This is a genomic window from Candidatus Thiodiazotropha endolucinida, assembly GCF_001715975.1.
GTDB classification, from domain to species: Bacteria; Pseudomonadota; Gammaproteobacteria; order Chromatiales; family Chromatiaceae; genus Thiodiazotropha; species Thiodiazotropha endolucinida.
Genome location: NZ_MARB01000004.1, coordinates 173,015 through 230,685, shown reverse-complemented (window position 1 = coordinate 230,685; position 57,671 = coordinate 173,015). Strand labels below are relative to the sequence as shown.

General features: G+C 51.7%; 48 protein-coding genes and 4 tRNA genes (2 of these 52 running past the window's edge). 33 read left to right on the top strand and 19 right to left on the bottom strand.

The features are described from left to right. Nucleotides 1-2,179: the 3' portion of a putative bifunctional diguanylate cyclase/phosphodiesterase gene (locus CODIS_RS04855; protein WP_069121749.1), read on the top strand. The gene continues 365 nt to the left of window position 1, outside the view; only the last 2,179 of its 2,544 coding nucleotides appear in the window; the start codon falls outside the window, past its left edge; it ends in the stop codon at nucleotides 2,177-2,179. A gap of 162 nt (nucleotides 2,180-2,341) precedes the next feature. Then, a tRNA-Glu gene (locus CODIS_RS04850) sits at nucleotides 2,342-2,417 on the top strand. Between the two features lie 332 nt (nucleotides 2,418-2,749). Here CODIS_RS04850 and CODIS_RS21300 read toward each other — a convergent pair. Both CODIS_RS21300 and CODIS_RS04840 read right to left on the bottom strand, forming a co-directional pair. Then, nucleotides 2,750-3,040, bottom strand: a complete 291-nt coding sequence (locus CODIS_RS21300) for a DUF2934 domain-containing protein (RefSeq protein WP_069121748.1) — start codon at nucleotides 3,038-3,040, stop codon at nucleotides 2,750-2,752. A 109-nt stretch (nucleotides 3,041-3,149) separates the two neighbouring features. Beyond that, nucleotides 3,150-4,784, bottom strand: a complete 1,635-nt coding sequence (locus CODIS_RS04840; protein ID WP_069121747.1) for an alpha-D-glucose phosphate-specific phosphoglucomutase — start codon at nucleotides 4,782-4,784, stop codon at nucleotides 3,150-3,152. 367 nt (nucleotides 4,785-5,151) lie between these two features. Between CODIS_RS04840 and CODIS_RS04835 the strand changes: the two genes are divergently transcribed. From CODIS_RS04835 to CODIS_RS04775, 13 genes are all read left to right on the top strand, one after another. Beyond that, on the top strand, nucleotides 5,152-6,633 hold the full coding sequence (locus tag CODIS_RS04835) for a TIGR03016 family PEP-CTERM system-associated outer membrane protein (RefSeq protein WP_069121746.1): 1,482 nt from the start codon (nucleotides 5,152-5,154) through the stop codon (nucleotides 6,631-6,633). Between the two features lie 339 nt (nucleotides 6,634-6,972). Beyond that, complete coding sequence (gene htpG, locus CODIS_RS04830; RefSeq protein WP_069121745.1) at nucleotides 6,973-8,880, top strand: molecular chaperone HtpG; 1,908 nt, start codon at nucleotides 6,973-6,975, stop codon at nucleotides 8,878-8,880. Between the two features lie 178 nt (nucleotides 8,881-9,058). Then, complete coding sequence (gene adk / locus CODIS_RS04825) at nucleotides 9,059-9,703, top strand: adenylate kinase (protein WP_069121744.1); 645 nt, start codon at nucleotides 9,059-9,061, stop codon at nucleotides 9,701-9,703. Between the two features lie 223 nt (nucleotides 9,704-9,926). Further along, on the top strand, nucleotides 9,927-10,304 hold the full coding sequence (trxA, locus tag CODIS_RS04820; protein WP_069121743.1) for a thioredoxin: 378 nt from the start codon (nucleotides 9,927-9,929) through the stop codon (nucleotides 10,302-10,304). Nucleotides 10,305-10,643: 339 nt separating this feature from the next. Continuing rightward, the gene (locus CODIS_RS04815) at nucleotides 10,644-11,099 is read left to right on the top strand and encodes a DUF1249 domain-containing protein (RefSeq protein WP_069121742.1); all 456 of its coding nucleotides are present in this window, start codon (nucleotides 10,644-10,646) and stop codon (nucleotides 11,097-11,099) included. Nucleotides 11,100-11,268: 169 nt separating this feature from the next. Continuing rightward, a complete protein-coding gene (locus tag CODIS_RS04810; protein WP_069121741.1) occupies nucleotides 11,269-11,919 on the top strand; it encodes a response regulator in 651 nt (216 codons plus the stop codon). Further along, the gene (locus CODIS_RS04805; protein ID WP_069121740.1) at nucleotides 11,916-12,548 is read left to right on the top strand and encodes a uracil-DNA glycosylase; all 633 of its coding nucleotides are present in this window, start codon (nucleotides 11,916-11,918) and stop codon (nucleotides 12,546-12,548) included. Before CODIS_RS04810 ends, CODIS_RS04805 begins: the two co-directional genes overlap by 4 nt. 211 nt (nucleotides 12,549-12,759) lie before the next feature. Then, nucleotides 12,760-14,580 (top strand): excinuclease ABC subunit UvrC, encoded by a 1,821-nt coding sequence (gene uvrC, locus CODIS_RS04800; RefSeq protein ID WP_069121739.1) that lies wholly within the window; start codon nucleotides 12,760-12,762, stop codon nucleotides 14,578-14,580. Nucleotides 14,581-14,590: 10 nt separating this feature from the next. Continuing rightward, nucleotides 14,591-15,175: a CDP-diacylglycerol--glycerol-3-phosphate 3-phosphatidyltransferase gene (pgsA, locus tag CODIS_RS04795; RefSeq protein WP_069121738.1), complete on the top strand. Its 585-nt coding sequence runs from the start codon at nucleotides 14,591-14,593 to the stop codon at nucleotides 15,173-15,175. Nucleotides 15,176-15,314: 139 nt separating this feature from the next. After that, nucleotides 15,315-15,752 (top strand): Hsp20/alpha crystallin family protein, encoded by a 438-nt coding sequence (locus CODIS_RS04790; protein WP_069121737.1) that lies wholly within the window; start codon nucleotides 15,315-15,317, stop codon nucleotides 15,750-15,752. A gap of 94 nt (nucleotides 15,753-15,846) precedes the next feature. Beyond that, a tRNA-Gly gene (locus CODIS_RS04785) sits at nucleotides 15,847-15,922 on the top strand. Between the two features lie 120 nt (nucleotides 15,923-16,042). Next, nucleotides 16,043-16,116 (top strand) — tRNA-Cys (locus tag CODIS_RS04780). A 37-nt stretch (nucleotides 16,117-16,153) separates the two neighbouring features. Further along, nucleotides 16,154-16,240 (top strand) — tRNA-Leu (locus CODIS_RS04775). Between the two features lie 457 nt (nucleotides 16,241-16,697). On the opposite strand, the gene CODIS_RS04770 is transcribed toward CODIS_RS04775, so the two are convergent. Together CODIS_RS04770 and CODIS_RS04765 are read right to left on the bottom strand one after the other, a co-directional pair. Next, entirely contained in the window at nucleotides 16,698-18,221 is a 1,524-nt protein-coding gene (locus CODIS_RS04770) for a hemolysin family protein (RefSeq protein WP_069121736.1), read from the bottom strand. Between the two features lie 412 nt (nucleotides 18,222-18,633). Continuing rightward, on the bottom strand, nucleotides 18,634-19,296 hold the full coding sequence (locus CODIS_RS04765; RefSeq protein WP_069121735.1) for an SOS response-associated peptidase: 663 nt from the start codon (nucleotides 19,294-19,296) through the stop codon (nucleotides 18,634-18,636). A 316-nt stretch (nucleotides 19,297-19,612) separates the two neighbouring features. Between CODIS_RS04765 and CODIS_RS04760 the strand changes: the two genes are divergently transcribed. The 5 genes from CODIS_RS04760 (at nucleotide 19,613) to hemN (ending at nucleotide 24,216) form a co-directional block, all read left to right on the top strand. Then, nucleotides 19,613-20,758, top strand: a complete 1,146-nt coding sequence (locus tag CODIS_RS04760) for a GNAT family N-acetyltransferase (protein WP_069121734.1) — start codon at nucleotides 19,613-19,615, stop codon at nucleotides 20,756-20,758. 152 nt (nucleotides 20,759-20,910) lie between these two features. Then, complete coding sequence (locus tag CODIS_RS04755; RefSeq protein WP_069121733.1) at nucleotides 20,911-21,384, top strand: Rrf2 family transcriptional regulator; 474 nt, start codon at nucleotides 20,911-20,913, stop codon at nucleotides 21,382-21,384. Between the two features lie 130 nt (nucleotides 21,385-21,514). Then, nucleotides 21,515-22,393, top strand: a complete 879-nt coding sequence (gene prmB, locus CODIS_RS04750) for a 50S ribosomal protein L3 N(5)-glutamine methyltransferase (RefSeq protein WP_069121732.1) — start codon at nucleotides 21,515-21,517, stop codon at nucleotides 22,391-22,393. A gap of 62 nt (nucleotides 22,394-22,455) precedes the next feature. Then, nucleotides 22,456-22,773 carry a general secretion pathway protein GspF gene (locus CODIS_RS04745; protein WP_069121731.1) on the top strand — a complete coding sequence of 106 codons (318 nt, stop codon included), beginning with the start codon at nucleotides 22,456-22,458 and terminating at the stop codon, nucleotides 22,771-22,773. A 57-nt stretch (nucleotides 22,774-22,830) separates the two neighbouring features. After that, complete coding sequence (gene hemN / locus CODIS_RS04740) at nucleotides 22,831-24,216, top strand: oxygen-independent coproporphyrinogen III oxidase (RefSeq protein WP_069121730.1); 1,386 nt, start codon at nucleotides 22,831-22,833, stop codon at nucleotides 24,214-24,216. Nucleotides 24,217-24,368: 152 nt separating this feature from the next. On the opposite strand, the gene CODIS_RS04735 is transcribed toward hemN, so the two are convergent. The 12 genes from CODIS_RS04735 to gspG all read right to left on the bottom strand — a co-directional run bounded on the left by CODIS_RS04735 (nucleotide 24,369) and on the right by gspG (nucleotide 35,250). Next, on the bottom strand, nucleotides 24,369-24,719 hold the full coding sequence (locus tag CODIS_RS04735) for a tetratricopeptide repeat protein (RefSeq protein WP_235615127.1): 351 nt from the start codon (nucleotides 24,717-24,719) through the stop codon (nucleotides 24,369-24,371). A gap of 4 nt (nucleotides 24,720-24,723) precedes the next feature. Further along, nucleotides 24,724-25,935: a type II secretion system inner membrane protein GspF gene (gspF, locus tag CODIS_RS04730; protein WP_069121729.1), complete on the bottom strand. Its 1,212-nt coding sequence runs from the start codon at nucleotides 25,933-25,935 to the stop codon at nucleotides 24,724-24,726. A 6-nt stretch (nucleotides 25,936-25,941) separates the two neighbouring features. Next, a complete protein-coding gene (gene gspE / locus CODIS_RS04725; RefSeq protein ID WP_069121728.1) occupies nucleotides 25,942-27,498 on the bottom strand; it encodes a type II secretion system ATPase GspE in 1,557 nt (518 codons plus the stop codon). Nucleotides 27,499-27,515: 17 nt separating this feature from the next. Next, nucleotides 27,516-29,522 carry a type II secretion system secretin GspD gene (gene gspD, locus CODIS_RS04720; protein ID WP_235615126.1) on the bottom strand — a complete coding sequence of 669 codons (2,007 nt, stop codon included), beginning with the start codon at nucleotides 29,520-29,522 and terminating at the stop codon, nucleotides 27,516-27,518. A gap of 208 nt (nucleotides 29,523-29,730) precedes the next feature. Then, a complete protein-coding gene (locus CODIS_RS04715) occupies nucleotides 29,731-30,483 on the bottom strand; it encodes a type II secretion system protein N (RefSeq protein ID WP_069121727.1) in 753 nt (250 codons plus the stop codon). Beyond that, complete coding sequence (gspM, locus tag CODIS_RS04710; protein ID WP_069121726.1) at nucleotides 30,483-30,974, bottom strand: type II secretion system protein GspM; 492 nt, start codon at nucleotides 30,972-30,974, stop codon at nucleotides 30,483-30,485. Before gspM ends, CODIS_RS04715 begins: the two co-directional genes overlap by 1 nt. After that, on the bottom strand, nucleotides 30,971-32,200 hold the full coding sequence (gspL, locus tag CODIS_RS04705) for a type II secretion system protein GspL (protein ID WP_069121725.1): 1,230 nt from the start codon (nucleotides 32,198-32,200) through the stop codon (nucleotides 30,971-30,973). Before gspL ends, gspM begins: the two co-directional genes overlap by 4 nt. Beyond that, nucleotides 32,200-33,192, bottom strand: coding sequence for a type II secretion system minor pseudopilin GspK (gspK, locus tag CODIS_RS04700; protein WP_069121724.1), 993 nt, complete (start codon nucleotides 33,190-33,192; stop codon nucleotides 32,200-32,202). The genes gspL and gspK overlap by 1 nt, the downstream gene beginning before the upstream one ends. A gap of 6 nt (nucleotides 33,193-33,198) precedes the next feature. Continuing rightward, nucleotides 33,199-33,837: a type II secretion system minor pseudopilin GspJ gene (gspJ, locus tag CODIS_RS04695; protein WP_069121723.1), complete on the bottom strand. Its 639-nt coding sequence runs from the start codon at nucleotides 33,835-33,837 to the stop codon at nucleotides 33,199-33,201. A 9-nt stretch (nucleotides 33,838-33,846) separates the two neighbouring features. Next, a complete protein-coding gene (gspI, locus tag CODIS_RS04690; RefSeq protein WP_069121722.1) occupies nucleotides 33,847-34,263 on the bottom strand; it encodes a type II secretion system minor pseudopilin GspI in 417 nt (138 codons plus the stop codon). Beyond that, the gene (gene gspH, locus CODIS_RS04685) at nucleotides 34,247-34,765 is read right to left on the bottom strand and encodes a type II secretion system minor pseudopilin GspH (protein WP_083220554.1); all 519 of its coding nucleotides are present in this window, start codon (nucleotides 34,763-34,765) and stop codon (nucleotides 34,247-34,249) included. Before gspH ends, gspI begins: the two co-directional genes overlap by 17 nt. Further along, on the bottom strand, nucleotides 34,762-35,250 hold the full coding sequence (gene gspG, locus CODIS_RS04680; RefSeq protein ID WP_069121720.1) for a type II secretion system major pseudopilin GspG: 489 nt from the start codon (nucleotides 35,248-35,250) through the stop codon (nucleotides 34,762-34,764). Before gspG ends, gspH begins: the two co-directional genes overlap by 4 nt. 316 nt (nucleotides 35,251-35,566) lie before the next feature. Between gspG and prsK the strand changes: the two genes are divergently transcribed. The 13 genes from prsK (at nucleotide 35,567) to CODIS_RS21220 (ending at nucleotide 54,300) form a co-directional block, all read left to right on the top strand. After that, nucleotides 35,567-37,672, top strand: coding sequence for an XrtA/PEP-CTERM system histidine kinase PrsK (gene prsK, locus CODIS_RS04675; RefSeq protein WP_069121719.1), 2,106 nt, complete (start codon nucleotides 35,567-35,569; stop codon nucleotides 37,670-37,672). A 23-nt stretch (nucleotides 37,673-37,695) separates the two neighbouring features. Further along, complete coding sequence (prsR, locus tag CODIS_RS04670; RefSeq protein ID WP_069121718.1) at nucleotides 37,696-39,036, top strand: PEP-CTERM-box response regulator transcription factor; 1,341 nt, start codon at nucleotides 37,696-37,698, stop codon at nucleotides 39,034-39,036. Nucleotides 39,037-39,094: 58 nt separating this feature from the next. Continuing rightward, nucleotides 39,095-41,908 carry an XrtA/PEP-CTERM system TPR-repeat protein PrsT gene (prsT, locus tag CODIS_RS04665; RefSeq protein ID WP_083220553.1) on the top strand — a complete coding sequence of 938 codons (2,814 nt, stop codon included), beginning with the start codon at nucleotides 39,095-39,097 and terminating at the stop codon, nucleotides 41,906-41,908. Nucleotides 41,909-41,948: 40 nt separating this feature from the next. Continuing rightward, nucleotides 41,949-42,590 carry an XrtA/PEP-CTERM system exopolysaccharide export protein gene (locus CODIS_RS04660; protein ID WP_069121716.1) on the top strand — a complete coding sequence of 214 codons (642 nt, stop codon included), beginning with the start codon at nucleotides 41,949-41,951 and terminating at the stop codon, nucleotides 42,588-42,590. A 29-nt stretch (nucleotides 42,591-42,619) separates the two neighbouring features. Beyond that, entirely contained in the window at nucleotides 42,620-43,564 is a 945-nt protein-coding gene (locus CODIS_RS04655) for an XrtA-associated tyrosine autokinase (RefSeq protein WP_069121715.1), read from the top strand. 537 nt (nucleotides 43,565-44,101) lie between these two features. Further along, nucleotides 44,102-45,199 (top strand): Re/Si-specific NAD(P)(+) transhydrogenase subunit alpha, encoded by a 1,098-nt coding sequence (locus CODIS_RS04650; RefSeq protein WP_069121714.1) that lies wholly within the window; start codon nucleotides 44,102-44,104, stop codon nucleotides 45,197-45,199. A 43-nt stretch (nucleotides 45,200-45,242) separates the two neighbouring features. Continuing rightward, nucleotides 45,243-45,530 (top strand): proton-translocating transhydrogenase family protein, encoded by a 288-nt coding sequence (locus CODIS_RS04645; RefSeq protein ID WP_069121713.1) that lies wholly within the window; start codon nucleotides 45,243-45,245, stop codon nucleotides 45,528-45,530. Nucleotides 45,531-45,541: 11 nt separating this feature from the next. Continuing rightward, complete coding sequence (locus tag CODIS_RS04640; protein WP_069121712.1) at nucleotides 45,542-46,942, top strand: NAD(P)(+) transhydrogenase (Re/Si-specific) subunit beta; 1,401 nt, start codon at nucleotides 45,542-45,544, stop codon at nucleotides 46,940-46,942. A 328-nt stretch (nucleotides 46,943-47,270) separates the two neighbouring features. Continuing rightward, nucleotides 47,271-51,182 carry an ATP-dependent RNA helicase HrpA gene (gene hrpA / locus CODIS_RS04635; RefSeq protein WP_320410398.1) on the top strand — a complete coding sequence of 1,304 codons (3,912 nt, stop codon included), beginning with the start codon at nucleotides 47,271-47,273 and terminating at the stop codon, nucleotides 51,180-51,182. A 426-nt stretch (nucleotides 51,183-51,608) separates the two neighbouring features. Then, complete coding sequence (locus tag CODIS_RS04630) at nucleotides 51,609-52,097, top strand: YchJ family protein (protein ID WP_069121710.1); 489 nt, start codon at nucleotides 51,609-51,611, stop codon at nucleotides 52,095-52,097. A gap of 96 nt (nucleotides 52,098-52,193) precedes the next feature. Next, on the top strand, nucleotides 52,194-52,829 hold the full coding sequence (locus tag CODIS_RS04625; protein ID WP_235615125.1) for a lytic transglycosylase domain-containing protein: 636 nt from the start codon (nucleotides 52,194-52,196) through the stop codon (nucleotides 52,827-52,829). 181 nt (nucleotides 52,830-53,010) lie between these two features. Further along, nucleotides 53,011-53,355 carry a hypothetical protein gene (locus tag CODIS_RS04620; protein ID WP_154723007.1) on the top strand — a complete coding sequence of 115 codons (345 nt, stop codon included), beginning with the start codon at nucleotides 53,011-53,013 and terminating at the stop codon, nucleotides 53,353-53,355. 75 nt (nucleotides 53,356-53,430) lie between these two features. Beyond that, a complete protein-coding gene (locus CODIS_RS21220) occupies nucleotides 53,431-54,300 on the top strand; it encodes a hypothetical protein (RefSeq protein WP_069121707.1) in 870 nt (289 codons plus the stop codon). On the opposite strand, the gene CODIS_RS04610 is transcribed toward CODIS_RS21220, so the two are convergent. From CODIS_RS04610 to CODIS_RS04600, 3 genes are all read right to left on the bottom strand, one after another. Then, nucleotides 54,269-56,341 carry an RND transporter family protein gene (locus tag CODIS_RS04610; protein ID WP_069121706.1) on the bottom strand — a complete coding sequence of 691 codons (2,073 nt, stop codon included), beginning with the start codon at nucleotides 56,339-56,341 and terminating at the stop codon, nucleotides 54,269-54,271. The two genes, CODIS_RS21220 and CODIS_RS04610, sit on opposite strands and share 32 nt — an antisense overlap. A gap of 75 nt (nucleotides 56,342-56,416) precedes the next feature. Continuing rightward, nucleotides 56,417-56,758: a PilZ domain-containing protein gene (locus CODIS_RS04605; protein ID WP_069121705.1), complete on the bottom strand. Its 342-nt coding sequence runs from the start codon at nucleotides 56,756-56,758 to the stop codon at nucleotides 56,417-56,419. 19 nt (nucleotides 56,759-56,777) lie between these two features. Then, a protein-coding gene (locus CODIS_RS04600) for a DUF1631 domain-containing protein (RefSeq protein ID WP_069121783.1) crosses the window boundary here: on the bottom strand, nucleotides 56,778-57,671 show its end. The gene runs 1,458 nt beyond the window's last position; 894 of the gene's 2,352 nt are visible here — the last part of the coding sequence; its start codon lies off the right edge, out of view — the gene reads right to left on this strand; its stop codon occupies nucleotides 56,778-56,780.

Genomic DNA, 57,671 nt, shown 5'->3' with positions numbered 1-57,671 from the left:
GCTCGAGGAAAAGCTTGCGCTGGAAAGGGAGGTTAAAAATCTGATCGATGTCCGGCAGGATGTGGAGGGCTGGTTTCCCGCCATGAATCTTATGTTGGAGGAGATGTATCCGCACAACAAGGGAGTTCTCAGTGAACTTCAGCTGTTACGTCAGGAGGTGGATGTTGGATTTCCCCTTGATCAACAGGTCGCTGTGATTAGTCAGATTTCTGCTTTACAAAGACTCTGGATGGGCTTGACCGGAGAATTGCGTCTGATGGTGGCAAACCGATTCGGCCTGTTTGCATCCAATCAGGATAGTGAGTTCCAAGGGCGTAATGATGCTATAACCGATTTTGCGGAACGCTTTATCCAGACATTGCAGATCTTGGAAAACCACTTCGAATACAATAATGAGGAATTCATACTTTCCGATAGTTTGGTGGCTATGGGGGCCCACTACAAATCCTGGATGAAAGGATATCAACGGGTCTTGGTGTTCATGGATAAGCCAACCTGGCGCATGGACCTGCATATCATGCGTGAAAAGGTCACCCCGCTGTTGGATAGCATGCGTCAGCGCTTCTCGCTTATCGACCTCGCTCTCGATTCCCAAGCGGCGGATGGCATCACGCAACTCACTCAAACCGCAAAGCGGTTATCGGTATCGATTCTGGCGATGGCCATGCTGGGATTGCTGATTCTGTTTGCAGCCTTTCAGTTCATCAAGCGCAATCTGTTGCTTCCTATCGGGCAGACCGCCAAGGCATTGAAGCAGGAAGCCAGCGGTGGCTTGGAATCGAATGCACCGTCCAACAGCAATTTGAAGGAGATACAGGATTTAGTGGATGCCTTCAGTGAAATGCGTAAGCAGGTGCATAACCGCCAGCGTCACCTCGACCATGTGGCACACCATGATGCGCTGACCCAGCTACCTAATCGAGTTCTGTTTCATGACCGTCTTGAACATGCCCTGGCGATTGCCCTCAGAGGGGATGGATTGATCGGTCTCATGTTTCTCGATCTGGACCGTTTTAAACAGGTCAACGACAGCCTGGGACATTTGGCCGGCGATGAGCTTTTGAAACGTATCGCCGAACGCTTGACTTCTATCGTGCGAAGCTCCGATACCGTGGCCAGGTTGAGTGGTGATGAATTTGCTATTTTGATTGAAGGAGTCAACAGTCGCGAAGATATGGCGCCTCTCGCCGAGAAAATACTGCGTGCGGTGGAGCAGCCGGTTCAGGTGGCCGGCCAGGAGTTGTGCGTCACCGCATCCATAGGCATAGCGATGGCGCCCTTTGATGATGTTTCAGCCGACTATCTTATCCGTGATGCCGATACCGCCATGTATGAGGCAAAACGGCACGGGCGTGCAGCTTATTGTTTCTTCAGCGGTGAAATGACAGAACGTGCTGCAGAGGGGCTTAAGTATGAACATGAGGTTCGCCAGGGTGTGGAGGCAGGACAATTCCACTACCACTTTCAACCCATCTTTGAGTCGATCAACGGCAAGTTGCTCTGTTACGAGGCACTGCTGCGCTGGCAGCACCCGCAGCGCGGAACTCTTACTCCGGATCACTTTTTAACAGTGCTGAACGACACAGGCCTCATCACCTCTCTTTTCGGTCCGCTTTTTGAGCAGGCGCTCCATTTCCAAAATGAACACGGCGATAAGGGAGACAAGGTGGCCATCTCCATCAATCTTTCCGCCAGACTGCTTAATGATCCGGTCTTCTGCCGTAATCTCCTCGAGAGTCTGGTGGCGGGAAAGATGGCGCCCCGCAGCCTGATCCTGGAAATAACCGAGGACACGCTTACACAGGAATTGGCGGAAGCCGACCAGTTCCTGCAACAGGCCAAGTCTTTAGGAGTGAGAGTCGCACTGGATGATTTTGGGACCGGTCAGGCCTCTCTCAGCCACTTGCGACAATTTCCGTTTGATCTGTTGAAGATCGACAGGGAATTTATCCACGGTGTCGTTGCAGACAGCAACGATGCCAGCCTTGTGCGCGCGATGATACAGTTGGCGCATGCCTTCAATATCGATGTCATTGCCGAAGGTGTCGAGAACGAGAGCCAGCTGGCTTTTCTTCAGCAACAGGGATGCGATTACGTACAAGGCTATCTGGTCGGTATACCCAGACATCAGCAGCAATCCTCAGAGGTATTTAAGGCCGGGCTGTTGTTTGAAACCTAATCCATTTCCTGTGCTGGCCACTACAGCACGACATTCACTGAATTGTTGATCGTCAGAAGCGCAAAATTGGTTGTGCAAGGCCTTGACACAGTAGAGAAAGTACCGTAGATTTCGCGCTCCACTTTGCATGCGGTACCCGAGCAGGATACCTGGCAGAGACCTGTCCCCATCGTCTAGAGGCCTAGGACACTGGCCTTTCACGCCGGTAACAGGGGTTCGACTCCCCTTGGGGACGCCATATCCAATGTATGCCGGGCGTTTCGGTTTCCTCAACCGCCCGATTCCCAGTATTCGCTGGTCGCTGGTGACCGCCTCACGGACACTTTCACAGCTGGCAATTCTTCTAGGGCATGCTCCACTTGCAATTTCCAAGTTATTGACACTCGAGCGTTCTATACCCCAGCATTCGGTTGGAAGTACCTGCCCACTGCCCAGTTTCAAAACGGACCTATGAGTGCAACTGGGCGAGTGGGCGGGGTATAGGAATCATGTACTGTGACTGTTCCTCCTCAATGGCTTTGTATGAGGTATTAAATCCCGATCAGGAAGCAGTGGTAGACCAATTCACATCTATTTGCCGAGCATGCTGTCGATGATACTCTCGCACTCGAGCCAATCCTCAACATCGTGTCCCGGTTCGAAGTTGCGTTGTTCGGCGCGATAGTAAGCCATGGTCGCTATCATCTCGTAGCGCTCCCTCGGACTGATAGAGGCTCTGGCGCTACGTTTTGTCATGGTTTTTTTTGCAACCCGTTTCTTACTGATTGCCTTTTTCTTTGTAACCTTTTTCTTACTCACCTTGGCTTTGGTTTTTTTTGTTGTGGTGCTCTTTTTCGTATTGCTATCCTGTTTGCTGGCCACGTTATTGCTCCTGGTATTAATTAGTTTGAAAACAAATTTTAGTATCTGTGTGTGGCAGTTCCACTACAGCTGTTTATAGGCGATTCGCTGATGGATTGTCCAGTCATTATTAGGTGATGACGCTGGGTTTTGTGCGCCCGGTTCGATGCTCGATTTCAGCCAGGGCCAAAGCGATATCCACCAGTCGCGTCATGACGGACTCGGTCGATTGTGTCTGCTTGGACGGATCGGTCTCGTAGGCCTCCAGATAGACACGTAAAGTCGCTCCCTCAGTACCGGTTCCCGAAAGCCTGAAAACGATTCTCGAACCGTCGCTGAACCCCACTCTTATTCCCTGGCGTTCCGATATGCTTCCATCTACGGGGTCCGTGTAGGCGAAGTCGTCGGCATACTCAACACGATAGCCGCTCAAGGTTTGACCGGGAAGGGTGGGGAGCTTTTCCCGCAATGCGTCCATTAGATTTTCAGCATCGGCTTTGTCGATGGCTTCGTAGTCGTAACGGGTATAGTAGTTTCTGCCAAAGGCCTTCCAGTGATCGGTGACGATTTTCTCCACGGACTGCTGTTTGACGGCGAGTAGATTGAGCCAGAACAGTACCGACCAGAGCCCGTCCTTTTCGCGGATATGATCGGATCCGGTGCCAAAGCTCTCTTCGCCGCAGAGTGTGATTTTTCGGCCGTCCAGCAGATTGCCGAAAAACTTCCACCCTGTTGGGGTTTCGAAGCAGAGCAGTCCAAGCTTATCCGCCACCCGATCCGCCGCCTGGCTGGTGGGCATGGAGCGTGCCACGCCGCTGATGCCGCCGGAATAGCCTTTGATGAGATGGGCGTTGGCCGCCATGACGGCCAGACTGTCGCTGGGTGTGACAAAAAAGTTGCGGCCTAAAATCATATTCCTGTCGCCATCACCGTCTGAAGCCGCAGCGAAGTTGACGGCACCGGTGCCGCGGGTGAGCTCGACAAGCTGATGCGCATGAACCAGGTTGGGATCAGGATGGCCGCCACCGAAGTCGATTTTGGGTATGCCGTTAATCACTGTTCCGGGTTCAGCACCCAGTCTTCCCTCAAGAATCTCTGTGGCATATGGACCTGTAACCGCATGCATGGCATCGAAGCGCATGGAAAACATACCGGAATCGAAGAGTTTTCGAATCCGGTCAAAGTCAAACAGTTCCATCATCAGATCGGCATAGTCGTCGACCGGATCGATGATGTTGATCTGGGTATCACCCAGGCTGATTTTTCCCGGGTTGTCCAGGTCGATAGGAGGGGTCTGTAAAATCCGGTATTCATCGATTTCAGTCGTCCGATGAAAGATTGCCTCAGTGACCGTTTCCGGTGCCGGTCCTCCGTGGGGTGTGTTGAATTTGATGCCGAAATCTTCGTCGGGGCCGCCAGGGTTATGACTGGCTGACAGGATGATGCCTCCAGCGGTGTCATATTTGCGGATAATGCAGGAGGCAGCGGGTGTCGACAGCAGTCCGCCTCTGCCGAGCAAGACCTGTTTCACACCATTGGCGCTGGCCATGCGCAAGATGATCTGGATCGCTTCGCGGTTGTAGTATCGACCGTCCCCGCCGAGTACGAGGATGCCCCCTCTCAGATCCGTCTGTGTGTCGAAAATGGCTTGGACAAAATTTTCCAGATAGTGAGGTGTTTGAAAAACTTTGACTTTTTTTCTGAGACCCGATGTGCCGGGGCGTTGATCGTCGTAGGGTTGAGTATTGATTGTGACAATGTTCATATGCTTCTCGTTGCGGCCGTTGTCGAATTTTTCTATATGGTGCGTTATTCATACCCATATGGGAACCCCGGCTGCTGTGACAATTCATTGTCGGGACGGTCTCGGGTGTATGACGGATGCTGGTGTCAGAAAACACAATTAATCAATGGGTTATGGGGGTTCTGCCTGATCTGTTTTAGATGCGGGAAACGGTTTGCAGCAATTGGCTGTGCATAGACCGGGTATTGATCCATTGCTTATGACCTCAATCTCTCGACTTCTTGATTTATCCTGCGTATCTTATTTCGAACTTATTTGGCCCCGGATCCTGCTGACTTTTTAATGCCAATGGGTTAATCCAAATTCCGAATGATGAAGGATGTGAGAAATGATCATCAATAAGCTGAATCATTTAAATATGGAACTGATCTTCGGGGGCAAACCCCTCGTCTATACCTGTCTTGCTTGTGGCATGGGATTGGCCGCAAATACAGGCACGCTTTATGCCGCTGACTGGGTGATATCTCCAAGTATCGGAATTCAGCAGATTTACACCGATAATGCGAATCTGACCCATGAAGATGAGGTGAGCGACAACATTACAGTGGTAAGGCCCACCCTGTCGATCTACAAGGAGGGGGCCAGGGCAAATTTGGATTTCAACTATGCACCGGAATACCGTCACTATTGGGATGAGACGGAAGACAATGAAGTTGTCCATTTTATGCGCACCGAGGGTAATGTGGAGATTGCCGAAAACCATTTCTACCTCGATGGCTGGCTGAGAGCGGACAGGACAAACATCACCAGTACCGGCAGATCAGGCATCGGCGGCTTGACCGGTACCGAGGATGATACGGATTTCTATTCGGTAGGTCTGAGCCCCTATTTTACTGCCAGGCTGGGTGATTTCAGTGTCGTTGAGGTTCGGTTTACCGGGGACAGAATCAACTATTCTGAAGATCTCGACAACGATAGTACAGGCAGGCGGGGTGAGATTGCATTTGGTAACGGCAGCATGTTCACTAACCAGATATGGGAAGTCTTATATCAACAGAGCGATGTGGATTATGAAAATCTGGACGATGACAATGAGACGAAGATATTCCGTGCGGAACTGATACAAAAAATCACCAATCAGTGGTCAGCCGCCTTTTCGGCCGGTTATGAGGAGTATGATTTAGCGGTTGCTGATGATAGAGACGACTCTACATGGAGTATCGGAGCTATTTACACACCCAACCCCAGGACACGTTTTGCGCTCGGTGTCGGTGAGCGGTCGTTTGGTGATGACTATTATTTCGATTTCAGTCACAGAACGGGCAGGACTATATGGACCGCCAGCTATGAACAGGATTTTGTCAGTGCCCGCGATGAACTGAGTACACAGCCGCTGTTCGAGCGCCAGGATGCATTCGGCAATCTGGTAAGGGATCCCATTCTGGAGTCGTCCCCTGTCACTGTACGTGCTGCGTACAGTCCCTCCATCACAGAGGATTTTTATGAGAGCAAGCGGTTTTCCACGGAGTTCACTTATCAGACAACCAGGACTTCAATTAACCTGAGGGGGCGTTATCTGGAACGTCTCTATGACCGCTCCGGTAGAGATACGGAAGATATCGAGTTAAGCGTATTGCTGACAAGAAGGCTTGCCCGGTTGACAAGCGGGTACATTCAAATCACTGGCATAGATCACGAAGAAGAGGTTTTGGTCTACGATCAATTGACAGCCACGCTGGGTGTAAGTTACCAGTTCGGTACTAATAGCAGAGTCGGTTTCAACATCACCCATCTCGAGCGAGATGCGGATACGGATGTTGATAGTTACGAAGAGAATCACGCGAGTCTCAATGTCACCTCAGCTTTTTAGGGCCTGTTAACACTAATCCAATGCGCCCTGTTGTGCCTGAAAAAGCGCCAATCAAGGCGCACCCCAAGGGCACTTCCGTCGGGGCGCAACCCGAAGGGCTGGGGCTGTTTTCGCCCCAGCGGCGTTATCATTCGCTCATGTAGAATAACTACACTACGCTCATTCTGCCTTGCTGGGCACGAAAACAGCCCCAGCAGGGCGCATTGGATTAGTGTTAACAGGCCCTAATTGAATTGGGTTCTTGAAATTAGCGTTGGAATCCCCATATTAAGCGACGACAAAAAAATCCAAACCACCGAAAAACCGTCAATCTAAACCAATTGGAGTTCTAATCTAAAGATGACTGTCGAAGCTCATAAGGAAACCCTTGATTTTCAAGCAGAAGTTAGTCAGGTGCTCAACCTGGTAATTCGATCGCTATACAGTAACAAAGAGATTTTTCTGCGCGAATTAGTCTCCAATGCCTCCGATGCGGCGGAAAAACTGAGGTTTGAAGCCCTGACGGACGAGGCCCTGTTCGAGGACGATCCCGAACTCAGGGTGCGGGTAACCCTCGACAAAGAGGCGGGAACCGTCACCATCTCCGACAACGGTATCGGAATGAGCCGACAGGAGGTTGCCGAGACTATCGGCACCATTGCCAGTTCAGGCACACGCAAATTTTTTGAAGCCATGTCCGGAGACCAGACCAAGGACAGCGAATTGATCGGCCAGTTCGGTGTCGGTTTCTATTCCGCCTTTATCGTTGCCGATAAGGTGACGCTGCTGACGCGTCGGGCCGGCCTGGGCCAGGAGCATGGCGTTCGCTGGGAATCGGACGGAGAGGGTTCGTTCACCATCGAAAACGTGGATAAGGCAACCCGCGGCACCGACGTCGTTCTCCATCTGCGTGAGGATGAGAAGGATTTTATAGAGAGCTATCGGCTACGATCCATCATCTCCAAGTTCTCCGACCACATCACCATTCCGGTGGAGATGGAGAAGGAGCATTACGGCGAGGACGAGGAGAAACCCGAGACAGCGGAATTTGAACGGGTCAATAAAGGAACTGCGCTGTGGATGCGCAATCGGAGCGATATCTCGGAAGAGGAGTATCATGAGTTTTACAAACACGTCTCTCACGACTTCGAGAATCCACTGACCCACGTCCACAACAAGGTCGAGGGAAACAATGAATATACAGCCCTGCTCTACATACCTCAGCGAGCGCCGTTCGATCTCTGGGACAGGGATCAAAAACACGGCGTGAAACTGTTTGTGCGGCGGGTGTTCATCATGGACGAGGCGGATAAGCTCATGCCCCGCTATCTACGCTTTGTGAAAGGCGTGGTGGATTCGGATGATCTGCCGCTGAACGTATCGCGTGAAATCCTGCAACATAACCGCAAGATAGACACCATCAGGCAGGCCAATGTAAAACGCATTATGTCTGCGTTGGAGAAACTGGCGGAATCAGACAAGGAAAAGTATCAGACCTTCTGGGATGAGTTCGGTAAGGTGATGAAGGAAGGGCCGGCGGAAGACTATGCCAATCGTGATCGAATTGCCGGTTTGTTGCGTTTTGCCACAACCCACAATGAGACGGACGAGCAGAACGTATCCCTGGTGGATTATGTTTCCCGCATGCAGGAGGGTCAGGATAAAATCTACTATATCACCGCCGATTCGCCCGCGGCCGCGCGTTTCAGCCCACATCTCGAAGTGCTGAAAAAGAAAGGCGTCGAGGTATTGTTGCTGTCTGACCGGGTCGACGAATGGCTGGTGACAAGTCTTACCGAATTTGATGGTAAGCAGCTGCAGTCGGTGGCCAAGGGCGCCCTCGATCTGGGAGAGCTGGAAGACAAGGAAGAGAAGGAGAGCAGCGAGAAGCAGTCAGAGGAGCATAAGGAACTGTTGCAACGTATGCAGGATGTGTTGGGCGAGGCGGTTAAGGAGATCCGTGTAAGCCAGCGCCTGACCGACTCCCCGGCCTGTCTTGTGGTGGAGGAGCATGATATGAGCGCCAATCTCGCCAGGGTTCTCAAATCGGTTGGACAGGACGCACCTCAAACCAAACCTATCATGGAGATCAATGCCGAACATCCACTGGTTGAGCGCCTGGAGGGTGAACAGGATGGTGACAAATTTGGCGATTTGACTAAGGTGTTGTTCGATCAGGCTCAACTTGCCGAAGGTGGACAGTTGGATGATCCCGCTGCTTTCGTGAGGCGACTTAATAGTTTAATGCTAAAGTTGACTGCAGGCTGATAGTGAGCCTGTCGCCTATCCCTGAATGATAAGCTTTAATCAGCCGTATCGGATCGAAGGGGGAGGGACCCCCCTTCATAAATGCCCTATATCCACCTATTGATAGCCTCAACTGGTTCAGGCAGCCAGGGCGTGGCAAACTTCCTCGATCCTTATAACAAACCAAAGGAGTATCATTATGCGCGTCATACTGCTCGGCGGACCGGGAGCCGGTAAAGGCACACAGGCCAATTACATCAAAGAGAAATACCAAATTCCGCAAATTTCCACTGGAGATATGCTGCGGGCCCATGTCAAGGCCGGCACGGAACTGGGTATTGCAGCGAAGAAGATCATGGATGAGGGCGGCTTGGTTTCGGATGACATCATCATGGGCATGGTGAAGGAGCGGATTGCCGAGGATGACTGCAACAATGGATATCTGTTCGATGGTTTTCCCCGTACCATCCCTCAGGCTGAATCACTTAAAGAGGCAGGTGTGCCGATCGATGCGGTCGTAGAGATCGATGTGCCCGATGATGAAATCATCAAGCGTATGTCCGGTCGTCGTGTGCACCTTGCGTCGGGCCGGACCTACCATATCATCTATAACCCCCCAAAAACTAAGGGTAAAGATGATGTCACCGGCGAAGATCTCATACAGCGCGATGATGACCAGGAAGAGACGGTAAAAGCCCGGCTGAAAGTCTACCATGACCAGACCGAGCCACTTGTCAGTTTCTACTCCAAAGAGGCGGATTCAGGTGACTGCAAGTATCTGAAAATCAATGGGGTAGGGGGTGTTGACGAGATTCGGGAGCAGATCTTCCAAGGCTTGGGATAGATCTGTACGGGTGAGTTTCCTGAAACAGTCATTGGAGAGGTCGTGCATGCGGGAGGCCTCTCTGAAATCCCTCCCCATTTGAATGTAGCTTGTTCTGTATTCAAACGGGTCGAAAATCATGGTCATGAGCCTGTTTCGAGAGCTATTAATGTCCAACAAGCATTAAGTTGGCTATTCTGATACCATCAATCCAATTTTTTGAGAATTATCAAGGGGCCGTGTTGTGGCAGTAGTAGAACTGACAAAAGATAACTTCGAATCGACGATTACAGAGAACGATTTTGTCATCATTGATTTCTGGGCTCCCTGGTGTGGACCGTGCCGCTCTTTTGCACCTACCTATGAGTCGGTTTCCGAGGATCATGACAATATCGTCTTCGGCAAGGTCAATACCGAGGAAGAGCAGGAGTTGGCGATGCATTTTCAGGTGCGCTCGATTCCTACGCTGATGATCTTCCGCGACAATATCATCATCTTCTCTCAACCGGGAGCGCTGCCTGAATCCGCATTTCGCGAACTGTTGAGTAAAGCGGGTGAGCTGGATATGGATGAGGTTCGCGCGCAAATCGAAGCAGAACAGCAGAAGGGGCAAAACGCCTGATTTCTTGTTCAACCTCTTCGTGAGTTGTCCGGCATAGGTGTTATATCGCGGCCAAGCCAAAGTGCCGGGCCGCTAAAGGCGATCGTCGAATCAGAGTGGAATGATGCCAGTGTACCGGATGCAGTGAGATCCGCGGGATTGCATAGTATTGCCTGATCCCTGTTTTGGTTCATAACCCTGGATGATGCTATCAAACCAGGGTTTCTTTATTCTCCCCACATTTGGATGCCTGTCGAATACTCGAGCTTCTACCGTCTCGCTATACTATTGCATACTGAGAGAAGTCGGAGTTGAATCTATATTATGTACCGAAGCGGTTACCCATGGAGCATAAACAAAATGTTGGCCAAAAGGCCAAGCGTGGGTATGGTGCTGGATCTTAGTGAGGAAAACTATGCGTTATTGATGCGTTTGGCGCCATGCCTTGCGGAGATGTCAGGCCAATATCAATCCAACCTTGAGCATGGGATGGATCTCTATCTCGAAGTCATGGAGCAGACCCCTTATACATCACTTGTTCACTTAACCTACTATTTCAGTCATGCTGTCGGTGATTACCCTGACCCTGATGCAACGCTCAGGGTCTATCATGACTCCAGCCAGATCGATGTCCTGGATCTTCGACAATCGAGCCTGCCCCTGCACCGATGGGGTGATAATCCCACCCTGGAGCAGCGCTGGCGGATCAACCTTTTTCTGACTAAATGGTTGCAATATTGTGTTGCGCAAGGACATGGGTTTATAATTAAAAATCATATAGTTACAAATGGATATCTGCAGCCTGAATATACTTGAGTAAAGTACAGGGAATAAGCGATTTAATTACTTAGGGTACTCGCCGTGACCGGCAGTTTGGGGTACATTAGGTCGATATGTATTACAACCGGGATAACTCTTGAAGCGACAAAGGAATGCAATTCCGGTCAGTTAAATAGATACAAGAAGGACCTGATGAGATATAGAGATGATAAAAGTTCTACTGGTTGATGATCACGAGCTGATCAGAACCGGTGTAAAGGGGATCTTGGATAAGGCGCACGATATCGATGTCGCTGGAGAAGCGTCAAGCGGTGAAGAGGCGATTGAGTTGGTACAAAAGACCTCTCCCGACTTAGTACTGATGGATGTCAATATGCCGGGCATGGGCGGTATTGAAGCAACCCGCAGGCTATTGCGTATCAAACCTGATCTGAAGGTGATAGCCCTTACCATTCTTGATGAAGATCCCTTTCCCTCCCGCCTGCATGAGGTGGGCGCAATGGGTTTTCTCACCAAGGGATGTCCGGCCGATGAGATGCTGCGCGCCATCAAGGCTGTCTACGAAGGTCATCACTACATCGCGTCTGATGTGGCCAGGAAACATGCATTGATGGAGTGGCATGGGAATTCAGAGAATCCCTTTAAGATGCTGTCATCGAGGGAAGTGCAGGTATTGCTGCAGATACTGGAGGGACACAAGAACCTGGAAATATCCGATATCCTCTCCCTGAGTCCAAAAACTGTCAGCACCTATCGGCAACGTATATACGATAAGCTCGATATCAAAAATGACGTTGAATTGACGCGCCTTGCCTATCGGCATGGCATATTGAAAGATTCCGAAAACCATTCATGACCTTCGACGCCAAGTGTCGTCTTTGCCCCCGTTTGGTTGATTTTCTTGGCCGGGTGAAAGCGGATTACCCAGACTACCATGCTGCCCCGGTTGCGCCTTTCGGCGATAATGATGCTCAACTGCTGATTGTCGGTCTGGCGCCGGGGTTGCATGGCGCCAATGCCACGGGTCGACCCTTTACCGGTGATCACGCCGGTATCCTGCTCTATCAGACACTCCACCAGTTCGGTTTTGCAAATCAACCTGAAGCCAGCTCGCGTAACGACGGCCTTCAGTTGCAAAATTGCAGAATCACCAATGCCGTGAAGTGTCTTCCGCCTCAAAACAAGCCGATCGGCAGTGAAATCAACACCTGCAACGGGTTTCTACAGCATGAACTGGAAAATATGCCGGCGAGGAGTATTGTCATTAGCCTGGGATCGATCGCCCATCAGGCGGTGATCAAGGCCCTTGGGCTTAGGCAGAAGGCCTATCCGTTTTCCCACGGTATGGAGCATCAGCTCGACGAACGGCACTTGATGATCGACTCCTATCACTGCAGTCGTTACAACACCCAAACCCGCAGGCTCACCCCGGCGATGTTTAAAAAGGTCTTTCGGCGTGCCAGGAAACTGCTCGACGGTCGATAACCCGATCACTGGTGTGTCCCACATTCGCCGGCTCCATCGAACAAATCCAGTGCGGTCCGTTTTTTTGTGAAGATTGGTTACCCAGGTGGTGTTGCTTTCACCGTGAGCCTGTCGTCCCAGGGATAAAGATTGTTAATATCCCAAATTACCGGTACCACTTATTATTTGCGCCTGCAGAGCCGATTGGATCAGTGTTAACAGACTCTAGACCATGCAGCAGAATGAATTCGATCACACCGCCTTTCTCAAGACCCTGACCACCAGGCCAGGTGTCTATCGCATGGTCAACGCCGAGGGCAATGTACTCTATGTCGGCAAGGCCAGGAATCTGAAAAAGCGGGTGTCCAGTTACTTTACCCGCAGTCTCAATCGGCGCATTCAGATCATGGTGGGGCAGATTGCCCAGATTGAGGTCATCGTCACCCACACGGAGGCCGAAGCGCTGCTGCTCGAAAATCATCTCATCAAGTCACTCAAGCCCAAATACAATGTTCTGTTGCGGGATGACAAGAGTTACCCCTATATCTATCTCTCCACTGACCATACCTATCCCGCACTCTCCTTCAGACGAGGCGCACGGCGGGGAAAGGGGCGCTACTTCGGTCCCTATCCCAGCGCCGGGTCGACGCGTGAAACCCTCCAGGTACTGCAAAAGCTATTCCCTGTCCGTCAATGCGAAGAGAGTTTTTTTCGCAACCGATCGAGGGCGTGCCTGCAATATCAGATAAAGCGTTGCAGCGGACCCTGTGTCGGCTTGATCTCGACGCAGGCCTACGGGGAGGATGTACAGCATGCGGTACTTTTCCTGGAGGGCAAAACAAGCCAGGTGGTCGATGAACTGGTGGCGTGGATGGAGCGGGCCTCCGGCAATCTGGATTTTGAACAGGCGGCCATCTACCGGGATCAGATCAAGCATCTAAGGAGGATTCAGGAGCGGCAATATGTGAGTGGTGAAGGGGGGGATCTGGATATCGTTGCCCTGGCCAAGCGAGGGGGAAGTGCCTGTATCCAGGTGTTTTACATTCGCTCAGGACGGAACCTCGGCAACAAGTCGTTCTATCCATCGGTGCCCCGGGATGCCACCGATGAGACGATTCTGCAGGCGTTTGTCTCTCAATACTATCTGGAAAAACCGGTTCCCAACGAGATCATCCTCAATCACCGGTTGGCTGAGAAGGGGCTGCTGGAAGAGGTGCTCAGCCAACAGGCGGAGCGGCGGGTCCGTATCAGCAGCAGGGTACGTGGAGAGCGCGCACGCTGGTTGAAGATGGCGCAGGGGAATGCGGAACTCGCCCTGCAGGCCCGGCTCAGCGCCCAGGCCGGTATGGAGGAGCGGTTGCAGGCATTGCAGCAGGCCTTGCAACTGCCGGCTATCCCTGAGCGGATGGAGTGCTTCGATATCAGCCATACACGGGGTGAGTCGACTGTCGCATCCTGTGTTGTCTTCAATGAACAGGGGCCGCTGAAGTCCGATTACCGGCGCTTCAATATCGAAGACATCACCCCGGGGGACGATTATGCCGCCATGGCTCAGGCGCTGGAGCGCCGTTACCGCAGGGTTAAGAAAGGTGAAGTGGCGTTGCCTGATATACTTTTCATCGACGGTGGCAAGGGTCAGATCGGTGCTGTGCATGAGCGCCTGCAGGATCTCGGTATCTCGGGTTTGACCCTGGTTGGGGTGGCAAAGGGTGCAGACCGAAAGGTCGGTCAGGAACAGCTGTTCTTGTTGGGGCGCAGAGCACCCTTTATACTGCCTGCTGATTCACCAGCATTGCATTTAATCCAGCAGATTCGGGATGAAGCCCATCGTTTCGCCATAACAGCACACCGGCAGCGACGCTCGAAGAGCCGAAACCGGTCGGTTCTGGAACAGATTCCGGGCATAGGTCCCAAACGCAGACAGCGGCTGATGAAACAGTTTGGCGGCCTGCAAGAGCTTTCGAGGGCAGGGATAGAGGATATTTCCAGAGTCGAGGGGATCAGTACAGCCTTGGCGGAGCAGATCTATCACGCATTTCATGATAAGGGCTAGCGATTGAAAAATGTGGAATATTCCTAACATTCTCACACTGTTGCGAATAGTCTTGATACCGGTATTCGTACTGCTTTTCTATCTCCCGGTGGAGTGGGCGCGTCTCAGCTGTGCCGTGGTATTTTCAATCGCCGCCGTGACGGACTGGTTCGATGGCTACCTGGCCAGACGCTGGGGCCAGGTATCGCCGTTTGGCGCCTTTCTCGACCCGGTGGCGGACAAACTGATGGTGGCGGTCTCTCTGTTACTGCTCGTACAGTCGGAGCCGACACCGGCATTCGCTATCCCGGCGGCAGTCATCATCGGTCGTGAGATTACAATATCGGCCCTGCGTGAGTGGATGGCCGAACTGGGCGCCAGGACAATGGTGGCGGTCTCGTATATCGGTAAATTTAAGACAGCGGTGCAGATGATTGCCATTCTGCTGCTGATCTACGAAAAGCCGTTGTGGAATATTCCTGTTTATACCGTTGGCTTTGTGCTGCTCTATATTGCTGCCATACTCACACTCTGGTCGATGGTGATCTATATCCGGGCCGCCTTGCCCAGCCTGTTGGGAGAGCGTCAGATGGGTGGTTCATTGGAACGCAAGTAGTCGACCCCCGCCACACCATAGCGGGTTGATAGATTCACCAGGTCATATCATCCACCGGCATCTGATCCGGGCATGTTTAGAGCTATTGAACTGCTAAGCTTAACAATAGGAAACATAGGAATATTAGAGGAGGTTTGCGATGAAAAGCGTGCTTTATCTTGTCAGCGTCTTGATTATGGTTGCGGCCGCTGCCCAACTGCATGCGCAACCTCCTGGCTATTACAATCCTGGCGGGTCTTACAACAGGGGCATGGATGCACCATCATCCTTCCAAGTACAGCGACGTGTCCGATTCAGACAGGATCGGGATGATTCGGGGTACCATTTGCGGATCTTTCTGCAAGGCTACTCGCCCGAGGCGATACAGGTGAGTGTGGATGGACGCTCCCTGCTGGTGGAGAACGTAGAGGCACACCGCGTGGAAAACCGCAGCGAAAGGGGTTATAGCTTTGTCTCATCCTCCTCTTCGATGCGCCGCCGGTTCAGACTGCCATGGGATGCGGATGTGAATGGGATGCAGAGGACTGAAAACGAGGGTGAGATCGTCATTTCGCTGCCCTACCGGGCCTATCCTTGATACCCGCCTGCATAGCCCCGATCTCCATGCCGCGCTGGCAGGAAAAGGTTGACAGACGACGAACTGTAGCTACAATACGCCCTTCCTGAATCAAGCGGGAATAGCTCAGTTGGTAGAGCACAACCTTGCCAAGGTTGGGGTCGCGAGTTCGAATCTCGTTTCCCGCTCCAAGTTGAAGAAGGCCTCGGCACAACCCGGGGCTTTTTTTTGTTTAAAGTATGCTCTGCTTTTACCGGGGCGTACTTAATAATTCGATTCATCAACGATAGGTGATAGAATTGCTTTTTTTGGGCTGAGTGGCAGAGTGGTTATGCAGCGGCCTGCAAAGCCGTGGACCTCGGTTCGATTCCGGGCTCAGCCTCCATCTCATTGCCGTGACAGCTATCAAAAAAAACCACTCCGCCCGGGTGGCGAAATTGGTAGACGCAAGAGACTTAAAATCTCTCGACCTTCGGGTCGTGCCGGTTCGATTCCGGCCCCGGGCACCAGATCCCACTAACTCCATCCCTACTAATTTCATATCGCTTACTATCGGCTTGGCTATCAGATAGGTTTTATATCTTCAGGCGAGTTATTTTTTTAGGACTATTCACACTTCATTAGACAGAGATAGGCAGATTGTTTGGTATGGGTAACTATTGCACGGTATTGTAGACGCTTGCTTGGTTAAAGCGTCTCACCAAATGAAAATAAACGTGTGGGAGAGCAAATAAATATAAGTACAGACTTGACCCCTTTACTTTACTTTATTTTTTTAGTCGAGGGTAAGGGCAAGCCTGTGAGGGGATGTCTGAAGGAAGCCTAAGCGCAAGACAGCGAGCCGACGGACAGAAATGTCATAGAAGGCCGACTTCCCTGTGGCGAGAGATGAGTTATTCAATGAACAGCATATATGGAGAAACCATCACAATCCTGATTGCCTGATATTGCATGGTTTCATGCCATTTAAACTACCTTTACATTGGAATCTGTCTCTTTTTCCGTCGCTGCTTCTACTTCCTGTACCTCCGGTCGGTCATTTATGTCCTTGAGAACTTCCTCTGGTGACCCCTTCAAAAAAGATTGGTTAGCTTTTTCTTCTTCGACCTGAGGCTCCGTTTCTTCCGGCTCCTCCTCCGTAATCTGGTGTTGGAACGACACCTTGGTGATCCGGTGGTTGTCCATCTCCAGGACTTCTAATAAAGCCCCCTCAAGCTGGACAAGGTCGCCGACTTCCGCGATCCGGCCAAGACTGTGATGAATGAGTCCTCCCATGGTCACGTAATCGCCGGTGGGGAAGGGGAAGTTCAATTTCGGCTCCAGCTCCGTCACCCGGACTCCGCCATTGATGATAAAGTGTTGCTTGTCCTCCATCTTTATGTGACGGTGCCTGGGCGTAAATTCGTCCTCGTAGTCACCCACGATCTCTTCGAGGATATCCTCCAGGGTGATCAGCCCTTCGGTACCGCCATACTCGTCCAGCACGATGGCAATTTGCCGACGGTTGCTGGTGAAGTCCTTGAGCAGCAGGCTCAGGCGCATGGTATCCGGGACGAAATAGGCTGGCATCATCACTTCGCTTACCGGAAGTTTGATGATGCTGGTGGATGACTCCGGGCTCTCCGCTGTGGCCAGTCTATTCAGCAGCTCCTTCATGGAGACGATGCCGACGATATTGTCGAGAGACGTTTCGTAGACAGGATAGCGCTCGCGTAGCTCTTCCTTGAAGAGGTCAAGTACATCGGCCACGGTGGCGGTATTCGGGACACCCTCTACTTCCGTACGAGGAATCATGGCGTCCCGCGCAGTGTGATCATCCAGGTCGAACACCCCTCTCAGCATCATAGTCAGCTGGGGGTCGAGAGCCCCCTCCTGCTCACTGGCACTGAGAATGGTTCGGATCTCATCACCGGTCATGGAAAAGTGTCCTTCACCATGGGCGGCAAGGTCGCGTTGACCGAACAACCAGAGCAGGCCATTGGAAGAGTGGTTCATGACCCAGATAACGGGGCGCATTATGGTGTGGAGACCGTTGATGATCCACGCCACAGACAGGCTCATAGCCTCTGCTTTGTGGAAGGCCAGCACCTTGGGGGCCAGTTCGCCCGCCACCACGTGCAAGAAAGAGATGATGATAAAGGCAATGATATAAGAGAATGTGTGTGCCCAGCCCAATATCTCTTCACTTTGGCCAAACCATCCGAAAGCCGCCTCGATGCTCGGATCCATGACCTGTGTTAGGGTGATCATACCGATGGCGCCCAGGGCCAGCGACACAAGGGTGATACCGATCTGGGTGACTGAATAGAACCGCTCAGGCTCGTTGTGGAGCACTTGGACGATCTTGGCGGACTTGTTGCCTGTACTAGCCAGCTGTTTGATACGACTACGTCGGGCGGAGGTCAGGGCGATCTCAGACCCAACGAAAAAGGCGTTACCGATGATCAGTAGCAGGATCAGGAATAGCTTGCTTATCAGTATCCAGTCCATCTGTCTCTTCTCCCCGGATGGAAGGTGAAAGTATAATTGATACAGTAGACAAAAATTCAGGTTTAACCTGACACAATACAAGATTTTACAGCTCCTAGCTATGACATCAGGCGCCGTGGTTGCTTTATTGCAACAGTTTCCATATTGAATTGGGGATCGTTCTTGCGCTCCCCCACTCTAGCAACCCGGAGAAATCTTGCCCCTATCACAACCTGGCCTATCCACCTGCCAATGAGGAAGATGCCTTTGCTTTAGTGGGTTGAACATAGAAAAGGAGGTATATAGAAATCTCTATCTACTTGATAATTATTAAAAACAAGTAAATAGACATTCAATGCAACACCGGCCCCGGCACCAGGTCCCACTCACTCCGTCCATATAAATTCCATATAGTTAACTAGCGGGTTGGTTATCAGATGGGTTTGACATTGTCGGGTGAGTTGTTTCCAGGACTGTTCACATTGCGGCTGACAGGAAAGAGGTGAAGGTTATCCGATTCATGGGATAGCAACAGGGGCTTCAGGATTTCCAGATCCTTGGTTTCCTTGTTGAGCCAGGCGTCATAATTATCGGGTGACAGTATCACCGGCATTCTGTCGTGGATGGTTGCAATATCACCCTTGGCTTCCGTAACGACAATGGTGCATGAATCGATCTTCTCGCCCTGGCTGCTTTCCCAATGCTCATACAGACCCGCAAAGGCGAAGGGTTTTCCGTTGTCGGATGTGATGCAGTAAGGCTGCTTCCCCTGGTCGGTCGCTTTCCACTCGAAATATCCACTGGCGGGGATCAGGCATCTGCGATGTTTGAAAGCCGTACGGTATGACGGTTTGCTGTCGATGGTCTCAGCGCGGGCATTAATGGTGCGGTAAGCGAACTTTTTGTCTTTTGCCCAAGAAGGTATCAATCCCCAATGCAACTTGACCAATTCCCTGATATTGCCTTTCGATTTGATGGCAGCTATCTGCTGAGAGGGTGCGATATTGTAATGCGGAGTGATCTGCGGTGCGGAAGATAGGCCAAAATATTCAATCATTTCTTCAGCGGCCACATCGAGATAAAACCTGCCACACATAGACCCACCATCGCCTCATTGTTTGGATGAAATGGACGCCAGTATCCCTATTAAAACAATGGAACCAATGGCGTGAATTTTAGTTAGGATGATGTCGAAACTAACCTGAGGCCTGTTGACAGGACCTGTATAGGAACAATTACTGACAAATATTTCGTGGTCGTTTCGATCTCTGATTTTATACCCATGTTAGCTGATGTGAGCGTCGAATGAGAGTCATGGGTTAGTGGTTTGTCTATCGGGCCATGATTTTGAACGCTGGCTACAATGAGTATTCAGGTACCGATTTTCGCTAAGAGTGGTTAGAGGGCAGTCCATGCAGGTTGAATTTCACCACAGCATCGATGAGTTGAAGCGAACCGAGTGGGATGCGTTGGTACGCGACGATAATCCCTTTCTGAAGTACGCCTTTCATGCCGCGCTGGAGCATCATGATTGTGTGGGCAGGAAGTTCGGCTGGATGCCCTGCCATCTGGTGATTCGTGATGATGGACGTATGGTGGGGCTGTCCCCGCTCTATATCAAGACGAACTCCTATGGCGAATTCGTTTTTGACCATGCATGGGCCGACGCCTATCAGCGAAGCGGCATGCGTTACTACCCTAAAATGGTGTGTGCGATTCCCTATACCCCCGCTTACGGTGAGCGGCTTTTGGTTGCTCCGGACTCGGATGCCGGCCAATTACGAAGAGAGATGATCACTGCAACCAAGCAGCTGGCAATCGAATCCGATTTCTCTTCGATGCACTGGTTGTTCACCACCCGGGAAGAGGGGGCGTTATTAAGGTCGATGGGCATGCTGGAGCGCCTGGGTGTGCAGTTCCACTGGCACAATCAGGCGTATGAGGACTTTGATCACTTTCTTGCCCGATTGACGGCGAAGCGCAGGAAAAACATCCGGCAGGAGAGGCGAAAGGTGATGGATGCCGGGGTAAGGTTTCGGGTGTTGCATGGCGATGAGGTCTCGGATAGTGAGTGGCAGTTGTTTGCCGGCTTCTATACAAAGACTTTCGAAGAACGCTATAGTTTGCCCACCTTGAATGCCGGTTTTTTTCGTGAGGTGGGCCGCAGCCTGGGGGAGCAGGTATTGCTGATTCTGGCCTATGACGATGCTGTCTGTATTGCCGGTGCGCTGCTCTATCGCAGTCCGTCGGTGCTCTATGGCCGTCATTGGGGCGCTTTGCATCACTACGACAGCCTCCACTTCGAGACCTGTTACTATCAGGGTATCGAGTATGCCATCAAGCACGGATTACAACGTTTCGAGCCGGGCGCACAAGGGGAGCATAAGATCTGGCGGGGATTTCTGCCTGTTCAGACCCGCTCCTACCACTGGATCGGTGATCCGCATTTCAGTCTGAGTATCGGGGATTTTCTCTCCAGAGAGACGCCGGCGATCAAGGATTATGAGAAAAGCCTCCTCTCAAGCTCGCCATATAGGGACAAATCGTCTCCTGAATAACTGTAACCATTAGATAAATAGGTAAAAAATACTAAATACCCCAATTTTTACGAATTTTTCTACGATAAAAGTTGACTAATTTACTTAGTTACTCTAGTCTAATTACCAAGTGATTTACTGGGTAATGCAATGAGTACCACTGGAGAAAACCAATGAGATTGTCAACGAAAGGACGTTATGCGGTTACCGCTATGCTGGATCTTGCACTAAACGGCAAAAATGGTCCGGTTACACTGGCTGAGATATCCGAAAACCAGGGAATCTCACTGTCATATCTGGAACAGCTGTTCGCTGCTTTGAGAAACAAGGATCTGGTACGCGGTGTCAGAGGGCCTGGCGGCGGCTACTATCTGGGTAAAAGCGCCGATGAGATCTCAATCGCCAACATTATCTGTGCGGTCGATGAGTGGGTGGAGTTCACCCGCTGTGGCGGCAGGCAGAACTGCAGTGGCGGCGCCCGCTGCCTGACTCATACCTTATGGGACGACCTGAGCAGCGAGATTTTCAATTTCCTGGCAAACATTTCACTGGGTGATCTGGTACGCAGAAACCTGAACAAGAGTGAAGAGTCGGAGGAAGCACCGCTTAGTGTTGTTGGGGGCGACTCCAGCTCTCAGGCAGCCTGATTTTTCATTGGATTGATTCACTCCGGGGTGGAGGCCATTAGGCCTTCCGCCCCGTTGCGTGTTGGGATAACACCGTATAACTTACTGGCCGAATCGGTTATGATTCACGGTTTTTCAGCCAGTTGCTTCCGTGCAGACACTTATATCCATTGCAGATTTCATTCGTTGGGGCGCCAGTCGCTTTACAGAAGCAAACCTGTTTTTTGGACATGGTACCGACAATGCATTGGATGAGGCCGCTGCCCTGGTCCTGGGTGCGTTGCACCAGCCCCCCGATCTCCCTGCGAGCTGGTTCAGCTGCCGACTGACGGGTGATGAGCGTGAACGCGTGCTTGGCCTGATTCAGCGCCGAATCGATGAGCGCGTGCCGCTCCCCTACCTGTTGGGGGAAGCCTGGTTTGCAGGCATGAGATTTCATATCAACGAACAGGTGCTGATACCCCGTTCACCCATCGCAGAGTTGATTGAAAAGGGGTTTTCACCCTGGCTGGGGCCTTCAACGGAACCGCGGATTCTTGATCTCTGCTGCGGCAGTGGCTGTATCGGTATCGCCGCGGCGGCCTGTCTCCCCGAAAGTCACGTCGACCTGGCCGATATCTCCGCCGGTGCGTTAGCGGTGGCGAAGCAGAATATTGCTGAATATGGTCTGCAGAAACGCGTGACACTCCATCAGTCGGATCTTTTCGAGAAGCTGCCGGATAAAGAGTATGATCTGATCGTTTCCAACCCTCCCTATGTCGGTGCGGCCGAGATGGAGGGTCTTCCGGATGAGTACCGGCATGAACCGGTATTGGCCCTGCAGGCGAATGAAAACGGGCTTGAGATTGTCCAACGGATACTGAAACAGGCAAAGAGGCATCTCTCCCCCCGGGGTATAATGATCGTCGAGGTTGGAAACAGTGCCCAACTACTGATGGACAGCTACCCGGAAATCCCCTTTGTCTGGCTCGATTTCGAGCGTGGTGGGGAGGGGGTATTTCTGTTATCGGCGGCTGATCTGGCAGAATAGGTGAAGGGTATGTTCATAGTGATCGGACGCAATATTCGGATTAATGAGAGACTGGACAGCAGATGAGCTTACAGCGTGCGCGCAGTGCGGAAGAGTATGTGGAGTGGGTCAAGCAGGCCGTCTTCGAAGTTGACGACCTTAGAGACTGCTATGACTATCAGATGGATGAGATGGGCCGATATCCGTCATTCCTCGAGCCATTGGAGGAGGGCATCAAGGCCCTCTACCGTCAGATGGAGGAGGGTGAATATCACTTCGGCCGTGAAGACCTGTCGTTTATGTCACTGGTAAACCGCCATGGCGAAGATATTCCCTTTGCCATTTTGTTACGTCAGATCAATGAAACACACCGCAAGGGCGTAGAAGTGGATGGGGAGTAGGCGACTGTTTGCTGCCTGCCCAGCGTAATATTAATTATTATTAGAGACAATTCATTCATGGATCATTCGACACAATTCGATCTTGAGCTGATCGCCAAATATGATCAGAGCGGTCCGCGCTACACCTCTTACCCCACAGCGGTTCAGTTCCATGATGGGTTTAACGAGGAGGAATACAAGCGGGTCGCAAGGGAGAGCAACGAATCCTCCAATCCCCTATCGCTCTATTTCCACATACCCTTCTGTGACACGGTCTGCTTCTACTGTGCCTGCAACAAGGTGGCGACCAAGGACCGCAGCCTGGCGGCGGGCTATCTCGCCCGCATCAACGAAGAACTGCGCATGCAGTCGGAGTTGTTCGACGCTTCGAGAGTGGTGACCCAGCTCCATTGGGGAGGAGGGACACCCACATTCATCAGCCATGACGAGATGCGTGAACTAGTGGACCAGACACGCAAGGCCTTCACCCTGCTGGACGATGATACGGGTGAGTATTCCATCGAGATAGATCCCCGTGAGGCGCAAGGGGATACCATCAAGCTGCTGCGTGAGTTGGGCTTCAATCGCATGAGCCTGGGTGTGCAGGATTTTGATCAGCGGGTACAGAAAGCGGTAAACCGGATCCAGAGCAAGGATGAAACCCTGACTGTATTACAGTCCGCTCGGGATGAAGGTTTTCGTTCCATCAGCATCGATCTCATCTATGGGCTGCCTTTCCAGAGCGTTGAGAGCTTCTCCAGCACCCTGGATCAGATTCTCGAGGTTGATCCTGACCGGCTCTCGGTATTCAACTATGCCCACCTCCCGGAGCGCTTCAAACCGCAGCGGCGTATCAACGAGGAGGAACTGCCGCCCCCGCAGGAAAAGCTCGATATCCTGCAGATGAGCATCGAAAAACTGTCGGCGGCCGGCTATGTCTACGTCGGCATGGATCACTTCGCAAAACCGAATGATGAACTGGTGCTGGCACAGGAGGACGGTACCCTGTATCGCAATTTCCAGGGTTATTCGACCCATGCCGATTGCGATCTGATCGGCCTGGGGGCTACCTCGATCGGTATGGTGGGTCCGAGCTACGCGCAGAATATGCGCAGTCTCGATGAGTATTACCAGCGCATCGACAGCGGCAGGCTGGCGGTCTTCCGCGGGGTGGAGCTGAACCGGGATGACCGGTTGCGGCGTGATGTGATTACCCGGCTTATCTGCCATTTTTCCCTTTCAATGGCAGATGTGGAGAAGCACTGGAATATTGTGTTCGAAGAGTATTTCGCCAACGAGATCGAATCGTTGCAGGGGATGGTTGCGGATGGCCTGCTGAGCATCGATGATGACGAGATCAAGGTGCTGCCGAGGGGGCGCTTGCTGATCAGAAATATCTGTATGCAGTTCGATGCCTATCTCAGCAGCAAGCAGTCGCAGGGGAGCTTTTCCAAGGTTATCTGACGAAAAATCTGTTTTCTTCTCGTTCCTACGGTTAACCGTGGGAATCCATACCTTGTTCTCCTATCGCACTGAATGCCGTTTTTCTACCTGTGAATGAGTATACGGGATAGTGGAAGCGTAGGGTGCGGCTTGCCGCACCGCATTCGGCCTCTTTAATTGTTCGGTATCAACGCCCTCTGCGCTTTCTTGTTGCCCTGCGCTGCCGCCTGCTGAATCCAATGCATGGCCTGGCGGTCACTCTTCTCGACGCCTAAACCGTGATAGAACAGGTAACCCAGGGCATATTGCGCCTTGTCGTTGCCGGCGGCGGCAAGTGGGAAGATTAATTGGAAAACCTTTTTATAAGCCTTGATGTTATAGGCCCTGTGCGCCTCTTTGAGAATGGCTGCGGTTTCGTCCATCTGCGCACTGTCGGGTGTGGTGCTGCAACCGTTCAAGGCGATAAGACCTGGCAGCATGCCGAGTAACAGAAGAGTGAATTTCAGTCGTGGGTGGATATTCATGGCATCAGCCTACCAGTTGATTGAGGTCGAAGATAGGAAGCAGTATGGCCAGCACGATAACCAGTACAATACCACCCATCACAAGGATAAGTATCGGTTCGAATAATCCTTGAATGGTCGAGACCAGGGTCTCGATCTCCCGTTCCTGGATATCCGCCGACCGTTCCAGCATGCCTTCCAGGTTGCCGCTCGATTCTCCACTCGCCAGCAGGCTGAGGGTCATGGGTGGAAAGTAGCCTGTCTTTTCCAGAGCCCGGTAGAGGCTGGTGCCCTCCCGTACCCGGGAGGTGGCTTCCTCCACGGCATTGCGCATGGGCAGATTGGTCAATACCTGGGATGCGATACGCATCGCGTCCAGGATCGGTACGCTGCTGGCTGCCATGATGCTTAAGGTGCGGGAAAAGCGGGCGGCATTGGAGGTGCGAACCAGACGACCGACCAAAGGGATGCGTAACATCATTCGGTGCCACCAGCGTTTGGGGCCGGGTTTTTTCAGCAGATAGCTGAACAAGAGCCCGAGAAGCAACAGCAGTACAAAGATAGGGACACCATAGGTACGGAAGACATCACTGGTGGTCATCAGCGCCCGAGTGATCCAGGGAAGTTCTGCCTGCATGGTTTCGAACACTCGCGTTACCTGAGGCACGATATAGGTCAGCAGGCCAACCACGATGAGAAAGGAGACGATGGTCAACAGTGCCGGATAGAAAAGGGCGAAGATGGTCTTCTGACGCATCTGTTGGCGTTGTTCCGTATAGTCGGCCAGGCGTTCCAGTACCACTTCGAGGTGCCCCGATTGCTCACCTGACGAAACAGTCTTGATATAAAGTTCGGGAAAGGTCTTGGGGAATTCACTCAGGCCATCCGCCAGGGTACGACCCTCCAGTACCTTTGCTCTTACGGCCAGCAGTGTGCGTTCCACGTGACGCTTATCGGACTGGGATGCGGTTGTCTTCAGAACATGTTCCAAAGGCAGGCCGGACCTTAGCAGGGTTGCCATCTGGCGGGTTATCAATGCCAGCTCCATGGCATTGATATGGCGTTGAAAGAGGCTGCTTTTTCTTTCTTGAGTGGCGCCACTTGCAACATCGATGGTCAGTGGTGTGAGGCCTGATTCGCGTAATTGCTGGCGTACCTGTCTCGGGCTGTCACCCTCCAGTACGCCGCGTCGCTCCTTCCCTGTCGGGTCGAGTGCTACGTATTCAAAGGCGTCCAAGGTTGATCAACCCTCCTGGGTAACGCGAATGATTTCGTCGATCGTGGTATCGCCACTGAGTACGCGCTTCATTCCATCCTGACGAATACTGTCGCTCATGGTTCTGGCATGCTCCAGCATTTCGATTTCGCCGCTGCCTTTGTGGATCAGGTTGCGCAATGTCTCATCGATGGTGATGAGTTCATAGATGCCCGTCCTGCCGAGATAGCCATGGTTATGGCACTTCTCGCACCCCGTTGAGGTATAGAGCGTGATCTCCTCGGTTGTGGGACGCTCCAACATCTGCAGTTCCTCTTCACTGGCCGTGTATGGTGACTTGCAGTGCGGGCATAGGGTGCGCACCAGGCGCTGAGCGAGTACCCCGATCAGGCTGGATGAGAGCAGAAAGGGCTCCACACCCATGTCGCGAAGACGGGTAATACTGCCGATGGCGGTATTGGTATGTAGACTCGACATCACCAGATGGCCGGTCAGACTGGCCTGCACGGCGATCTGGGCGGTTTCCAGGTCCCGGATCTCACCCACCATCACCACATCCGGGTCCTGGCGCAAGATGGCGCGTAAGCCCCGTGCGAAGGTGAGATCGACCTTGTTGTTAACCTGAGTCTGGCCGATGCCGTCGAGGTAATATTCGATGGGATCTTCAACGGTCACGATATTGCGACTCTGGGTGTTGAGTCGGCTCAGGGCTGCATACAGGGTCGTGGTTTTACCCGAGCCCGTGGGGCCTGTGACCAGAAAGATGCCGTGTGGTCGTTTGATGATACCCGGATCGACCTGCAGCAGAAGTTCCCGCGCCATGCCGAGTTGCTCAAGATCGAGTCTTCCCGCCTGCTTGTCCAGCAGACGCAGAACCACCCGTTCGCCATAACTGGAGGGGAGTGTGGAGACACGAACGTCCACCGGACGGTTTCCAACCTTGAGTGAGATTCGTCCATCCTGCGGGATGCGCTTTTCGGCAATATCGAGCTGGGCCATGACCTTGATGCGTGAGACCAGAAAAGACGACACGGTACGCGGCGGGGTGAGGACTTCACGCAATACGCCATCGACACGGAAACGCACGACCAGGCGATTTTCGTAGGGTTCGATATGGATGTCGGAGGCCTGTTCCTTGATCGCTTCGGTAAACAGGGCGTTGATCAGTCTGATGATCGGGGCGTCGTCGTCGCTTTCGAGCAGGTCTTCAGGCTGGTTCAGTGCCCGTGCCGCATTGTCGAGATCGATGTCGTCGCCCATCGTCTCCATGATCTGACTGGACTGTTTCGAACCCGCTTCATAGATCTGCGAAAGCTGTTTCTCCAGCGTCTCCTCATCGACCTGGGTATAGATCAAGGGTTGCGAAAAGAGCCGGCGTACCTCATTGAGCACACCGAGCGAGACCCCTGGCTTATGTACCAGCTGAAGCTGATCCTGTTCATCATCCCTGACGATGACGACACCATGACGACGGGCGAAGGCATAGGGCAATTGAACCGGTGTCTGCGTGGCTTCATCAAGCAGCACCGATTCTGCAGTGAGCTCGTCGACCATCTGCGAAGAGGGTGAGGAATTCTCAGACATGCCTCGTTCCTCTCCGATCAATGTTCGGGTTCCAGCTCTTTATCATCAAATGGCGGGGCGAGGGTGCCGAAGCGTGGCGGCAGGACCGGCATCTCCTCATCCGACATCAGATTAACGCCCTCCTGTTTCATCTTGAGCTGCTGGGCGCGGAAGAAGTTGTACTTGTCGCTGGCGATCTGGGTGTTGATGGCGTCATCCCGAATCACCACAGGACGCAGGAAGACCATTAGGTTACGTTTAATCTTGGTTGTCCTGTTGGACCGAAACAGCGCGCCGAGCAAAGGGATGTCACCCAACACAGGCACCTTCTCTTCGGTCTGTTGCAGGTCCTCCTCAATCAGTCCGCCAAGTACGATGGTATTGCCATCATCCACCATGACCACGGTCTTGATGGTTCGTTTGTTGGTGACGATATCGCTGGTGCCGGAACTGGCGGAGGCGTTGATGCTGGAGATCTCCTGTTCGATCTCCAGTTGGATCGAGTTGCCCTCGTTGATTTGCGGCTTCACTTTGAGGGTCAGGCCCACATCCTCCCTCTGTACTGTCTGGAAGGGGTTTACCGAGTTGCTGACCCCGCCGGTCGAACTGTAAGAGCCGGTGATGAAGGGCACATTCTGGCCGATTACGATTTCAGCTTCTTGATTATCAAGGGTGGTGATCGTAGGCGTGGAGAGGATGTTGGAGGTGGAATCACTCTCCAGGGCCTGGATCAGGGCGGCGAAATTGATCCGGTCACTGTTGAATCGTCCAAAACCGAGTGAGGTGCCTGGACCAAGCGCAACTCCAGTACCGGCGGCCGCTGCGGAGGCTATGTCGGAAATCGCGGGAGAGCCCAGATTAATGACGCCGATGGGGCCTTTGTCATCCGGACTGCCATCGACGATCCATTGCACGCCGAGCTGTTTCGCCTTGTCGTAGGAGACCTCGGCAATGATCGCCTCCACCAGAACTTGGGCCCGGCGGATATCGAGTTTGCGGATAATCGCCTGCAGGGCTCGGAACTGATCGGGCGGCGCGGTGATGATCAGTGCGTTTGCAGCCTCATCGGCCTGGATGTTGATCGGCAGCGTGGGTTTACCCTTGGCCGCCGCTTTACCGCCTCCCTGCTTGGTCTCGTCCAGATTTTCACTGACACCCGTCAATACCTGCACCAGGTCTGTGGCGTTGGCGTATTTCAGGTAGATGACCTGGGCGTTGCCCTCATTGTCAAAAGGGGTGTCGAGGTGCTCGATGATTACCCGTGAGCGTAACCTGGCCGTCGGGTCGCCGCTGATCAACACGCTGTTGGTACGTTCGTCCGCGACCAGTTTGGTGGCATTCTTCTGACCCTTTGCCGCAGGGGTCTGTAAACCGTTGAGGATGCGTGCCACCTCGGAAGCGGAGGCATGCTGCAGCGTGATCACCTCGATCGAGCTGTCGCTTACCCTGTCGATCTGATCGATGATCTTCATCAACCGGTCAACATTCTGACGGCGGTCGGAGATAATCAGGACGTTGGTGTCCGGGTAGGCGGCGAGATGGCCCTCCTGGGGTATCAGGGGGCGTAAAATCGGTACCAGTTGCGCGGAGGTGACATTCTTGACCTGGATGATGCGGGTGACGATCTGATCCCCAGGCAGTTGTCCGAGGGCGTTGACCGTGGGGATCCCACCCTGTTTAGCCTTCACGTCGGGGACCACCTTGATCACATCGCCGCTGGGGATGGTTGAGAAACCATGCACTTCGAGGATCGAGAGGAATACCTGATAGAACTCATCGCGATCCATCGGGTGGGCTGAGATGACCGTCACTTTCCCCTTCACTCTGGGATCGATGACGAAGTTCTTTCCGGTGTGTTCGGATACCGTTTTGATCAAGGCCTCTATGTCGGCATTGTTCAGATTGAGGGTAATCTGTTCCGCATGGCCAAGTGGGATCCACGAAAGGTTGAGCAGGGCGACGGTGTACAGCATGAGGACCAGGCGTGAGAACAGGCCGGTGCGCGGGTGCTGTCTATCCATGAAAAGGGTTGGCAAAATACTCATTGTTGAATCGGTTCCATCGAAGTCTCGCGCCCAAATCGCGGCACCTGTGGGTGTGTGATTTGGGGCAGGATCAGATGTGGATGGTGAAAATCTTTATTCATCATGGGTTTATGGTAAATATATAATGTATTATATATTAGCAGATGATGGGGCGTTGGCATACAGGTCTGAATCGGCTTTGATAGTTGCACCCGATCACAGAAAATACCTATAGACTACCGCTGAAACTGATTCGATAACTACCGTCGGGTTGGCTTTTTGCAACGGCCTTCAATGCGCTGCTCAAACCGGGGTCAGATCCCGCGCCAGGTTTGATCGCGCCGTTCAGAGTATAGTTTCCTTCATTACTGAGACTCAGTTCACCATCCACCGAGGTGCCCCCGCCCAGGTCATTGATCTTGATATTGATATTGCCGTTATCGTCAGTTGTCAGATCAGCTTTAAGATTGCCCTCCTTGAGGCTAAAGGGGCGAAGCAGAGCCGGATTAAGCCATTTGATCTCTCCCTCAGCCGAGGTGACGCGTTCAGTCTCGATGGCAACATGACTCAGATTGAGTTCAACATCACCCTCAACACTGATCTGGTTGAGGTCCGCCATGTCGGTAATCATCGATGCCGGGAGTTGACCCTCAACATTCTTCAGTTGGAAACCACCCAGGGTGCGGGCTACATTCGCATCGACTTTGTTATTCATGTGCCGCAGTTCAAGATCGAAACTGATCCTGCCGAGAAGCAGGCCGCTTGGTGCGAAGCGCCACTTAATCTTGTCGAGGGGTATTCCCTGATAATTGATGGCTTCCATTTTACCTCGCCACAAACTCCCTTTCATGGTTGCGTAAGAGAAGGGCAGTTTACCGTTCTCGGCCAGTGCCCAGCCTATGATGTGTTGTGCCGGGGTTCCCGCAAGCAGAAAAATCAGGTAACCACCCAAGCCGATCAATAGAAAACTCCACCAGCGCATCAAGATCCCCCTTCCCGCTGCAGGACCAGTCGTGCATTGACCAGTCCCGGTTTGTCTTGTCTATCGATCGTCAGGGAGTCGATCTCGATGGCGTGGGTTTGCGTCAGCTGCCCCAGCCATTTGATGATGGTGTCGAATGGCGCCTCTTCGATCCATAATTGAACGGCATTGTCACCCTGGGGTTTAATTCGCTGGATCTGTTGTCTCAGTCGGATTTTTTTTGCCGTTCTATCGACCAGGGTGAGCAGTGCCTCATTACTGCCGGCGCTTTTTCCCCGCTGTTGGTTACGCAGGTTTTTGACCAGATCGAGGTTGTCCTGCATCCAGTTCAGCGTGAGCTGTTGACTCTCGACCAGCAGTGCCTTCTTGTCCAGGGCCTGATTGAACGGGCGCCACAACAGCAGATAGACAAGCAGCAGTAGGATGGCTGCAGCGCCTATAATCAGGGCCATGTGCTCCTGGGGTGTTTTTGACTGCCACCACTCCTTCATGGATTCACTCCGCTGATACGTAGATGTGAAGTGACCTGGTTACCGGTGGCATTGGCCGAGCGGATCTCAACCGCGAGTTTTTTGGCCTCGATAGTCTGTTTCAAATTCTCCAATGCCTGCAGCTCCTTGATGATTAATTGCAGATCGAGTTTGCCATCCCGGAAACTTATGCTTTCCAGGGTGGTGTTTGGACTGCTTTTGATGACCGAAGCGGCAGGTACGAAGAGGCTGGTGAATTGCAAGAAACTGCCTGAATCTCCCTGGCGCAGGTTCTTCAGTTTCTGCTCCATCTGTATCTTCGGGTCGACGATGCGCTTTACTTCCGGGAAGGCCTGCTGAAAGGTCTCTCTGATCTGTTTGTCGAGTGCGGCACTCTGTTGTTCGTAGTGGTGGTATTGCTGGATGCTCATCAGCAGGGTGAGACCAATGAATACCGCTGCCAGCACGGCGGCGGGAAGCCAGCGTTTCCATTGCAGCGTCAGCTTGTCGACTCGCAGATAATCACCCTGAAGCAGGTTGATCTGCTGTTTATCGATCAGATTATCGGCTAGCAAGGCGGTCAACTCGGTATGGGTATCGAGTCGTTTCGCGCTGATTTCATAATCGCCATCGAGCTGGTTAATATCGATCAGGTCCTGGGAATCAGGGGATTGAAAGAGATCGATCTTGCCGGGTGGATGCTCGCTGTCTTGTTGCAGGGCAAGCCTGAGTATTGCCGCGCCGTTGATGGCGTCGGCGCTGAAGCCCCGTGCTCTATCGGTGCGGATATTCAGAATCCGGCTATCCTGATAGAGGGTCCAGGCACCGCTCTCATAGGGTAGAGAGAGCAGATCGGCATAGATGGCGATAGGTTCGATCCCCGCTGTTTCGAGAGTCTCCAGCCAGTGGTCGAGTCTCTGCCTGGCGATGACCAGGACAGGGGTGATGTCATCGCTGTCGATATTGCCTGCGGCAAAATGGAGTTGATCGACATCCTCGGTCAATTCATTCTCAAGGGAGAATGGAATCGCCTGTATCAGACGCTGCCGGTTTCTGGTCGGGATCCGGACCTGGGTGATCAGCAGTTCGGTGGCGGGAATAAAAACCAGGGTTCGTCGGCCCTTCGCCAATTTCGCCGCATCCGCCAGGGTCCCTTCGGCCGGCTGCTGATTGGCGCCGCCCTTGATCAGCCAACTGACCTTGCTGCAGTCGCTGTCATGGCACTGAACAACCAGGCGTTCAGCCATTAGAAAGCTCCGAGGGTCCGGGAAATGACAACAACATCCTTCTCACCCTTATACAATTGACTGACTAATCTTTGGCTACTGCTTTCCATTCGGACAACCGTCTCCATTTGAAAATATTGGCTCTCAACAGAGATTAACGAGGTTACTTTTTGAGAGTTTACTTTATTTTCATCCAAAAGTGCTTTTAGTCTCGTGATAAATGCACTTGGCTGTTTGAACGGGTCATCTTCCCGTTCGCTGATCAACTGCTCTGCATCTGCATCGTTCAGGTTTTCAACCAATGCCTGGATGATTAATGCATCGGCAGTGTTGACATTGATTTTGGTCTGTTCCGGCAGGGTTATGATATAGGGGGTCAGCTTCTCGTACACCTCTCGGTCCACGCCTTTGATGAGCCTCAGCTCGGTTGGGCTGGCCATAGCTCCGTTGGCGGTACGGTAGGGTGGATCCAAATTGAGATATTCCATATCTTCCGCACCATCCGGGTAGAGCGATTTGACATCCTCATCCAACCAGTCAGCAGTGGCTTGTGCAATCGACTCGGGTAACTCCAAAATCACCAGAAGACGCCGGAAAAGGGCTAAATTTTCAGCAACTAACTGCTTATCCTCATCGCTCGCGTCCGTCTTCAGATAGAGATTGTTGAGATTGAATCTGGCTTGCAGATCGGCTGTGACCGCCTGTACCTGACCACCCTCGACCGGGGTTGGCGGGAGTTCTTGGGCCCAGTCTTCGTCAAGACCGTCGTAGTTTCCATCCTGCTTGTTATTGTTCAGGTCCCTGATCAGCATTCCCCGCGACCAGGCTTCACTGCCCAGGGTAAAGAGATAGCCCTGGTCGGCGGCGAAAATATTACTGCTGCGGCGGATGTTCAACTGCAGTTCGTGGGTCATGGCTACGGCAGCGATGGAGGCTATCGAGACGACGATGATGGCGGTGATCAGGGCAACACCTTTCTCATGCATCGATCTGTGAGTGGCTATACCTGGCATGCGACCTTACCCATTCTCAACCGGTACTTGCTGTTTTGCGCGGAACAGTCGCCGAATCGAACCCCAGTCTTCGAGTTCCAGCTTCAGTTCGATAGAGACCGGCAATAGACTAGGATCCTCGTCCGCCTCCCCGATTGTCCGGGGTGGCCATTCCCGCTTCTCCTGCAATGCCTTATCGTAAAAGACCAGTTCCAGGGACGAGATCTCTTCGATCAGTTTTTGTCGGTGAGGTTCACTCTCCCGGGGTCTGTCCAGGGTAGGCCAGGTGAGACGGAAGAGGGTGTTATCTTCCAGGACGTAGCCGACACGCTGAAGATTGCTGCGTGACAACTGCATCGGATTGGAAAAGCCGCCGCGTGTAAGCTCCAACAGGATGCCGGATATACCGCCACTCTTCAGGGCAGGCTGTTGATCACCGTATTGATCGCGCACCGGTCGACCCACTATCTGTTCAATATCCCGCTGCATGAGATTGAGTCCGAGTTGGAGTTTGGCGATGCGTTGACCGTACAGGCTGGTCTGGTGTTCTGTGTCGAGGATAACCTTCAGACCCGAGTAGACGAATGTCGCGAGAATGGCGAAGATCGTTATGGCGATCAGTAGTTCCAACAGAGTAAAACCGTGACTTCGAGGGTGGTGGTTCATATTACATACTTAAATCGGTTGGGGTAGAAAACTCACAAGCCGCGTCACAGCTTCATCATCCCCCCTGTTGCGAAACACGGCTATTTCCACCTTCCGAACCCGGTCATCCGGAGTTTTGCTGACGGTTCGTTGCCAATGCCATTTAGTCAGGCCCATCTCTTCGTCACCCTGTTGTTTCCCGGTTGCCGGCCATTTGTTGCCAACCTGTAACTCGGTGATCTGGTTCAGCGCCACCCAGTGTGCCAGGGTTTTGTCCCTTAAATAACCGACGTTGACGGACTGGTTGGCTGCAACCGTGATGATCGAAGCGAATGCGATTGCCAGTATCGCTAAGGCGATGAGGATCTCAAGCAGGGTAAAGCCCCTGTTTCTTGGGTTATGAGCCTGAAATGCGTCGGTGCGGGAAAGATTAATAGGGCGAGACATGATCGAGTGTGCGCTCCCCCATCTCACTGCCGGTCAGCCTGTAATAGCTCTCTAGCCGGTCGGAACTCAGCTTTAGTTCGAAGGGGGTCATTTCACCGCTGTTGAGTAAAATGATCTCAGGGATGTTCTCCTCATCATCCTCCCCGGATTGTTGCGAGGAGGCAATACTGAATTCCATACCTTCCGGCAACTGACGTGAACGAAACAGGTTATCCTCCATTGGTTGCCACACGCCCTCTTCCAGGCGCAGAAAGCCATAGTCTTCCTCGCTGATATCAACCCCGATCAAGACTGATCTCAATAGGGCCTCTTCACTTGCCAGCCCGATCAGATTTGATAGCCGCTGGGCCTCCGTCTTTAACTGGTCTTGAGGCGAACTGCGCCCCAAAGAGAGAGTAACGAAGTTGATCAGGATGCCGATGATGACAACGACCACCATCACCTCGATGAGCGTAAATCCTCGCTGGTTGGCTGCGGCGTTGGTTGAGTGGTTTACCTTCACTCCAGATTCCAGTTCCCTAGGTCGTCATCGGCCGATTGGGGATCGAGCCCCGCAGAGTAGATATCGATCACGCCCTGGGTGCCCGGATTGAGAAAGAGATAGGGATTGCCCCAGGGATCGACGGGCAATCGATCCAGATATCCACCCTCTTTCCAATTCCTCGGTTCCGGTGAATCAGTCGGTTTGCTCACCAAAGCCTCAAGGCCCTGATCGGTTGTGGGGTATATCATATTATCGAGTCGATAGAGGTTGAGAGCGGCCTCCAACGCACGGATATCACTCTTTGCCTTGGTGATTCGGGCCTGTTCGGGCCTGTCCATGATCTTAGGTACGACAATTGCCGCGAGGATGCTGAGTATGACTACGACAACCATCACTTCTATTAGGGTGAAGCCCTTGAATTTCAAATAATTTCTTGTTTTGTATCCGGTTTTGGCGTGAACCGGCAAGGAGTGGGTTACTCTATGTGCTGCATTTAATATCATGGTTTAAAATCCGCAAATAATATATCTGTATGATGGTGGGCTATTATCGAGGGAATCCGTTATGGAATCTAGATTCATCTGTCAATCCGGTTCGAGGAGGTGAATCAGTTCACCATCCCATATACTATTGATTAGCCATTGCCTATCCTGATAATCAATATTATTGTTAACTTATTGAATAATAATGCATTCATCTATTTGCACAGGGTGCCTGTAATTGAATGTGCTTATAAGTATTCAGGATAATACGTACACCAATGCAGGTAAAAAGTTCATTTACATGGCTGTGTGGAAATCGCTATAGAGGATTAGCTGCTTGAGTATCGGAATCATCGGTTATGCCATATCGGCCACACTATTCCTGCTCTTCAGTGTGATGCTTGTGACCAGCTGGCGCGGGCGAATAGAGGGGATCTATTTGCTGACAGCTTCCGTGACCACAGCATGCTGGGCGCTGGCTGCTGTTGCTTTGCAGGTGGACGAATCCGTCCTCACCAGAACTGCTTATCATATCTTCGAGATAGCAAGAAATATTGCATGGTTCGTTTTTCTGTTCCGCCTACTGTTTAATTTGCAACAGGCCTGCGGCAAAAACCTGCGGAATCTGGCCTACATTCCGATCGCCATACTTATCGGATCAACCGTACTGATTGCAGTCGAGCCGATATCCCAGCTCTTCCCTGTGCCGATTGGTACAGGGGGCTTTGCAAGTTACCCGTTAGTGGGCTATCTGGGATTCGCGATAACCGGACTGACCCTGATCGAACAACTCTATCGCAGCACAAGACCCGAGATGCGTTGGTCCGTCAAATATCTCTATCTCGGGATGGGTGTCCTGTTTGTCTACGATTTTTTCCTTTACGCTGAAGCATTGTTGTTTAATCGGGTGGATACCACGCTGTGGCAGGCGAGGGGACTGACCAGTGCGCTCGCTGTACCTTTTGTGGCGATTGCGGCAACAAGAAATCCCAGCTGGTCCGTGCGCGTCTTTGTCTCGAAACAGGTGGTATTTCATGCCACCACAATCATCGCCGCAGGGGCCTACCTGGTAACGATGGCGGCGGTTGGCTATTACATCCGCTTTTACGGGGGAAGTTGGGGTAAAGCGACTCAGGTTGCCTTTGTATTCGCAGGTGTCATCTTTCTCATCACGGCATTGTTTTCGGGTAACCTGCGTTCAAAGTTAAAGGTCTTTGTCAACAAACACTTCTTCAGCTACAAGTATGACTGGCGTGATGAGTGGTTGCGGGTTGTGCAGACACTCTCCAACGGTAGAGGGGGTAAGGAGATCCGTATTCGGGTGATACAGGCGATCTCCGAATCAATCGATGCAGGTGGGGGATACCTCTGGATGTCGGATAATGCTGGCGGTTACCAGTGTGTCAGTCACTGGCAAGTGTCAGCAAACAATATCTTATTCGATTCAAGTGATTCATTGGTGACATATTTTTCCAACAGTGACTGGATTATCGACGTCGATGAATACAAACAGTTCCCAGAGCGCTATGAAAGCCTGAAACTTGATGACCAACTTATCGCTATTGACAATGCCTGGTTGATCATACCCGTCAAACACCACGAACAGCTTCTTGGCTTTGTCTTACTGTCACAGCCAAAGCTAAGCAAATCGGTCAATTGGGAGGACAGGGATCTCATCAAGGCTGCGGCGAAGCAGGCGGGCAGTTATCTTGCATTGTTACAAACCTCGGAGGCGTTGAATCAGGCTAATCAATTCGAGGCCTTCAACAGGCTCTCGGCATTTGTGGTACATGACCTGAAAAACCTGATTGCCCAATTGGAATTGGTGGTAAAGAATGCCGAACGGCATAAAAACAATCCTGAATTTATGGATGATGCGGTTAAAACGATTGGCAATGCAGTCAGTAAAATGGGACGATTGCTCACCCAGTTGAGGCAGGGAAGGTTCGAATCAACAAAATCAAAAGAATTTTATGTGGAAGAATCGGTTGCGCAGGTTGTTAATCAACTTTATGCCTATTTGCCCAAGCCGCGACTTACGATCAATGCCAATTTCCTGAAAATCATCGCCGACAAGGATCGTTTCACCGCCATTATGGTGCATATGATAAAAAATGCACAGGAAGCATCCCAGGAAGATGGTAAGGTCGATGTGACCGTGGACCGTGACAACAACGATGCAGTGATTACGATTGAGGATAATGGGGTTGGGATGGATGCATTGTTCATTAAGGAAAGGTTGTTTCGACCGTTTCAAACGACAAAAGGAAATGCCGGGATGGGAATTGGTGTCTACGAAACCAGGGAGTATGTGAATTCCCTGAATGGCAAGATGAAGGTGGAGAGCGTTAAGGGTGTTGGAACTAAGTTCGAGATCAGTATACCGCTTGAGGTTGCGGGACAAGCAATCAATAATCACATATCGACCACGGCAGAGGCGTAGTTGTGAGTAAAGCTACTAACCAGATGAAATCGCTAATAATAGTTGAGGATGATCCGGGACTCCAGCGTCAACTCAAATGGAGCTTTGACGGATATGAGGTACATATCGTCGGTGACAGGAAGAGTGCCATCAACTGTCTGAGGAAGACATCAGCGCCTGTGGTTACCCTTGATCTCGGTTTGCCGCCCGACCCGACCAATGTCAGCGAGGGATTCGCCACATTGCAAGAAATATTGAATTTAATTCCTCAAACAAAAGTCATAGTGGTGACGGGTAATGACGATCGTGAGAATGCCCTGAAGTCGATCGAATTGGGCGCCTATGATTTTTATCAGAAACCGATAGACCCTGATGTATTGCGGGTTATTATCGAACGCGCATTCAATGTACATGGCCTGGAAGATGAGAATCGCAGGCTAAATAACATGCAACGCAATTCACCACTGGATGGCGTTATCGCAAACAGTCCGGAAATGCTGGAAATATGCAGGATAATAGAGAAGATAAGTCCGACGGATATAACAGCACTTCTGCTGGGTGAAAGCGGCACCGGCAAAGAGGTGCTTGCCAGGGCCATCCATGCCTTGAGCGACAGAAGCGGTGAGAAATTTGCCGCTATAAACTGTGCTTCGATACCGGAAAATCTTTTGGAGAGCGAGCTTTACGGCTATGAAAAAGGTGCTTTTACAGGTGCCTCGAAAAGGACGGTAGGAAAGATTGAGACAGCAAATGGGGGAACCCTGTTTCTCGATGAGATAGGCGATATGCCCATGGGTTTGCAGGCGAAAATGCTGCGCTTTTTACAGGAAAGGGTAATCGAGAGGATTGGCGGTAGGGAAGAAATACCTGTGGATGTCCGGGTGGTCTGTGCAACCAATCAGGATTTGGAAGAGAAAATAGCGCAGGGTGAGTTTCGCGAGGATCTCTATTACCGAATCAGTGAAATCTCTATCAATATACCACCACTAAGAGAGCGTGCGGGTGATGCAGTACTGTTGGCTTGGTCATTTTTAAAAAAATATGCCAAGCAAAATACTTCGAAAGTCAGCGGATTCACTAAGGAAGCATTGAAAGCCATCGAGGGTTATAACTGGCCGGGGAATGTCAGAGAGCTTGAAAACAGAATAAAACGTTCTGTGGTTATGGCTGACGACCAATTGATTACTCCCAGTGAACTGCAATTGACTGAAGGGAGCGAGGATGTGATGCCGGTCAATTTGAGAGAGGTCAGGGAGCAGGCAGAGGCAAAAGCGATCATACGGGCCATGAGCTTTGTTGGTGGAAATGTATCAAAGGCGGCTGATCTACTGGGTATCAGCAGACCGACCCTATATGACCTGGTGAATAAATACGGTCTGAAATAGATCGATTCCGGAGTTGCAGAGTGTTTTCAATACGGCTGTATTTGATGGTGGTTCTGAAATGACAAGGGCAGTGAACAACGTAAGGCTATTGAACCTTTGGGCATTACTACCTGTAATCATGCTGCAGTTTATGCTGTCCGCATGCACAGTCGGTAAAGATGACAGTGAAGCCTTGGCTTCGGCTAAAACCAGTTATGAAAGCGGAAACTACTCGAAAGCGATTATTGAGCTCAAGCAAATACTTCAGAATAATTCTGCAAATACCGATGCCAGACAATTACTCGCCAGAAGTTACTTGAAAAAAGGCGACGGGATTTCTGCAGAAAAAGAGATAAAAACAGTTTTAAGCGACAAGTCGCCTACGGCCGATGTGCAACTTATCTTAATGTCTTCCTGGGAGTTGCAAGGGAAACATAAAGAGATTGTAGAGGCGTACGAAAAAGGGGCACTTGACAGCATCCAACCTATGAGGGTGTGGGGTGTTGTCTCTCACTCTTATCTCAGTGTGGAAGAGGTGGAGAAGGGAACGGTACTTGCCGAAAAGATGCTTGAGAAGGATGCGGAAAGTGTCACTGCATTGCGATCGCTGGCGAAAGCGGCAAGTATGAGGAACGATGATACTGAGGCGTTGGAGTATTTACAGCGTGCATTGGAGATAGATAAAAAGGACTATAAGGTATGGCGTGACCTGGGATCCTTACATGTAAAACTGGAGGATCACGGTAAGGCGGTTGAACTGTTGAAGGGTGCGCTTTCACTGATAGACGAAGATGATCCCAAGCAAGATGCGTATATCATCAAAGTCAATCTCATCCATTTGTTTTTTCACCTGAAGAGATTGGATGAGAGCAGTGTATACATTCGAGAGTTAGAGGCTCAATACAAAAAGAATCCATACGTTGCCTATCTCTCAGGTCTGTATGATTATTTGAAGCAGGATTATGAGAGTGCAGTTACCAAGTTGTTTCAGGCGCACTCGGTTATGCCCAATCACCTGCCGACAACCCTTTTGCTTGGCGCTTTGCACTTTTCTGAAAACAATTTGGAACAGGCAAATATACTGCTGACGAGATATGTCAATCAGGTGCCAACCCATCTCCAGGCTAGAAAGCTTCTTGGTGAAATCAAGTTGCGATTGGATAAACCGAAAGAGGCCCTGGCTCTGCTCGAATCTGGTGGTGCCGACAGCAATGATGATCAGATATTGACCATGATTGGTCTCGCGGCCAGTCAGTCAGGGGAGTATTCCAAGGGGATCGAGTTTCTTAAAAAGGCTGCGCACGTCAATCCCAGTGACACCCGCATTCGTGAGGAACTGGCTCGACTCTATATCAATCATGGGTCTGTCGATGAGGCTATATCCGAGTTGGAGGACAAATGGGAAGGAGAGTCATCGAACAGAGATACGCTGTTGATCCTTTCATATATCAAGAAACAGGATTTCGACTCTGCGCGGAAACTGTCTGATCAGCTTCTGACGCGTGAGGGAGAACGTCCTAGAGATCTCTATCTGCGTGCCATGATAGAGCTCAATTCAGGGAACAGAAACTATGCAAGGCGGTACTTTACTGACGCAGTCAGTAAAAGTGCCGAATTCATTCCCGGCCAGTTGGCACTGGCAAGGATGGATCTTGAGGATGGTCGTTTGATGGCTGGAAGCGACAGGCTCAATCTAGTGCTTGCCAGAGAGCCAGGCAATGTCAATGCGATGATGCTGCTAGCACAGATTAGTGAACGTTCGGGCAGCCAAAAAGAGGCACTGGCATGGTTGGAAAAAGCCATTGAAACGGGTAAGGATTCATGGCTGCCTCGGGTCATTCTGGCCAGATACTACTTAAGAAGGAAACAGCCGGAAAAGGCCGCAGTTTATCTTGATGACAAGCAGCTTCGGCAGAGCGACAACCCTGCCATCATATCCCTGCTTGCCCTGATCGATCAGCAGACAGGCCACTATAATCAGGCAGAGTCAACCATTAAAAAGTTGCTGGATGATAACCCGGACAGTGAGATGGCCTATTTGCAACTGGCCGATCTTCAGACTAAGAGAGGGGATCTAGAGGCTGCAAGAACTACCCTGCAAAAATTGGATAGAAAGATACCTTTATCCATTAAAGGCAAACTGTTGCGTTACAAATTGGAGTTGCGGGATAGGAATTATCAGCAGGTTGAAACGATAATAGAGCAACTGCTCGATAACGATAAGACCAGACTTGTGGGTGTGACGCTTCAAGCCAACTACCATGAAGCAAGGGGAGATATAGTCAAAGCGATCAACACCCTGGAAGCAGAAGCCACACCCAAATCCCCCTTTATCCTGATACAGCAGTTGTCAGACCTGTATATCAAGAATAAAGACGCGATGAGTGCGATCAACCTGTTGACTAGCTGGAAGAGATCTCATAAGAACAATCAGCAGGTACAGTTAGCGCTGGCGATCGTCTATCAGACGATGGGGAAAATGAATGCAGCACTTAAATTATATAGTGATCTGCTGGAGGAGAACCCGCGAAATATAGTAGCCCTTAACAATTCTGCGCTGCTAAATTTTGATCAGGATCCTCAAAAAGCGCTTGACCAAGCGAAACTTGCCTATGAAATTTCAGGAAACGCCACTCAGTCGGTAGTGGATACCTATGCCTGGTTGACTCATAAATCGGGAGACACGGCTACGGCTTTGAAAATATTGTCAACGATTATGGATACGGCCTCAGACCCGTCTATTCTTTATCATTATGCTGTTATGCTTGCAGAGTCGGACAATGTGAAAGCGGCGAAAGAGGTATTGGTGACGCTCAGCAAAGACCATGCGGACTTCCCCGAATCAGAGGAAGCAAAGAAGCTTTTGAGTGAGATCTCTCAAATTAAGGGTTAAAATAGTTCAAGTTAACATCATTGGATATCAGGAAAGCAATATGTTATCAATAGGTTACAAGAAAATACTGGGTTTTCTCTGGGTTCTTTCAACAATCATGCTGGCGGCATGTTCAAGCCCACCCGAGATGACATCTCCAGAAAATCAGGTTCCCACCACAGTCGCTGGGCCGGATTCACCGCTTTACGTGATCGGACCCGGAGATACACTCAATGTCTTCGTGTGGGGGGACAGCGAGCTCTCAACTCAGGTGGTGGTCCGTCCAGATGGTATGATCACTACACCCCTGGTGGAGGATCTGCCTGCGAGTGGAAAAACACCGACTGAATTGGCCAGAACCCTTGAAGCCAAACTTTCCAAATTCGTGAAATCACCCAAAGTGACGGTCAGCGTGACAGAGTTTGTGGGTCGGTATACTGAACAGGTACGTGTTGTCGGTCAGGCTTCTCAACCGCAGTCGATCAACTACAGGGATGGTATGACCTTGCTCGATGTCATTATCGCTGTGGGCGGTTTGACAGATTTCGCAGCGGGTAACAAAGCAAAGGTGGTCAGGAAGGTAAACGGAAAAACAACAGAGTATCGAGTCCGCCTTGACGATTTGATCAGAGATGGGGATATATCTGCTAATGTTAAAATGATGCCTGGAGACGTACTGATTATCCCGGAAACATGGTTTTAATACCCATCAATCACAGGAAAGCGGTTTAGATGAGCAGCATTGAAAAAGCCATTGAGCGTTTAGCAAAAACCAAATCGAATAAAGGTAATGCGAACGAATCAGCCAAAACAGCGGATGTTACAAATCGTGATAGAACGATTGAAAAAGCCAAGCCGGTACTGGAGCAAACAGCGTCTGTCATGCCTGCTGCGGGTGGACAGCAATCTGCCGAACCCACTATTCCTGTCAGCAGGGAGCCTGTCGCGAGAAGTAGTGCCAAGAAGATTCATCTGGACTACGAATCACTGTCTCGAGTGGGATATATCGTACCCCATTCCGGCAATAAGCAACTCTCTGAAGAGTATCGAATTATAAAACGTCCGGTTATTATGAACGCCCTGGGTAAGGGTGCGGCACCGATAGAGCATGGCAATCTGATATCCATTTCCAGTTCACTGCCATCGGAAGGTAAGACATTTACCGCAATGAATCTTGCCTTGAGTATATCTACGGAACTCGATTCGACTGTGCTCCTGATTGATGGTGATGTATTGCGCTGCTCCTTGAGTACGCTGCTTGGTATCGAAAAGGAAAAGGGGCTTATCGATCTGCTTGAGGATAAAAGCTGTACCGTTGGTGATGTCATACTCGAAACACAAATCCCAAGGCTAAAAGTAATCTCTGCCGGAAAACGCTCGGAAAAGTCGACGGAGCTACTCGCCAGCAAAGAGATGGAGGAGTTCCTGAATGAAGTGGTTGTAAGGTATCAGGACCGGATCATCATTTTCGACTCTCCTCCCATGCTATCAACCAGTGAATCAATCGTACTAAACCAGCACATGGGGCAGGTCCTGGTCGTGGTGGAAGCTGGAGGGACACCTGTTGAAGCGATCAAGGATACGCTGAGCCGCCTGGACAGCGACAAGGCAATCGGTTTGGTGCTTAACAAGAGTCGGGAAGTCAAAGGTGACAATTACTACGGTACCTATTATTAGGACCGATTGGATTAGTGTTAACAGGCCCTAAGAACTAATCCGAATTGATAACATCCGTTTGTTATATGCTTTCTTCTGCCGGTTTTCTGCAAGTACCGGGGGTGACTGTTCACCACCAGTAACGCTTGTGTACCAATTCTCGATAGCAGCTGAATGGGAACAAAAGAGTGAGTTGCCTGATTCTCACCGGAAAATTACTGTTCAGCCCCTGTTTCGGCATCCAAAGCTATTACCTGATCGATTAAAATGTGAAAATATTCCCAAAATACATATTCTCTATCCCACCAGTATTTATCAGGTTTTGTTACATGAAGGAAACGTAGAATAACTGTAATCAGTTATTTCAAGCATATCTAACATTCTGTTATTAAAGGAAATATAGTATTAATTTTAAGGCTGTTTTCTGCTTCAGGGGTATCCGGGGCAGGCAGGAATTGTGACATTTGTCTAATCTTGTGAATCAAGGCATTAGTCTGGATAATTATGCGCGCTCGACAAAGTGCTAACACGACCTAAATTTGGCTGAGTAGAAAAACGATGAAAATAGGCCTATTGAAAGAAACAGCGGTGGGGGAAAGACGTGTCGCTCTTTCACCGGAAATCGTCAAGAAACTGATTAATAAAGGTTTTACCATCAAGGTTTCCGCCGGCGCCGGTGAAAACGCCGATTATACCGATGAACATTATCGGGACGCAGGCGCTGAGATAGTCGCTCCCGAAGACGCATTGAATGCCGACATCCTGGTACGTGTGCGCAAGCCTTCGGCGAGCGAGGCCGCTGAACTCCCCAAGGGATCGATATTGATCGCTCATATTGAATCCTGCGAACTCGATGAAACGCTGAATACGATACTGGAGAAAGAGATCGTCTATCTTGCGATGGAGAGAGTTCCCAGAATATCCAGGGCACAGGCTATGGATGCCCTCTCTTCGCAAAGCAATATCGCGGGTTATCGCGCAGTAATTGAAGCCGCTCTCCACTACGGACGTTTTTTGCCATTGATGATGACCTCGGCAGGATCGGCAAAGCCGGCCAGATTGGTGGTATTGGGTGCCGGTGTCGCAGGCCTGCAGGCGATTGCAACTGCGAGACGAATTGGGGCCGATGTGCTCGCCTATGACGTACGTCCGGAAACCAAGGAGCAGATCGAATCCCTGGGCGCCAAGGCCATTGAACTCGATATCGGCGAGAGCGGCTCCGGTGAGGGCGGCTATGCCAAAGAGTTATCGGAAGAGGCTAAGGCGAAGCAGCAGCAAGCTCTTGCTGATGAGTTGAGCAAGGCACATATCATTATCACCACCGCTTTAATCCCCTGCCGACCTGCACCCGTGTTGGTTACCGAGGAGGTGATCAAGAATATGCGTGACGGATCGGTGGTGATCGATCTGGCAGCGGCGACAGGTGGCAATTGTCCCTTGACCGAGGCCGACAAGGTGGTTGTAAAGCATGGCGTGACGATTGTCGGTCATACCAATTACCCCTCCATGGTGGCTTCTGATGCGAGTGCCTTCTATGGGGGAAACATCATGAATCTGCTCAATATCATGGTGGATAAGGGTGAAGGCGGCCTGGAGCTGAAGGATCTTGAGGAAGATGAGATCACCAAGGCGATGCGTCTGAGGTCCGAGTCTTAAGTCAGCTCCATGTCACAAAAACAACCTATACGAGAGTGATCCCATGCCTGACACACTGGTTGCATTATATGTTTTCGTTCTTGCCTGCTTTATCGGTTACTGGGTGATATGGGGGGTAACCCCCTCGTTGCATACACCCTTGGTTGCACTGACCAACGCTATATCGGGGATCATCATCGTGGGTGCCCTGTTGGTGACCGGCCTGGAGACAGCAGGTACCGCTGCTGAGATTTTTGGCTTCGTCGCGGTATTGTTGGCTTCGATCAACGTCTTTGGTGGGTTCCTGGTAACCAACCGGATGTTGGCCATGTTCAAGAAAAAAGATAAGTGAGTGCCTGACCGATGGAGATATCAGCAAATACCCAAGCGATTGCCTACCTGATTTCAGCAATCCTGTTCATTCTGGCGCTTAAAGGCCTTACCCATCCGGCATCGGCACGACGCGGAAACTATCTCGGCATGGCGGGTATGGCCATTGCCATCCTGGCCACCTTATTCAGTCAGGAAGTGCAGTCATATGGCTTCATCCTGGTCGGTGTGATCGCCGGCGCGGTGATTGGTACGGTGCTGGCTGCCCGCGTGCAGATGACCGCTATGCCGCAGTTGGTGGCGGCGCTGCATAGCTTCGTGGGTATGGCTGCGGTACTGGTGGCTATCGGCACCTATCTCAACCACGATGCCGCAGGTACCCTCAACCCGGTCATGATGGGGGAGTTATCGGCGGGTATCATCATCGGTGCGATCACCTTCTCCGGTTCAGTGGTGGCGTTTGCAAAACTGCAGGGATTGGTAAGCGGGGCGCCGGTTAAATTCAAGGGACAGCATGCCTTGAATGCAGCTATCGCAATCACCACGGTCTTACTCGGTGTCCACTTTGGCATGACAGGGAGTATGACCTCGCTGGTATTGATCACCCTGCTGTCATTCGTACTGGGATTTACGCTGATCATTCCCATCGGTGGTGCGGATATGCCGGTTATCATATCCATGCTAAACAGTTATTCAGGATGGGCTGCCGCGGCAACGGGTTTTACCCTGGGTAATCTGTTGCTGATCATTGTCGGTGCCTTGGTCGGTTTTTCGGGCGCTATCCTCTCCTTCATCATGTGCCGGGCCATGAACCGTTCCATCATCAATGTCGTGTTCGGTGGTTTCGGCAGTGAGTCGGATGGTGCGCCCAGCGCGGTGGGTGTGGCTGCCGAGAAGGGTGTCAAGTCAGCCTCGGTAGAGGACGCCATCTACTGGATGGAAGATGCCAACAAGGTCATCATCGTACCGGGTTACGGTATGGCGGTGGCCCAGGCGCAGCATGCTTTGAAAGAGGTGTTGGAGCTGCTTGAAGAGCGGGATGTGACGGTAAAGTTTGCAATTCATCCTGTAGCCGGGCGTATGCCTGGACACATGAATGTGTTGCTCGCCGAAGCGGATATTCCTTATGACCACGTCCTCGAGATGGATGAGATCAACCCGGAATTCCCCACTTCCGATGTCACGCTGGTGGTGGGCGCCAATGACGTGGTCAATCCAGCAGCCAGATCAGACTCCTCCAGCCCAATTTACGGCATGCCGATACTGGATGCGGCGAAATCGAAGCAGGTCTATTTCCTCAAACGATCCATGAATCCCGGTTACTCCGGTGTCGACAACCTGCTGTTCTATCAGGACAACACTTCACTGATCTTCGGTGATGCCAAGGATACGATCGAAGGTATGGTGACAGCGTTGAAGGGTGGTGGTCATTGATCCAAAGTCTGTTAACTGTCTGCTGAATTCATTTCGAATCGGCTGCTATGTGGTTGGGCCTATCCCACCGTGCAGTGCTGGAAATCCATCATAATCTGGATGGATCCAATCCAAAAGTGTAGGGTGCGGCTTACCGCACCGGAACCTGACGTTTATCGGTGTGGTATATTGATACCCAACGCAGTACTGACCACACGCTCCAGCGTGGGAAGGCAGAAACCAAGTACGATTCATATAATGTCAGGATAAAGCCCATGGCGTCTGGCCGGTGCTTTTGACGATCAATTAATCAACATATAGCAGCATTGAACCCTCCTATAGTGTTATCGTGAGCGCGACTCTCAATGATTTTCCCGATCCGTTAGAGATCAGGCATTGCATGCTGCGGGATCGGCACCGCCTCTATCGACAACTTCGCGGTCTGAGGAAACGTGAAGCCAGTGGGGGGGATTATTCACAAGGGCTGATGAAGCTCTGGCACTCCATTCGGTCGTCACAGCAGTGCCTGATGCAACGCCGCGAGAATCTGCCACAAGTCACCTATCCCGAGGTATTGCCTATCAGCCAGCGGGTCGATGAGATCAAGGCGCTGATTCTGGATCATCAGGTGGTCGTGCTGTGTGGTGAAACCGGTTCGGGTAAATCGACACAGCTGCCCAAAATCTGTCTCGACCTCGGTCTTGGCCTGTCGGGATATATCGGTCACACACAGCCGCGCCGGGTCGCCGCCAGGACACTGGCAACACGCGTGGCGAGTGAATTGGGCTCCACCACTGGTCAGGCGGTGGGCTACAAGGTGCGTTTCAACGACCGCGTTGGTCCCCATAGCTATATCAAACTGATGACGGATGGGATACTGCTTGCTGAAATCCAGCAGGACCCCTATCTCAATCAATACGATACTTTGATTATCGATGAAGCCCATGAACGCAGTCTGAATAACGACTTCCTGCTGGGCTATCTGAAACAGCTGTGCATCAGACGTTCCGATCTCAAACTGATCATTACCTCGGCGACCATAGATCCTCAGAGATTCTCCGAATATTTTCATAATGCACCCATCGTAGAGGTATCGGGTCGCACATATCCGGTGGAGGTGCGTTACCGACCGCCGGTCGAGGGGGGGGAGAACGAACGCGACGACCCGCTACAGCAGGCCATCGTGGATGCAGTGGATGAGCTGTCACTGATCGACCGGGGCGATATATTGATCTTTTTGAGTGGCGAGCGGGAGATACGCGAGACAGCGGAGACCTTACGCAAACACAGACTTCCCGCCACCGAGGTACTGCCGCTCTATGCGCGACTCAGCATTGAGGATCAGAACCGGGTGTTCAAACCCCATACGAGCCGGCGTATCGTATTGGCCACCAATGTGGCTGAAACCTCACTGACGGTACCGGGCATACGTTATGTTATCGATACCGGCTATGCGCGCATCAGTCGCTATAGTCATCGCAGCAAGGTGCAACGCCTGCCTGTGGAGCGCATAGCCCAAGCTTCGGCGGATCAGCGCAAAGGCCGCTGCGGCCGTCTCGCCGCCGGGGTCTGCATCCGCCTCTTTACGGAAGAGGATTTCCTGGCCCGTCGTCCCTTTACCGAAGCGGAAATACAGCGTACCAATCTGGCCTCAGTTATCCTGCAGATGAAACTACTTGGATTGGGTGAGATCAGTGACTTCCCCTTTATCGATCCCCCCGATAATCGTCTCATCAAGGATGGCTACCGGATACTGGAAGAGATCGGCGCGGTCGCCGGTGATCGCAGGATAACCCGCCTTGGCCAGCAGCTCGCCAGGCTGCCTGTGGATCCGCGTATCGGCAGGATGCTCCTCTCTGCGGCCCATAGCCACTGTATGAAAGAGGTAATGGTGATTGCAGCCGCACTGAGTGTGCAGGATCCGCGGGAACGTCCGGTGGATAAGCAGCAGTTGGCGGATGAGGCCCATACGAGATTTCGTCATGAGCAGTCTGATTTCCTGAGTTACCTTGCACTCTGGGAGGAGGTCGAGAGGCAGAGAAAACATCTATCGAAAAACAAATTTCACCGTTGGTGCAAGCGGCATTTTCTCTCCTGGAACAGGGTTCAGGAGTGGCATGACATACACCAACAATTGCGTGGACAACTGCACGAGATGGGGTTGCGTGAAAATAGTGCCGAGGCGGGTTATGAGGAGATCCATCGGGCCCTATTGAGTGGTCTTTTGAGTCATATCGGTTTAAAGAGCAACAGCCATGAATATCTGGGAGCGCGGAATACACGCTTTTTCATCCATCCCGGTTCCGCTCTCTATAAAAAGCAGCCGAAGTGGGTCATGGCGGCCGAGTTGGTGGAGACCAGCAAACTCTATGCGCGAACCTTGGCGGTGATTCAACCTGAGTGGGTTGAGAAGGCAGCGGGACACCTGGTGAAACGCAGCTACTCTGAACCCCATTGGGAGAAAAAACGCGGCCAGGTTGCCGGGTATGTGAAAGTCGCCCTGTTCGGCATCACCCTGATTCCGCGCCGTAAGATCAATTTCTCACCCATCGATCCGGTGGTCGCCAGGGATATTTTCATCCGCTCGGCGTTGGTGGACGGGGACTTTTACACGCGGGCGCCCTTCTGGCGTCACAATCAGACGTTGATCGAGGCCATTCATGACCAGGAAGCCAAATCGAGACGGCGGGATATTCTGGTGGATGAAGAACGTATCTACAGTTTCTACGATCAGCGGATACCCGAGGGCATTTCAACCACACCCGGATTCGAAAAATGGTTGCGGCAGCAGTCCAAGCAACAGTCGAAACGCTTATACATGGATGAGTCCGATCTGATGAGGGACGGTTCACAACGGATCTCCAGTGAGCAGTTTCCCGATCATCTCGATATCAATGGCATGCGACTACCCCTGGAGTACCAGTTCGATCCCGGGAGCGCACAGGATGGCCTTACGCTGATTGTTCCACAGGATGTACTGAATCAGATCACCGAGGCGCGTCTGCAGTGGCTGGTACCTGGATTGCTGAGAGAACGCGTGATCTCTCTGATCCGCGGATTACCTAAATCTCTAAGGCGTTCATTCGTACCTGTTCCTGAATTTGCCGATGCCTGTCTTGCCGATTTGCCGGGCAGTGACAGGCCCCTGATACAGGTACTTGGAGAACGATTGAAACAGCTCAGCGGAGTCCATATCCCCGAAGATGCATGGACTGAGGAGGATATTCCCGTTCACTTGCGCATGCGGGTGCGGGTTGTCGATCAGGGTGGATCCACCTTGGAGCAGGGCCGGGATCTGGCAGGTATGAAGCGGCGGCATGCGGGTCAGCCGCAGGCGCAGCACCGGCATCTCAACTCACCCGGTTTTGAACGCAACGGCCTGAAGGATTGGGATTTCGATAGGCTGCCGAAACAGTTGGGAATAGAACAGGGAGGAATTACACTCCAGGGCTATCCTGCCTTGGTGGATGAAGGAGAGAGCGTAGCGATTCGTCTGCTCGATGCCGAGAGCAGCGCCTTGCGTTCCCACAAGGAGGGGGTGAGACGGCTGATAATGTTGAAAATGCCCAAGGAGATTCGCTATCTGCGAAAAAACCTCGACCAGCTCGACCGGATGCGCCTGCTTTATGCCAAGGTGCCTGCGGTGGAGAAAGATCGGGAAGGCGGAGACCATCGGGATCTTGAAGATGAATTGGTATCGTTCATCGTCGATCGCACATTTCTCAACCAACTCCCGGAGATTCGCGATGGTAAGTGTTTTGAAGAGCGGTTGAGCAGCAGGCGGGGAAGACTGATGCAGCAGGCGAACAGCAGCTGTCAACAACTGCTGGAGATACTGGAACTGAGCCATCAAACCAGAAAAGCGGTAGGCGCAATCACCCAGGTCAACTGGATGAGCGCTGCAATGGATATGCAGCATCAACTGGAGCGTCTGGTCTATCGTGGTTTTCTGCAACAAGTGCCGGATGAACGGCTCAGCGACTACCCCAGATACCTTCGGGGTATTTCGAAAAGAGTCGACAAACTGACCCACGCCGCGGCACGAGACCGGCAGCGCATGCATGAAATGGCGGAACTGCAACAGCGATGGGAGCAGTGGAATCAGCAATGCAGGCAGCGTGGACGGGTTGACGACCGCATCGAGGAGATCCGCTGGGGATTGGAGGAGTTACGCATTTCCCTGTTCGCCCAGGATCTGGGAACCGCCTATCCCATCTCGATCAAACGTCTACTGAAGCGTATCAAAGAGCTGGGGCTCTAATCCCAGCCCCATCATTTCGATTCCGGGTTAAATATTCCGATCGCCCCCCCCACTGTCATAAGACTGTCATGGAGCGCTGTTAGAGTTAGCTGCGATGGAATGGTTTTAGAGAATGCCTATACCGGTTAACTGAATAGAGGCGGACTCAGTGTGGAATCGTTCCGTTATTCCAGTCTACAGCCTCAATGATAGAGGCCTTCAAGGTGGGTGTTCACCCACCTTTTTTTCGTTCTGAAGAGAGGGCACCAGGCCCTGATCACTCGCTTGCCGTAACGGTACGGAAGTGCCCAAAGCAGGAGCCGTTTATCGCCAAGACCATCGTGGCGGCAAATCTTGGCTCAAATCACAGGCAGCCATCGTCCCCTTGGTGTTAAAGAGGTGCTATGTTATTGTTCCCACTTAATAATTATTCATGCGGAGGAGACCATGGCTGGATGTTACTGTGGATCTGGTGTCGCCTATGAGAGCTGTTGCGGACCGATCCATGAGGGTGCTGCAAAGGCGGATACAGCCGAGAAACTGATGCGTGCACGTTACAGCGCGTTTGGCGCCAGAAAGGCCGAGTTCCTACATCAATCCCTGCACCCGGATCATCGTCATGATCACGATATTGAAGCCACGCGGCGATGGGCGGAAAATGCCGAGTGGCTGGGCTTGCAGATTGTGGATGTTCAAGGTGGAGGAGAGGCCGACGAAGAGGGTAGTGTGGAGTTTATCGCTACCTATAAAGAAGGGGGGATGGTCAGGCCGCATCATGAAATCAGCCGTTTTCTCAAACAGGACGGCGATTGGTATTTTGTTGACGGCCAGCTTGTGGTGCCGAAAACCGAGAAACGCCACCAGCCGAAGGTCGGCCGGAATGATCCATGCCCCTGCGGCAGCGGTAAGAAATATAAGAAATGTTGCGGCGTATGAACCGGAGAATCATTTGATTTCAAGTTTATCCGTTTTTTGCCGACAATTGCCCTAGGGCCTGTTAACAGGCCCTAGATCGACATAGGAAAGGATTGCGTGAAACCAAGATCAATCAGCGCTAAGCATGCTTTGAGGCAGCTGCTCCTGATGGCAGTCTGTTTCTGCGTGCCTATGTCGGTAAGTGCAGAGATTTATAAGTATCGGGGTAGTGATGGCAGCATCCATTTCACCGATAAGCCCATGAAGGGCAACTATCGTCTGTTATGGCGTAGCGGGAAGAAGAAACGCAATAGTCGAAGCAACTACAGTTTGGCGCGTCTACGCAAAAACAAGGCTGAGCTGACACCGGTAATCGATGATATTGCCAGGCAGCTCCATCTTCATCCGGGATTGCTGCACGCGGTGGTGATGGTCGAGTCGGCCTACAACCCGAAAGCAATATCCAGCAAGGGTGCACGCGGATTGATGCAGTTGATGCCGGCTACCGCAAATCGTTACGGCGTCAATGACTCCTATGACCCTAAACAGAATCTTCAAGGCGGTGCTCAGTATTTGAAGGATCTGCTGAAGATGTTCGAATTCGATATCAAACTGGCTCTTGCAGCTTACAATGCGGGTGAAAATGCGGTGTTCAAGTATGGAAATACGATCCCGCCCTATCCGGAGACACAAAACTACGTGAAGAAGGTTCTTCACGAGTTTGAACGCAACCGCCTAGCTATGCTCAATTAGGGCCGATTGGACTAGTGTCAACGAGCCCCGAATTGTCTGAGGCATTTCCTCCGATCTAACGACTGTTTACGCTCCTGGCTCAAGGGCTGAACAACACAATTCACAACGAATGGGTATTAAACTTTCGAATTTGCTGAACTGGACATGGTGTCTGCCGCAGACGCTGATGGGATGTTGTTGGTTGGTTACAGTGAGGGGCTTGCTGGACAGGGAGGCAGAAGATATTGGCGTATGGCAGGGGGTACGCGCCATACGTTATAACAAGCTGCAGGGTGGTGTCAGTTTGGGGCCCTTTCTATTTTATCAGGCAACACCCAGCGGCGACACGCTGCTCTATCATGAGTATGGCCACTACCGACAATCTCTGTTGCTCGGCCCGCTCTACATTCCGTTGATCGGCCTGCCTTCATTCAGCTGGGCGATTATGAAAAAGGCGGGATTCTTTCAAGGGATTCCGTATTGTGCCTTCCCTACCGAGCGGTGGGCGGATCGGCTGGCACAATCATGTATTGAGTTGGAGAATTGAAAATCAATGCTAGGGTTTGTAGGGTTAGCGGTAAAAAAAACAGAACATTGAATCACAGACTTAAAACTGAGGTGGATGATGAAAAAGTTGCTGCAACTGCTCTTGATGCTCTCTGTTGCGCTTATATTAAGTGGATGTCCGGGTGATGATGACAATGACGATGGTAATAGCGGAACCACTACGGACAGCGGAGATTCAGGGGGTGATAGTGGTGACGCTGGAGGCGATAGTGGAGGTGATTCCACCGGTGATGGAAATGGTAGCATTTCAGGCAATCTGGTACTGCAGACCGCGGACTTTTCCAGTGTCACTCCATGTCCGATGCAGGATATCCTGACTGACGCCAGCGCCATCTCTGCCTTGCGAACTGCATTGGAGTCAGGCACCTTGCTCTATCTTGATGTTCCCTTCAACGGCAGTGACAGCGATATCTATCGCAAGAAGTGCGGCCTCGAGGGCTTTTGGAATCCATCCGACAACACCGATGAGATAAGTCTTTCGGCCATTGGCCTCGATCCGGCAGACGCACCGAATATCACAGATCTGGTGTTGTTCGGCAACGCCGGTATTTGTGCCGACGGTTTCAATAACAGCAGTTTCGGTGTTGGCGAGGGTTTTCCTGTGGCGGGCACCTACCGCAAGGAGATCAAGGCGGCCCATCAGGGTACCACCTATCACCTGCGATTCAGGGCGGTGGTCAGCGGTAGTTCAGCCGGAAACACCTTCACATCGGAGGGAATTACACCTTCGACAGGGCTGAGAACGCTGATCTACAGCGTAGACGGTGCCGTAACACCGCATGATGGGGTGTTTTCAGCCCTCGTCAATGCCATGAGCGCCAGTACGAGCGCGGCGCCCGGTGCAACCATAGAGGTGAGGAAGAGCGCAGGAGGGGCGGTAGTCTTTACTGCGGTTATCGAGGTGATTTGCGTCTCAACAAGTTGATGGCTGCGGGCAGGAGTGTCAGATCCATCAGCAGGGCTAGGGCCATGCCGAAAGCCAGCAGGAGAGCTATCTCCTGGTTGGCTTGAAGTGAGGAGAGGCTCAAAGTGGTGATACTGAGACACAACATCACCGTTGTCGTCGTCAGCGCCGCACCGCTTCTGAGGGCATTGCGACGCAGGATGAGATTCAGCGATGCAGGTGATTGACGGTGCCACAGCAGATGAATGGAATCGTCGACCGCGAGGCCGAACAGCATAGCCGGAACCCCCAGCAAGGCGAGTGACCAGTCGACGCCGGCCACTCCCATACAGCCGACAACGAGCCAAAGCGGCAACAGGGTTACAAGCAGAGCGGGGGCGACAAGGCTGATTTGGCGAAACACCAACCAGAGAAGCAGCAACACACCGGTGAGCGAAAAGAGTAAGCCGTTGACCGCCCCCGACACACCGAGTGATTCCACCGCCGGATAGAGATAACCGGGACCATCGAACACCAGCCTGTGATGACCCAGCATGGTACGATCGAAATTTTCCAGCCAGGCGACAATTTCCCTTTGCCGTGCCTGATCGAGAGATGAGAAGAAGACATCCATTCGGACAACACCGCTGTCGTCAATCAGCTCTTTCCATTGATTCGAACTCGTGGTGTCGTCGAGACACGGCTGATCACAAAACGTTTGTACTATCGCGGCAGGCAAGACAAGGCGTGACTCAGGTAATTTAGTTAGGTAATCAGTGGTGGTATTTAAGGCGTGCAACAGACGCTTCCTGTCTTCACCGCTGGGTTTTTCCGCGGCTAAATAGATGGTAAAGGGACGTAAGTCACTGTTTAGAGATTGCTGCAGTTTCTCGGTGGTTTCGCTCAGTGGATGACCATGGGAAAAAATATTCGGGAATGGGGTTTCGGTCGTAACCCGAGTGGCAAAGAGGGTTAGCGATGCAGCAAATAAAATCCACAATACCAGTGTTAACAGGGGGTGCCGGAGGGCAGCTTTGACAAGCGTATGGCACATGGTGGCTATAGGACTGATGGTGTATCTCTGTGAGTGCGCTGTATTTTCATGATTCAGCAGCAGCCAACCGAGCAGGAAGGTAAACATAAAAGCGAGCAGTGTACCGGCGGCCGCGGTCAAACCGAAACTGCGCAACAGCGGGGAGTCGCCTTGCAGCGCAAGTGCCCCAAATCCGATGAAAGTTGTCGCCGTGGTGACTGCACAGGGAGCGGCCAATTCGCGAACAGCCCGCTGGAAGCAACGGGACAAGCCGCGTCCGCGATGGGATTCGATACGTTCGACCAGATGTGCCGCATCCATCGAGGATACTGCCCAGACCAATGGTATCACCGCAAGCAGTAAGGCGTTAAAACCGCCATGCAGGCTTAGATTGAACAACAGCAGAGTGGTTGAGGTCGTCACACTGGCTGTTAAGAAAATGAATGCCGGCGCCGCCAACGACCTGAATGCAAGCAAAGGGACTGCAATGATAATTATGCCCAGCAGAGGTGCAATAATAACCAGATCATCGGCGGCGGCCTGCCAGGATGCGCTGCGAACCAATTCGGGTGCAAACAGCTGACTCTGTTTGGCGGCGACGGGTGTCGGATTTTCAGCAAGCTTTGTCTCTAAAGCATGGTAGAGCGATACATGAGCCTCCGCTTGATATTTGGAAGTGCTGCGCCAGAAAAGGATTGTATCGGAACGATCCTGTTCATCGTTGCTGCAATCTGTCAGTGTGAGTCGGGCGGCAACGGATGGATCGCTCGCAGGCGGTGAGGATATACAGAGCATCTGCAGATCTGGGATCGATTCGTGGATTTGTCTCAGGAGTCGTTCTCTCGATGCCTGTGGCAGCGCTGCGGGGAGATTCAGCAGTGCGAATTGCGCATGACTGTTCAGCGAGTCACGAATCTGTTTCGATTTTGCAAGGGTTTGGGGCGGCAGCAGTTGTTCGACAGTCGGGGTCGGCGATGGTTGGAACCATGTCGACATGACGGCCCAAACCGTGATCATCAGAGCGGTTGCAAAGGTGAGGCGGAGATTCATCCGAATGCCGCTCCCGGATGGCGTCAGGGCGAATCTCTCAGTTGATCCGCGCAGAGCCTATAGCAATGCTGAATACTAATTTGAATGCCAGTCAAGGATGAGCTCATCGATGATCAATACATCGTCGGGATTGATGTCAATGATATGGAAACCGCTCCAGAAACTATCGGGCTGGGAAGCTTCGGTGCACCATACAGCCTCCGCGGTGAATGAGATCTTCTCTTGATCATTCTTCGGGATTGGAAGAATCAGATCGAGTTGATATACCGATCCGGTAACCATGGCTTCATCGCTTAACAGCATCAGTCCTTCAGCACTGATATTGACCACACGTCCGATGTGACTGCCTGTTATTTGATCTGTAATGATCAGTACTTCGTTGGCTACTTTACGTGGGGAATGACGTTGTTCTTGCATGTAATCATTTCCTGTGTCCTTAGCGGACCTCTTTACCTTCGTTATCCTCATCATCTTGGATGAGTTCACTTGCTATATCATCTGTGGTTTTCAAGGAGCGCTGGAGCATACGCCTGATCGCATGCAATGTTCTCTCGACAAATGGATCACTGCTGTCTTCAAGGATTGTCGACTCACCTCTGAGTATCTCTTGCGCCAAAGTTCTTAATGGTTTGATGGCGGTTTGAACACCGGCTCTGTCGACAAACATACATGAAGCGGTCAATGGGCTTAGCCACGACAGTTTAACCTTTTGCAATTCACCGCTCTGCGAATCCTTAATTTCGAACCAAGTGCCGAACTTGATCTTACGCAATTTTTCCATCATTGCCTCTTCGTCTTCGGGAATCTCCTCTTCATCGGCCTGTTCAGTGGTTGATTCGGCAGGGGCGGGTACAGGTTTGCTGGGCTCCGCTTTCAATGCGGCCTTGTCTGAAATCGGTACCACGGTATCGGAGGTCTTAACCGATTTCATCGCTTGTTCCGAAGCCATGGATGCTGTTTCGGCATTGCTGAGCAGACCGAAAAGAACCTGGCTCTTCTCCTGATGGAATCCACCCAGGGAAGCCAGGCCTTCCTCGATGGATTTTCTCAAATCCGGTAGCGTCTTCTCCAACTCTTCGCGTTCGCTCTGATCTTTGGGTTCAAACGTCCAGGCAATTTCATCAGCGATGCGAAGCGCCTCTTTCCAGTCTTCGCTCATTTCGCCGTCAGGATGGCGCAACAGGACAAAGACAAGTTTGTCTACCCAGGTTTTTTCCAGGAACTCCTTGACAGGTTGAGGGAGGTTTTCACTGAAAGAGCGTGCTCTCATCTCTTGGGACGCACGCTGCCTGGCAATGTTCAGCTTTTCTCTGCCCTTGATGGAATCCTG

What these genes read in the sequence shown, in the direction of transcription:
- CODIS_RS04840 (WP_069121747.1), bottom strand. Translation starts at nt 4,784, where the DNA reads ATGAACATTGTCACAATCAATACTCAACCCTACGACGATCAACGCCCC.
- CODIS_RS04835 (WP_069121746.1), top strand. Translation starts at nt 5,152, where the DNA reads ATGATCATCAATAAGCTGAATCATTTAAATATGGAACTGATCTTCGGG.
- htpG (WP_069121745.1), top strand. Translation starts at nt 6,973, where the DNA reads ATGACTGTCGAAGCTCATAAGGAAACCCTTGATTTTCAAGCAGAAGTT.
- adk (WP_069121744.1), top strand. Translation starts at nt 9,059, where the DNA reads ATGCGCGTCATACTGCTCGGCGGACCGGGAGCCGGTAAAGGCACACAG.
- CODIS_RS04815 (WP_069121742.1), top strand. Translation starts at nt 10,644, where the DNA reads ATGTTGGCCAAAAGGCCAAGCGTGGGTATGGTGCTGGATCTTAGTGAG.
- CODIS_RS04810 (WP_069121741.1), top strand. Translation starts at nt 11,269, where the DNA reads ATGATAAAAGTTCTACTGGTTGATGATCACGAGCTGATCAGAACCGGT.
- CODIS_RS04805 (WP_069121740.1), top strand. Translation starts at nt 11,916, where the DNA reads ATGACCTTCGACGCCAAGTGTCGTCTTTGCCCCCGTTTGGTTGATTTT.
- uvrC (WP_069121739.1), top strand. Translation starts at nt 12,760, where the DNA reads ATGCAGCAGAATGAATTCGATCACACCGCCTTTCTCAAGACCCTGACC.
- pgsA (WP_069121738.1), top strand. Translation starts at nt 14,591, where the DNA reads ATGTGGAATATTCCTAACATTCTCACACTGTTGCGAATAGTCTTGATA.
- CODIS_RS04790 (WP_069121737.1), top strand. Translation starts at nt 15,315, where the DNA reads ATGAAAAGCGTGCTTTATCTTGTCAGCGTCTTGATTATGGTTGCGGCC.
- CODIS_RS04770 (WP_069121736.1), bottom strand. Translation starts at nt 18,221, where the DNA reads ATGGACTGGATACTGATAAGCAAGCTATTCCTGATCCTGCTACTGATC.
- CODIS_RS04765 (WP_069121735.1), bottom strand. Translation starts at nt 19,296, where the DNA reads ATGTGTGGCAGGTTTTATCTCGATGTGGCCGCTGAAGAAATGATTGAA.
- CODIS_RS04760 (WP_069121734.1), top strand. Translation starts at nt 19,613, where the DNA reads ATGCAGGTTGAATTTCACCACAGCATCGATGAGTTGAAGCGAACCGAG.
- CODIS_RS04755 (WP_069121733.1), top strand. Translation starts at nt 20,911, where the DNA reads ATGAGATTGTCAACGAAAGGACGTTATGCGGTTACCGCTATGCTGGAT.
- CODIS_RS04745 (WP_069121731.1), top strand. Translation starts at nt 22,456, where the DNA reads ATGAGCTTACAGCGTGCGCGCAGTGCGGAAGAGTATGTGGAGTGGGTC.
- hemN (WP_069121730.1), top strand. Translation starts at nt 22,831, where the DNA reads ATGGATCATTCGACACAATTCGATCTTGAGCTGATCGCCAAATATGAT.
- CODIS_RS04735 (WP_235615127.1), bottom strand. Translation starts at nt 24,719, where the DNA reads ATGAATATCCACCCACGACTGAAATTCACTCTTCTGTTACTCGGCATG.
- gspE (WP_069121728.1), bottom strand. Translation starts at nt 27,498, where the DNA reads ATGTCTGAGAATTCCTCACCCTCTTCGCAGATGGTCGACGAGCTCACT.
- gspD (WP_235615126.1), bottom strand. Translation starts at nt 29,522, where the DNA reads ATGAGTATTTTGCCAACCCTTTTCATGGATAGACAGCACCCGCGCACC.
- CODIS_RS04715 (WP_069121727.1), bottom strand. Translation starts at nt 30,483, where the DNA reads ATGCGCTGGTGGAGTTTTCTATTGATCGGCTTGGGTGGTTACCTGATT.
- gspM (WP_069121726.1), bottom strand. Translation starts at nt 30,974, where the DNA reads ATGAAGGAGTGGTGGCAGTCAAAAACACCCCAGGAGCACATGGCCCTG.
- gspL (WP_069121725.1), bottom strand. Translation starts at nt 32,200, where the DNA reads ATGGCTGAACGCCTGGTTGTTCAGTGCCATGACAGCGACTGCAGCAAG.
- gspK (WP_069121724.1), bottom strand. Translation starts at nt 33,192, where the DNA reads ATGCCAGGTATAGCCACTCACAGATCGATGCATGAGAAAGGTGTTGCC.
- gspJ (WP_069121723.1), bottom strand. Translation starts at nt 33,837, where the DNA reads ATGAACCACCACCCTCGAAGTCACGGTTTTACTCTGTTGGAACTACTG.
- gspI (WP_069121722.1), bottom strand. Translation starts at nt 34,263, where the DNA reads ATGTCTCGCCCTATTAATCTTTCCCGCACCGACGCATTTCAGGCTCAT.
- gspG (WP_069121720.1), bottom strand. Translation starts at nt 35,250, where the DNA reads ATGATATTAAATGCAGCACATAGAGTAACCCACTCCTTGCCGGTTCAC.
- prsR (WP_069121718.1), top strand. Translation starts at nt 37,696, where the DNA reads ATGAAATCGCTAATAATAGTTGAGGATGATCCGGGACTCCAGCGTCAA.
- prsT (WP_083220553.1), top strand. Translation starts at nt 39,095, where the DNA reads ATGACAAGGGCAGTGAACAACGTAAGGCTATTGAACCTTTGGGCATTA.
- CODIS_RS04660 (WP_069121716.1), top strand. Translation starts at nt 41,949, where the DNA reads ATGTTATCAATAGGTTACAAGAAAATACTGGGTTTTCTCTGGGTTCTT.
- CODIS_RS04655 (WP_069121715.1), top strand. Translation starts at nt 42,620, where the DNA reads ATGAGCAGCATTGAAAAAGCCATTGAGCGTTTAGCAAAAACCAAATCG.
- CODIS_RS04650 (WP_069121714.1), top strand. Translation starts at nt 44,102, where the DNA reads ATGAAAATAGGCCTATTGAAAGAAACAGCGGTGGGGGAAAGACGTGTC.
- CODIS_RS04645 (WP_069121713.1), top strand. Translation starts at nt 45,243, where the DNA reads ATGCCTGACACACTGGTTGCATTATATGTTTTCGTTCTTGCCTGCTTT.
- CODIS_RS04640 (WP_069121712.1), top strand. Translation starts at nt 45,542, where the DNA reads ATGGAGATATCAGCAAATACCCAAGCGATTGCCTACCTGATTTCAGCA.
- CODIS_RS04630 (WP_069121710.1), top strand. Translation starts at nt 51,609, where the DNA reads ATGGCTGGATGTTACTGTGGATCTGGTGTCGCCTATGAGAGCTGTTGC.
- CODIS_RS21220 (WP_069121707.1), top strand. Translation starts at nt 53,431, where the DNA reads ATGATGAAAAAGTTGCTGCAACTGCTCTTGATGCTCTCTGTTGCGCTT.
- CODIS_RS04610 (WP_069121706.1), bottom strand. Translation starts at nt 56,341, where the DNA reads ATGAATCTCCGCCTCACCTTTGCAACCGCTCTGATGATCACGGTTTGG.
- CODIS_RS04605 (WP_069121705.1), bottom strand. Translation starts at nt 56,758, where the DNA reads ATGCAAGAACAACGTCATTCCCCACGTAAAGTAGCCAACGAAGTACTG.